Origin of the sequence: Zoogloea dura (assembly GCF_012927165.1) — a bacterium.
Classification (GTDB): domain Bacteria; phylum Pseudomonadota; class Gammaproteobacteria; order Burkholderiales; family Rhodocyclaceae; genus Zoogloea; species Zoogloea dura.
Genome location: NZ_JABBGA010000022.1, coordinates 1 through 57,288, shown reverse-complemented (window position 1 = coordinate 57,288; position 57,288 = coordinate 1). Strand labels below are relative to the sequence as shown.

Here is a 57,288-nt window from a genome sequence, read left to right as displayed (position 1 = left end):
CCCAGCTCACCAAGCTGGTCCGCAAGAACAAGGCCTCGCAGATCGCCCTCGGCCAGAAGCCCATCACCGCCGACGAGGTGCTGGAATACGGCGCCGAGAAGGTCGTGATCGCCACCGGCTCGCACTGGAACACCGACGGCACCAACTGCCTGACCCACGACCCCATCCCCGGCGCCGACGCCAGCCTGCCCGACCAGCTCACCCCCGAGCAGGTCATCGCCGGCACCAAGCCCATCGGCAAGCGCGTGGTCATCCTCAACGCCGACACCTACTTCATGGCCCCCAGCCTGGCCGAGAAGCTGGCCAGCGCCGGCCACGAGGTGACCCTCGTATCGGGCGTGCATCTGGCCAACTACATGCACTTCACCCTCGAGTACCCCAACATGATGCGCCGCCTGCACGAACTGGGCGTCGAGGAGCTGGGCGACCACTTCTGCAGCCGCATCGAGCCGGGCCGGCTGGAGATCTACAACATCTGGGGCGACGGCTCGCGGCGCAGCTACCGCGGCCCCGGCGTGTCCCCGCGCGATGCCAACAAGACCCACCGCTGGCTGGAGTTCGACAGCCTCATCCTGGTCACCGGGCGCAGCTCCAACGACAGCCTGTTCCGCGAGCTCAAGGCCCGCGAATCGGAATGGGCCGCCAACGACATCAAGGGCATCTACCTCATCGGCGACGCCGAGGCCCCGCGCCTGATCGCCGACGCCACCTTCACCGGCCACCGCCTGGCCCGCGAGATCGAGGAAGGCAACGCCCAGTACCCGCTGCCCTACAAGCGCGAGGTATCGGTGTGGGGCACGCCCTACCTGCCGGACGGCGACGCCAGCATCCAGTACAAGGTCTGACCTGCCCAGGCCACCCGGCCTCCCCGCGCGGGGCATTCCGTGGCGGCAACGGAATGCCCTCCCGGCCCTGCGGCCTCCTCCCTTCGGAGCTGCAGGCGCCGTGGCAGCGCACCCCGCCCGACACCGCCCGCCGCCGGGCGGACCGGGCCCTCCCCTACACCCGCATGCTTCCCCAATGAGGTAGCCGCCATGGACGCGACGGCACAGACCACCCGAATCCTGTTCGAGCAATTCAGCCCCTGGGCCATCAACCTGTTCTACGCCTTCGGTTACGCGGCCATCGCCTGCTTCCTGTACGGCAGCTACGTGCAGGTGCGCAAATACCGGCGCGGCCAGCCCGACGCATCGTGGGGCCAGCTGGCCGCCCGCTTCGGGGACATGGCCCGCACCATGCTCACCCACCGCACCCTCAAGCGCCGCGACCACGCTGCCGGCGCGGCCCACGCGATGATCTTCTTCAGCTTCATCGCGCTGTTCGTCGGCACCGCCACCATCACCCTGGAGGTGGACATCCTCAAGCCGCTGTTCGGCATCACCTTCTGGAAGGGCGGCTTCTACCTGCTCTTCTCCCTGGTGCTGGACCTCGCCGGCCTGGGCCTCATCGGCGGCCTGCTGTACATGATGTACCGCCGCAAATGGATGGCCCTGCCCAAGCTCGACTACACCCGCCCCGACCGCCAGCCCGGCGACCCGGACTACGACCGCAGCGCCTACCGCCGCGAAGACTGGGCCTTTCTGTGGACGCTGATCCTCATCGGCATCACCGGCTACGTGCTCGAAGCCAGCCGCCTGGTGTGGCTGTCGGGCGATGCCGGCGTGTGGGACAGCCGCTTCTGGTCGCCCGTCGGCGCCCTGCTCGCCCACAGCCTGATGGGCCTCGGCCTCGACGCCAGCGGGGCCGGCACCCTGCGCGGCGGCCTGTGGTGGTTTCACGGGCTGCTGGCCCTCAGCTTCATCGCCCTGATCCCCTTCACCAAGGTCAAGCACATCTTCACCGCCTCTGCGTCGCTGATGTTCCGCGACCCGCTGGCCGGCCGCCGCCTGCCCAAGGTGCCCGAAACCCAGGAAGCCGCCGGCTACCAAGCCATCACCGACCTCACCTGGAAGAACCTGCTGCACCTGGACGCCTGCACCAAGTGCGGCCGCTGCCACGAAGCCTGCCCGGCCCGCACGGTGGGCGCCCCCCTGTCGCCGCGCGACGTGATCCTGTCCCTGCGCGAGTTTGCCAACCACGCCCTGGCCGCCAGCAGCCTGCCCGACAAGGCCGAGCTGTCCATCCACGGCAAGGGCCCCGGCCAGGTCTTCATGGAAACCCTGTGGTCCTGCCGCACCTGCCTGGCCTGTGTGGAGATCTGCCCGGTGGCGGTGGAGCACGTGCCCATCATCGTGCAGATGCGCCGCAAGCTGGTTGAAGAAGGCCAGATGGAACCCATCCTGCAGAAGACCCTGCAGACCATCCACAAGACCGGCAACTCCTTTGGCGAATCCAAGCGCAAGCGCGGCGCCTGGACCAAGGGCCTGCCCTTCCCGGTGAAGGACGCCCGCAAGGAACCCGTCGAGACCCTGTGGTTCGTCGGCGACTACGCCGCCTTCGACCCGCGCAACCAGAAGGTCACCCAGGCCTTCGCCCGCCTGCTCCACGCCGCCGGCGAAGACTTCGGCCTGCTGCTGGACGGCGAGCTGAATGCCGGCAACGACGTGCGCCGGGTGGGCGAGGAAGGCCTCTACGAACACCTCGCCAGCAGCAACATCGCCACCCTGGAAGGCTGCGAGTTCAAGCGCATCGTCACCACCGACCCGCACTCCTTCAACACCATCCGCAACGAATACCCCGAGTTCGCCGACCCGGCCCTGCGCGGCCTGTTCCAGATCGAGCATTACAGCACCGTGCTGCTCAAGCTCATCCAGAACGGCCGCCTCACCCTCAAGAAGCACCTGTCGCACCGCGTCACCTTCCACGACCCCTGCCACCTGGGCCGCTTCAACAAGGGCTACGACGCCCCGCGCGAGCTGCTCGCCCTGATCGGCTGCACCCTGGTGGAAATGCCGCGCAACCGCGATAACTCTTTCTGCTGCGGCGCCGGCGGCGGACGCATCTGGATCCCCGACCCGGTGGGCATGGAAAAGCCCGCCCAGAACCGCATGAAAGAAGCCGCCGGCCTGCCCGACATCGACGTCTTCGTGGTGGCCTGCCCCAAGGACCTGACCATGTTCGAGGACGCCCTCAAGACCACCCCGGGCTGCGAAGGCCGCTTCGTGGTGCGCGAACTCATCGAACTGATCGCCGAATGCGTCGAAGCCGCCGACCCGGCCCCCGCCGCCCTGGCTGCAGCACCCGCGATGGCCTGATCCACCGATCCGGCCTCGCTCCTACCCCATTCAAACCACAGACTCAGCAGAGGACATCATGAAAATACTGGTAGCCGTGAAACAGGTGGCCGCCCTGGACGAGGATTTCGAGATCCGCGCCGACGGCCTCGACGTGGATGAAGACTTCCTGCTCTTCGACCTCAACGAGTGGGACGACTACTCCCTCGAAGAAGCCATGAAGATCAAGGAGGCCAGCAGCGGCGACGTAGAAGTGGTGGTCGTCTCCATCGGCCCCGAGCGCGTCGACGAAAGCCTGCGCAAATGCCTCGCCAAGGGCGCCGACCGCGCCCTGCGCGTGTGGGACGACGCCATCGAAGGCTCCGACAGCAGCGTGATGGCCCGCCTCCTCGCCGCCGTCGTCCGCAAGGAAGCCCCCGACATGGTGTTTGCCGGCGTGCAGTCGTCCGACCACGCCTTTGCCGCCACCGGCATCGGCCTGGCCGGCGAACTCGGCTGGCCCCACGCCGCCGTGGTCAATGCCCTGGACTACGCCCCCGGCGCCCGCCAGGCCAGCCTCAAGCGCGAGCTGGAAGGCGGCGTCTCCCAGTCCGTCACCCTGCAATGCCCCGCCGTGCTCACCATCCAGCTCGGCATCAACACCCCGCGCTACGCCTCGCTGCGCGGCATCAAGCAAGCCAACGCCAAACCCATCGACGTGCTCGGCCTGGGCGACCTCGGCGTAGCCGCCAGCACGGTGGGCGTCGACGCCTCCCTGAGCCGCGTGCGCCGCATGTACATCCCGCCCAAGGGGCGTGCCCAGATGATCGAAGGCAGCCCCGACCAACAGGCCGCGCGCCTCGTCGAAATCATCCGCGAATTCAAGGGAGCATGAAAATGAGCAAGATCCTGGTCATCGCCGAACACCGCCAGGGCGAACTGCGCCCCGTGTCCCTCGAACTGATCGCCGCCGCCCAGGGCCTCGGCGGCCCCATCACCGTTGCGGTGATCGGCGCCAACGCCCAGGCCTTTGTGCCGGCCCTGTCGCTGCCGGGCGTGGACGAAATCCTCACCGTCGCCTCGCCCTTCGCCGAGTTCAACCCCGAAGTGCAGGAAGCCGCCGTCGCCGCCCTGATCACCGAACTCGCCCCCGCCGTCGTATTGCTCGGCCACACCGTGGACAGCCTCGCCTACGCCGCCGCCCTGGCCGGCAAGCTCGGCCTCGGCTTCGCCAGCGACGTCTTCAAGATCGAATGCCAGGGCAGCGACCTCGTCGCCACCCGCGCCGCCTACAGCCAGAAGGTCAACGTGGAAGTGGACTTCCCCGGCAAGGCCACCGTGCTCCTCACCGTGCGCCCCGCCGTCTTCAAACCCGCCGAAGGCAGCGCCAGCCCCGCCACCCGCAGCATCGCCGCGCCGGCCGTCACCACCACCAGCGCACCGGGCGAATACATCGAGATCGCCAGCGGCAACGACATCGACATCACCACCGTGGACTTCATCCTGTCGGTGGGCCGCGGCGTTGGCGAAGAAGCCAACATCCAGCAATTCCGAGACCTCGCCGAAACCGCCGGCGCCACCCTGTGCTGCTCCCGCCCCATCGCCGACTCCGGCTGGCTCCCCAAATCCCGCCAGGTCGGCCAATCCGGCAAAGTCGCCAGCAACTGCGGCCTCTACCTCGCCATGGGCATCTCCGGCGCCATCCAGCACCTGGCGGGGATGAAGCATGTGGGGACGATTGTCGCGGTGAATACGGACCCGGAAGCGTCGATTTTCAGCGTCGCGAAGTACGGGATCGTGGGGGATATGTTTGAGATTGGGGAGGCGTTGAAGGAGGCGTTGGAGGGGTGAGGGTGATATAGGATTTTGGGGGCCATCATCTGGCTGGGGGCTGGATGATGGCTCGGGGACTTTCGGAATCACCACTCTCAATGAAAGACAGCTACCGACCCTTAGCGGAAATGTACCACTTCGAAAAGCGGACCATCAGGAACGTTTGAATTCACCGGACTGCGCTGCTTTTCGCGCAGGTCCGGTGGATGATGGGTTGGGCGTGTCATGTCCAAAGCAAGCTAGGAATATTTCGAAGGTCACGAAGTAGTGTAACAAGCTCAACAAGTCTCGAGTGGTCTCGCCCATCGTTACCCGCGCAGTAGCGAATTACATTTACGTTGATATCCCGCAGTTGTGCATCAAAAAGTGATTCGAGCATCTCAGCTTTATCGTCCTTGTTTTTTGCGGAGGGAAGAAATGCGTAATGGCGTGCTCCACCTGACCTCTTTGCGACCCAAAGCAGCCGTCTAACTTGAGCGTCAGTCAATGAAAACCCAAGGAATAGACACGTAGTGCTTGAAAACTGTCTTAGTTGTACGGAGCTCCTCCACCCCAATTGATCAATAGCATATTCGCTGTAGTCATCTTCGCCTAAGACAATTGAGACTGTGGGACCGCCGCCACATTTGAGATGCCCGTGGGGATAGTAAATTGGTACGACACCTACCTTCCTAGATGCTGAAGGCTGCCATATGCAGTCCGTCCGAACTCCCAATCGCTGTAACGCCGTTTCAGCAAGATTGTCGTAGTTATAGCTGAGTATTTCAGTGTTGCCGACGTCTCCTGCACACAATTCCGCAATCCCAATGAGCAATGTGGAAGGGGCTGGAAGCGGATCATCGCCATATAGTGACTTGCGCACCAAATACATCCAATCATGTGGACGCACTCGCGCCTTTACCATCTGAGCTAGCCGCAACGCATCCTCTTGCGCAACGAACTCATTTGCGATTTTCTTTGTTGTATCGCTCCAGTGATATTCATTCCAAAAGGCAATAGAAAGATCTTTGGGTGGACGGCTATTATTAGCCTTGCCACGGCATTTATCGAATTCCCAATGCGTTAAATATGTCGAAGCAATTCGACGAAGTAAGACTATCCAAGGGGGCAAGCCTGATGATGCTGACACGCCTGCTCCTAAGGCTAAAGTCAGCTTCTTTTGATGGATCGCTTTAGCTAGGGAAGCAAAAGCAAGCATGCTGCTTTTTGACAAATCCGGAGCTATGTCATAGCGCAATTTCATTGGCAGAGCCAAGTACGGCGATCAGAGGGTTTGGCTTCCCAACGTCTGAATTCACCGGCTTGCGCTGCTTTTCGCGCAGATCCGGTGGAATGGGTTAGAGTGCACTTATTCATACCAGTCGCTCGTATCGACCTTAAACTTCCCCACGGTGGCCTCTTTTCCCAACGGGCGAACGAGTTGTACCGTCAGTTCCGCGCGCAATGGAAATGAGGTGGACATAACAGCGCCAATGTCGTTCCTAACATCGGAGTCAGAGCCGTACTGGAGCCCGCAACCGATGGTCCCATCCACAGCTAACTCGATAGCATGGGGGCCTATTTCAACCACCTCTATTTCATTCACGTAGACTTCGTCTATCCAGTGGTGCGTAGCCAATTCGTCGATTGAGTCAATCGTCTCGGAAATGACATGATTGAGCAGATGATGGTCGATATGATTGGCCAGAGCTTCAGCTACTTGAGTTCTGCACATGGCGATGTGTTCGACAAAGTAATGGGTAGCCTCCAAGCATTCAGTGGCGAGACGATTGGTCTTGGTTAGATTGATGCCAAATGTGGAAGGCTCAATGTGTGTGTGCTTGTTCAGGACCTCAATTGCGTCTAGCAATTGTTTGCGAACCGCACCAACATCGATTCCAAGTTTTTTCGAAACGAATGTATCTGAGAGACCACCTTGAATGGCATAGGTGGCTCTTTGTGCGCGGGTGATTCCGCTTTTTGCAGTTTTGTCCACTTTGAACCATGAGCATGCTTTCACTTGTTCGTCTGCTGCCAAGCGGTGAAACACATGCCTAAGAAGCTCTCTCAGCGCATAGGAGAAATTATTGAAACAGAGTGGCCCTGACTCATCAAGATTGTCGAATGCCGCTCCAAGGAGTTGATGTTCAAACCCAGCAGCAAGTACCCGCTGAATCTTCTTCTCGAACTTCTTGCGTAGGGGATGCGACATGGTGTGTGCGCTCTAACAGTTATTAAACGGACCCGCTGTGTCCGTATATGAATTGATATACATGCAGCTATTATCCTTCCGGAATCGCCAGTGGGGCAAGGAGGTGGCCTAAACCGAGTCAACACAGGTCCGTATAACAACTCCAATAATACGGACGCCAAGAAGACCGTTCGAATGTCCGCTATCGGGACAAATCCTCAATGACCGGTTGTGCCCTCGAACAGCCAATCGAGCTCATCCTTCCACGGACAGCACCTACCGACAATCCGCCACCGTCTTGTCAGCACTTGTCCCAAGCACCTACACCCGCACTACCAACATCGTGCAGCATCCTCACACACCTCCGCCCCTCCACTCTATGAACTGCTGCACTTCCCAAGCAGCCAAGCCCGGTCATGTCGCTTCCTTCTGACAAATATCAAGGCCACGTCGTCTCCCCGCTTCGATGTGTGGGCCGGGTTTCTATACCTGCGTTAAAGCGGGAAGCGATGTTCGACAGCCGGGCTCCTGGTTTCAGGGACAAGTAAGCATATTGCTCAGCATTTTCATGACAAAGATGTCGCCACCTGGCACATCGGCTTTCCGTTATTCCGCGTTGGATTGGCCGGGAGTTCGCCCCGGCGGGCGACCTTCTTTCTTGCTTCGCCAAGAAAGAAGGCAAAGAAGGCGACCCGCCTCCCCGGTCGTTCGCTGCGCGAACGACTGCCCTGCGCTGCTCACGCCAGGCGGCCGGCGCGGAACTCGCCCTTCGGGCTCAAACAGCCGCGCCGGACTACCCCGCCTGTCGTTCCGCTGCTCGGCGGGTCGGAACGGGCTTTCAGCAAGCACCGAGCCTCTACGGAAAGACCGGCGGATGCGAGACGTTGGGGTTTTGCTTTTGCGTTGATGATCACCCCCTGCTTCAGCAACCGCGCGGTGTTTGCGAAAAGCCCGTTCCGACCCGCCGAGCAGCGCAGCAGCGGGCGGGGCTTTCCGGCGCGGCTGTCTGAGGAGGCGCAGCCGACGAGTTCCGCGCCGGCCGCCCGATGCGAGCAGCGCAGGGGAGTCGTTCGCGTAGCGAACGACCGGGGAGGCGGGTCGCCTTTCTTGCTTACTTCTTTGGCGAAGCAAAGAAGTAAGTCGCCCGCCGGGGCGAAATCCCGGCCAATCCAACTCTAAACAACGGAAAGCCGACCAGCAAAGCCTCAACCACAAAACGCTGACAGCCCCCAAGCCGCAAGCACTCAGCGCGCAGCCAGATACCCGTCACCCCCGCCTACCATTCCAAAGAAGTATCAACATAACATGTTCGATACCCCAATCTTTTGAAGCGCGCGTCTACGAAGCACACAGCGCAGTCAACATTCAATGTTGACGCCTCTGCGAAGCATGTAGACCGCTCAACATAGAACCCAGCGAGCCATTTGTTTTATGCAGGACGCGCTGCATTGAATGTAGACGCGTCCACATGATGATCAGCGCCGTCTACATGACATGTAGACAGCGCTGGGTGCTTCCCATCGTTGGCTGGGTTGAGTTCTGGCGTGTGATGGGCGGCTGAAGCCGCCGCTACATGTTGTGCGCGCACCGGCCAGATCGATGGGGCGTGCGGCGGGAGGCATGTTGCGCCGTGCCATCAATACAAACAGGTATGCCATCAACACCAGCCATACCGATTTCTTTTGAAGCAGGCGTGCACGAAGGATTGGGGCCGGGGCTATTCCCTATCGCCGGGCGGCGAATCCTTATCGCCGAGCCGCTTGAAGCACTGGCAGGCGTGCGCACATTGATCGCCGCGGTGCCAACACCATCTACCCACGCGCCAACACCATCATCACGCGTTCAACAGCCTGTGTGCACCACCCAATCAGACCCACCCGTTCTCAATGAACTCATTGATCGAATACAGCCGCTTCTCCAGCTCCCGCTGCTGGATGGCGCGGATGATCTGGTCGACGCCGCTGGCGTAGGGTGAATCCCCGTACACCCGCGTTTCCATGGAGATGGCGCAGGGGCCGTCCTGGATCTCGATGCGGTGAAAGGCGTGGCGGCCCAGGTGGGCCGGGGGGATGCCGAGGTCTTGTTCCTGCCGGGCGGTGTCGCGTACCGAGAGGATGTCGGAGGGCGCGACGCCGAGTGCGTGGGCCATGGCCACGGCGGTGCCGGGTACGGAAGTCTTGCTGGCTTGATGCGATTCGGTGACGCGGATCTGGCTGCCTTTGAACAGGCTGCCCGAGCGTTCCAGCATGCACATGAACTTGAGCATGAGGATGTTGGTGTTGGGGCACAGCACGATGGGGAAGCCGGCTTGGTCGCCGGCGGCTTCGAGCGCTGAGCCGGTGGCCAGCTCGACGAGGACGGACCGGGTGCGCTGGCAGAAGCGGGAGATGCCGTCGATCTCGCGGCCGGAGCCGGCGTGCACCACGATGGCGCGCCCCTCGGCGGCGGCCTCGCCGGGCCATGGGGACACGGTGTATCCGCCATGTGCGGTGAGCGCGTCGAGCAATTCGGTGGCGAGCTTTCCGGTGCCCGCGATGAAGACCTGCATGGGTGTTCTTTCGGATGGAAGTGATGAGCGCCTGGGGTTGCGAGGTGGCCGAAGCCGCCGCCCGGGCTGGCCGGGGAGCATACCGCAAGCCCGGTGTGGATGCTGCTGTGCGGCACACGGCAGCCAGCACGCACGCCCTGCTCCCTGTTTGCCATTTCCTGCCGACTATCGGGATATCGCGGTGATTCCGCCGCACCTGTGTTTGTGCATTGCACTTGCAGCTAGATTTGCCCGCGTCGATCGGTGGCCGCCACCGGTACGCGGCCCTCTGCCGCGCGATGTGACAAGACAGGACAGGCAGTACCTACACACACCAACAAGGAGACAGACATGGCAGCAATGCTCGAGGGCAAGATCGGGATCGTGACGGGGGCAGGACAAGGCATCGGGCGTGAATCGGCGCTGGTGATGGCGCGGGAAGGGGCGCGGCTGGTGGTCAGCGACATCAACCTGGCGATGGTGGAAGAGACGGCCCACCTCATCAGCCAGGCCGGCGGCACCGCACTGCCCCTGAAGGTGGATGTGGCGCGCGGCGAGGACTTGCAGGCCCTCGTGGAGCTGGCGGTGAGCCACTTCGGGCGGCTCGACTGTGCCTTCAACAACGCCGGCATCTCCGGTGAAGGCGCCCTGCTGGCCGACTTCTCGGAGGAAGGCTACGACCTGCTGATGGCGGTCAACCTCAAGGCCGTGTGGCGCGCCATGAAGCTGGAGATCAAGCAGATGCTCAAGCAGGGCGGCGGCGGTGCCATCGTCAACACCTCGTCGGTGGGCGGGCTGGTGGGCAAGGAACACCTCTCGGTGTACTGCGCCACCAAGCATGCGGTGCTGGGGCTCACCAAATCGGCGGCCCTCGAATATGGGGCGCAGGGTGTGCGCGTCAATGCGGTGTGCCCGGGCGTCGTGCGCACGCCTATGGTCGAGGCGGTGATCAGCGGCACCGGCACCTCGCTGGACGACTGGAGCAAGCTGCAACCCATCGGCCGCTTCGGCACCCCGTCGGAGATCGGCGAGGCGGTGGCCTGGTTGTGTTCCGACCGCGCATCCCTGGTGCACGGCCACGCCCTGGTCGCCGATGGCGGCCTCACCTGCGCTTGAGAAAAGTGCCCGCACATTCCCCCTGATCGGCACATCCGGCCTGCGGCGCGGCATTTGCGCTGCGCCGCAGGCTATTTGAATTTCCAATACGCATTAATCCGCCCCGGCATTCGGTGAAACCTTCCGCCACGCGGCGGCCAATTGCAGCGCCGCGGCATGCAGGCCTTTCGGCGCCGGCTGTGGCCGCCATCAACTTGAGCGATTTCTCCAAAGTCACCCGCTGGAATTGGAAAGCAGGACGACTACAATGGGGCACATAAAAAAGCAGCACTCATTAAAGTAGTACCCCATCTGGAGGAGACAATGACGGGAGTACTTTCGTCGACCCCGCAGCTCATCGCCAGCGCCACCGCTTCGGCGCCCGATTACGTGCTGCAAGGTCACAATGGAGACATCTTCGGCGCACGCTGGAACCACCCTGCGGGTGAGACCCAGTTGCGGCGCAATGCCGAGCATGTGCTGGTCTATCACCTGTCCGGCAATACCGACGTCGAGCGCCTGCAGCAGGGCGTGGTGACCGGCTTCCGCTCCCGGGTCGGGTCGGTGACCTTCATGCCGCGGGATTCAGAGTCCGACTGGCGGCTGGGCGGCAACACCCAGGTGCTGCACCTCTACCTGCCTCAAACCCTGCTCGACACCTTTGCCCAGGACGTGCTGGAACGCGACGTGTGCCCGGAGATCGAGGACTTCTTCGCCGTGCCCGACACCTGGCTGGACGGTTTCTTCCGCATGCTGGCGAGCGAGGCGCCGCCTTCGGCGGCCCACGGCAACCGGCTCGAGACCCTGGTGCTCGACCAGGTGCAGAGCCTGCTGGTGCGCCACCTCGTGACCCGCTACGCGCGGGAAAGGGTGACCGATGCCGAGCGCACCCAGACGCGGAGCGGCAAGACCAACCAGCTGCGGCAGAGCGTGCTGAAGAAGATCAACGCGCTGATCCACGAGCGCCTGCATGAGGACATCTGCCTCAAGGATCTGGCCGAGATCGCCTGCATCTCCAAGGACCACTTCCTGCGTGCCTTCCGCGACACCGTCGGGCAGACGCCCTACCACTACCTGCTGTCCCAGCGGCTGGAGCGGGCCAGGGTATTGCTGCGGGAAGAACAGGCCATGCCGGTGGCAGAAGTCGCGCGGCGCTGCGGCTTCAAGAACCTCAGCCATTTCTCGGCAACCTTCCGGCGCATGACGGGGGTCAGCCCCAAGGGCTATCGAGGCTGAGGCAGGTACACGACGCTTGCAGGGCCGCCGCCGGCCCTGCTTGCATTCAAAGTCGAGAATGCGTCTTAGCGATGCACGCCCTCTGCCACGCCGTCGCGCTCGGCCATTTCCAGCATGGCCTTGTAATCGATGATGCCGGCAATCGAGCCATCCGGCGCCAGCCCGGCGATCGGCCCGTCAAATACACAGAACAGCACGCAGCCGTTCTTTGAGCGGGGCTGGTGGATATCGCCGGCCGGCTCGAACATGTAATTGCCGGCAAGGCCGATATCCGCCTCTTCGTAATAGACATCGCCCTCCATCACCATCACCTCGATGGCGCCGATGTGTTGATGGATGGGCGCCTCGACGCCCGGCAGCACCTTGAGCATGCAGGTGAAGCCGCCCGTGCGCGAATTGACGCTCAACAGTTTGTATTCCACCCCCTCCATGGCATAGGGCCGCCACGGGATGGTGTCGATCTTCTGAAACTTCGGATACGGCAGGGTGATCCTGGCGTGGGCTGCACTGCCTTCGCTGCGCTGACTATCGGCGCTGCACAACATGACGCTCATCGTGGTCTCCTTCATTGGGGCTGATGTGTGGAATTGGGGTCACGCATCCTTTCGCTGAGAGCGTGCCGATCACGATATTAGGCGGCACCCAAGGGCATCGCGCCCATCGTGACGAAATCGCCGCGAGTAATCCAAAGCAGCGATAAATCAACAATCCGCAGCGCCGACTATTTAAAAAACGGCGCTTTTCGGGATATCGGGCAGATTCCCGCCGCCCTGTGTTTGTGCAATGCACTCGCAGCTAGATTGCGCAGCACCGGCTTATTCGCCGGCCCACAAATACACAGGAGACACGCAATGACAGCCACCACCCTCGCCCATTCCCCATCCGCCGACATTCCCCTTTCGCAGCGCCACGGCAAGGATTTCGTCGATCTTGCCAATGTGCCGTGGACGCCCTGGGTCATGGAAGGCACCTATTTCAAGCTGCTCGCCATCAATGAGCTGAGCGGTGGCTTTTCAATGCTGCTCAAGGTCGACCCGGGCGTGCAGGCGCCGGTGCATGCGCATATCGGCTCGGCCGAGGCTTATCTCGTCGAGGGCGGTTTCTATTACGAAGAAGACGACCCCGGCTATGCCGGCTATTACACCTACGAACGCGGCGGCTCGGTGCACCAGCCGGTGTCGCCGCAGGGTTGCGTGATGTTCGCCGTCACCCACGGGCCGCTCGCCGGCTGCAACCCGGATGGCTCCGTCGCCGCCGTGGTGGATTGCCGCCTGATGCTGCAGCTGGCCGAGGCCAACGGCGTCGCCGGCCACGTCGTGCAGATCGTCTCCGGCCGCTGAGCCGGAGCCCGCCCCACTTCCATCTCTCTAGGAGAGAAGATGAACGGCAAATCTCGGAGACCCGGCCTGCGCCGGGCCGCGCTCGCGTCCGCCATCGCCGCCTTTGGCGGCAGCGCCGGCGCAGGCGACTTCACGCTGGGCGACGACATCACCGGCACCTGGACCCTCAACGCCACCCTTGGCACCAACGTCCGCATGCAGGGCCGCGACGCGGCGCTCACCTCCTTCGGCAACGCCAACCACAACGGCGGCAAACCCGGTAACGGTGGCGGCAGCACCGACGACGGCGACCTCAACTTCAAACGCGGCGACATCACCTCCACCACCCTCAAGCTGGTCGGCGACGTCGAGCTGCACTACCGCAACTACGGCGCCCTGGTGCGCGCCAAGACCTGGCATGACTTCACCCTCGCCAACAAGAAGGTGGATCACGGCAACTTCGACAACGGCTACACCCCCGGCGAGCGCCTGGACGACAGCCACTTCGACAAGGCCGCCAAGTTCACCGGCGCCGAGCTGCTCGATGCCTTTGTGTATGGCAACTGGGCGCTGGGGGGCGACACCAAGCTCAACATGCGCCTGGGCAACCAGGTGGTGAACTGGGGCGAGAGCATCTTCATCCAGGGCGTCAACGTGGTGAACCCGATCGACGTGCCGGCCGCCCGCCGCGCCGGCGCCCAGGTGCGCGAGATCCTGCTGCCGGTGCCGCTGCTCTACGGCAACCTGGGCCTGCCCGGCGGGGTCAGCTTCGAGGCCTTCTACCAGTTGCAATGGAAGAAGACCGTGATCGATGGCTGCGGCACCTTCTTCTCGCCGGCCGACGTCATCAACTGCGGCGGCTCGCAGTTCGGCCCGGACGTGTTCTCAGACCGCGAGCAGTTCCAGGGCGTCGCCGCCCTCGGCGGGCTCAACCTGCGCTCGCTGCGCCAGCGCGACGCCAAGCCCTCCAACGCCGGCCAGTACGGTGTTGCCATGCACTGGCTGGAACCCTCCAGCGACACCGACATCGGCCTCTACTACATCAACTACCACACCCGCACGCCCTTCCTCAGCCTGTCGAGCAAGCCCTCGGAGGCCAGCTCGCTGTACGGCACGGCGGCGCCGCTGTCCTACCTGCTCGACTATTCCGCCGAAGACATCAAGACCTACGGCCTCAGCCTGTCCAACACCCTCGGCGGCGTCTCGGTGATGGCCGAGCTGACCTACACCCGCGACCTGCCGGTGCAGATCAATGGTGGCGACCTGGTGCAGTTCGGCGTCTCCGGCGGCAGCCAGGGGCCGCTGGTCGGCAATCGCAGCTACGACCCGGCCGGCGCCACCATCCGGGGCTACGACCGCATGGACAAGCTGCAGCTGCAGTTCGGTGCGATCAACGTCTTCAGCCAGGTCCTCGGCGCGCAGTCGCTGCTCACCGTGGGCGAGGTCGGCATGAGCTGGTTGCCCAACCTGCCCAATGCCAACAACGACGTGCGCTACGGCCGCGCCTTCACCTTCGGCACGGCCTGGCACCAGGCCTATTCCAGCCCGGCCCTGTCCACCCGCGAAGGCTGCAACGCGGCCAACTCGGCCGGGATGGTGACGCCCGCCAACTGTGCCCAGGACGGCTTCGTCACCCCGTTCTCGTGGGGCTACCGCCTGCTCGGCGAGCTGGAGTACCCCAACGCCGTCGCCGGCTGGACAGCCAAGCCGCGCATGTACTGGGCCCATGACGTCCGGGGCAATGCCGCCGACGGCGCCTTCCTCGAGAACCGCCGCACCCTCGGCACCGGCGTCTCCCTGTCGCGCCTCGAGGCCGGCCGGCGGTGGACGATGGACCTCGCCTACACCCGCTTCATCGATGCCGCGCGCTGGGACACCTCCCGCGACAAGGACTTCCTCGCCGCCAGCCTGAACGTGGCCTTCTAAGGAGATCGACATGATCCGACCCCAACTCACCCGATACCCGGCCCGGCACCTCGCCGGCCTGCTCCTGCTGCCCTTCGCAGTGGGTGCCGCCCACGCCGCGCTCACCGCTCAGGAGATCGCCCGCCTCGGCAAAGACCTCACCCCGGTGGGTGCCGAGCGCGCCGGCAATGCCGCCGGCACCATCCCGGCCTGGACCGGCGGCCTCACCAAGCCGCCCGCCGGCTTCGACATCAAGCAGGGCCACGCCAACCCCTACGCCGACGAGAAGCCGCTTTACACCATCACCGCGCAGAACTGGGAGCAGTACAAGAAGGTGCTGTCCGATGGCCACATCGCCATGCTCAAGCGCTACCCCGAAACCTACCGCCTCAACGTCTACCCGAGCCACCGCAGCGCAGCCCTGCCCCAGGCCGACTACGACCAGATCCGCGAGCAGGCCGCCAAGGTGACGGTCACCGCCAGCGGCACCGGGCTGGACAACTGGGAGCGCAGCGTCGTGCCCTTCCCCATTCCCAAGAGCGGGCTGGAGGCGATCTGGAACCACCAGGTGCGCTCCCGGGCCGGCGGCATCGACCGCCGCCACCTGATCGGCTCGGTCAACCCCAACGGCAGCTTCAATGCCTACGGGGTGGAGGAGAGCTGGATCTTCGCCCAGAACATGGACCGCCAGGAGAGCAACCGCTTCTGGTACTTCATGGCGCGCATGTACTCACCGGCCGACGTCAGCGGCGAGGTGGTGATGGTGCACGAGCCCCTCGACTTCGCCCGCGACGGCCGCCTGGCCTGGGTCTACAACGCCGGCCTGCGCCGCGTGCGGCGCGCCCCGCAGATCATCTACGACTCGCCGGGCAGCTTCTCGGAAGGCACCCGCACCGAGGACGACTATGACATGTACAACGGGCCGACCGACCGCTACACCTGGAAGCTGGTCGGCAAGCGCGAGCTGCTGATCCCCTACAACAGCTATGCCATCCACTCGAAGAAGCTCAAGGCCAAGGACGTGGTCAAGCCGCAGCACCTCGACCCCTCGCTGACCCGCTACGAGCTGCACCGGGTGTGGGTGGTGGAGGCCGCGCTGAAGGACGGCATGCGCCACATCTACGGCAAGCGCGTGTTCTACATCGACGAGGACAGCTGGACCATCGCCGTCAAGGAGCTCTACGACGGCCGCGGCCAGCTGTGGCGGGTGGGTGAGGCGCAGCTGATGCAGTACTACGACGTGCCGCTGCCCTACTACGCCTTCGAGAACATGTACGACCTGCAGGACGGCCGTTACTTCGTCGCCGGCCTGAGCAACGAAGAAGGTCCGTGGCGCTTCGGCGCCAAGGCGCGGCGCGCCGATTTCGACCCCGACGCCCTGCGCCGCAGCGGCACCAAGTAAGCAGCGGCCACGACCGCGCACAGCGGGCGCGCCGGGCCCACCGGCGTGCCCCGCCCACAGGGACACCACCATGAGACGCTTTCCTCCTCTTCCCCACCTTCCTCTCGCCACGCTGGCCGTGGCAGCGGCCCTCGCCCTGGCCGCCAGCGCCGGCGCCGGCCTCGCTCCGCGCAGCGCGGCGCCCGCCATCGACCTGCTCGAAACCCCCTCCCCGCAAAGCCCGCGCGCCGCGGCGCAACTGATGAACGGCCTGGTCCATGCCGGCGACCGCCTGGTGGCGGCCGGCGCGCGCGGCACCATCGTGTATTCCGACGACGGTGGCCGCAGCTGGGCCCAGGCCACGGTGCCGGTGGCGGTGATGCTCACCGCGCTGCACTTCCCCACGCCGCAGCTCGGCTGGGCGGTGGGCCACGACGGCGTGATCCTGCACAGCCACGACGGCGGCCTGAGCTGGCAGCGCCAGTTCGACGGCAACCAGGCCAACACGCAGATGCAGGCCTGGGCCCAGGCCCGCCTCGAGCGCGCCCGGCAGGCCCTGCAGCACGCCTCCGAGGCCCAGCGCCAGGCCGCCGAGGACGCGCTGGCCGCCGCCGAGGACGGCCTGGCCGGCATCGAGCAGTCCGCCAGCTTCGGCCCCTCGCGCCCCTTCATGAGCGTGTGGTTCCGCAACGCCAGCGAGGGTTATGCCGTCGGCGCCTTCGGCATGGCCTTCGGCACCACCGACGGCGGCAAGCAATGGACGCTGTTCGCCGACCGCCTGCCCAATCCGGAGAGCCTGCACCTCTACGCCATCGCCTCGCCGGCCCCCGGCGTGCTGCTGGTCGCGGGCGAGCGCGGCCTGCTGCTGCGCTCGGCCGACGCCGGGGCCAGCTGGCAGGCCCGGCCGCCCCTCACCGAGGGCGGGCTGTACGGCCTGGCCGCGCTGCCCGACGGCAGCGCCGTGCTGGCCTTCGGCTTCGACGGCGCCGTGCTTCACAGCGCCGACCTGGGCGCCAGCTGGCAGCCCCTGGCCAGCGGCACCCGCAGCGCCCTGTATGGCGCCGCGCAGGCCGGCAGCGAGCTGATGCTGGTCGGCAACAACGGCACCCGCCTGCGCCTCGCCGGCAAGCGCTTCGAAGCCCTGCCCACCGGCGACGGCCGCACGCTCAGCGCCGCCGCCCTCGGCACCCACGGCTGGGTGCTGGCCGGCTGGGGCGGCCTGAGCACCGACGCCCCCTCCCCCGACACCACCGGAGCGCCCCGCCATGAGTGAGACCCCACGCAAGCCGGCGGAAGCCCACGGCGGCCTGCTGAAACGCCTCGAACGCCGGCTCGAGAGCGCGCTGTTCCGCCACCGCGGTGCCACCGTCGCCGTGTTCGCCCTGCTGACCCTGTGGCTGGGCTGGGCGGCGCTCGGCCTGCGCCCGGACGCCAGCTTCGAGAAGATGATCCCGGTCCACCACCCGGCCATCGCCAACTACCTCACCCACGAAGACAACCTGCGCGGCCTCTCCAACGTGGTTCGGGTGGTGGTCGAGAACCGCAAGGGCGACATCTTCGACCCGGCCTTCCAGGAGGTGCTGCGCAAGGTCAATGACGAGGTCTTCTACATCCCGGGCGTGGACCGTGCCGGCATGCGCTCGCTGTGGACGCCCAATGTGATGTGGGGCGAGGTGACCGCCGAGGGCTTCGAGGCCGGGCCGGTCATCCCCGACGGCTACGACGGCTCGCCGCGGGCCATCGATCAGTTGCGCAGCAACGTCTTCCGCTCCGGCGAGGTCGGCACCCTGGTCGCCAACGACCTGCGCTCGGCGCTGGTGCTGGTGCCCCTGATGGAGCGCGACCCCGACACCGGCCAGCGGCTCGACTACGGGCGCTTCGCCACCGACCTGGAGGAGAAGATCCGCGCCCGCTACGAGAATGAGGGGGTGAGCATCCGCATCGTGGGCTTCGCCAAGGTCATCGGCGAACTGATCGACGGCGCGCTGCCCATCCTCGGCTACTTCCTGCTCACCCTGGTGCTCACGGCGGCGCTGCTGCTGTGGTATTCGCGCTGCCTGCGCAGCACCCTGACGACCCTGGCCTGCTGCCTGATCGCCGTGGTGTGGCAGCTCGGCATCGTGCGCCTGATGGGCTACGGGCTGGACCCCTATTCCATCCTGGTGCCCTTCCTGACCTTTGCCATCGGCATCAGCCACGCGGTGCAGAACATCAACACCACCGCCAACGCGGTGCTCGACGGGGCCGACAAGGTGGAGGCGGCCAAGCGCTCCTTCCGCACCCTCTTCGTGGCCGGCACGGTGGCCCTGCTGTGCGACGCGGTGGGCTTTGCCACCCTGCTCGTCATCCGCATCGGGGTGATCCAGGAGCTCGCCATCTCGGCCAGCATCGGCGTGGCGGTGATCATCTTCAGCAAGATGTTCCTGCTGCCGGTGCTGATGTCATGGACCGGCGTGTCGCCCGCCGCGGTGAGCCACGCCCGGCGCCGCCGCGCGCACCTGCCCTGGCTGTGGCAACAAGTGGCGCGCTGTGCCCAGCCGCGCCCGGCAGTGGTGGTGACGCTGGCCGCCGCCGCGCTGCTGGCCCTCGGCCACTGGGGCGCCCGCGACCTGCAGATCGGCGACCTCGACCCCGGCGCCCCCGAGCTGCGCACCGATTCGCGCTACAACCGCGATGCCGCCTACCTGGTGGAGCACTACGCCACCAGCACCGACGTGTTCGTGGTGATGGCCGAGACCCCGCCCCAGGGCTGCCGCGACTACCAGGTGCTGGCCGGCATGGACCTGCTCGCCGCCGAGCTGGAGCGCATCCCCGGCGTGCAGCGCACGGTGTCGATGTCCGACTTCGCCTACCGCGTGCTTGCCGCCAACAACGAGGGCAACCTCAAGTGGCACGCCATCAGCCGCAACAAGTACGCCCTCGGCGGCGCCTTCCAGAAGACGCCCAAGGAGTACATCGGCAACGGCTGCGCGATGACCCCCTTCGTGGTCTATCTCAACGACCACAAGGCCGCCACCCTGTCGGCCCTGATGGGCACCGTGCGCGACTTTGCCGCCCGCCACGACTCCGACAAGGTGCGCTTCACCCTGGTCGGCGGCAATGCCGGCATCGAGGCCGCCACCAACGAGGTCATCCGCGACGCCGACCACACCATGCTGATGCTGGTCTATGCCATCGTAGCCCTGCTGCTGCTGATCGAGTTCCGCTCCCTGCGGGTCACCCTGTGCATCGTGCTGCCGCTCTACATCACCTCGGTGCTGGGCGAAGCCATCATGGCCTGGATGGGCCTGGGGGTGAAGGTCGCCACCCTGCCGGTGATCGCCCTCGGGGTCGGCATCGGCGTGGACTACGGCATCTACATCTACAACCGCCTGCAGTCCTACCTCGACCGCGGCCATCCGCTGGCCGAGGCCTACCTGCTCACCGTCTCCACCACCGGCCGCGCAGTGGCCTTCACCGGCCTCACCCTGGCGGTGGGCGTGCTCACCTGGATCGGCTCGGCCATCAAGTTCCAGGCCGACATGGGCCTGCTGCTGACCTTCATGTTCCTGTGGAACATGGTCGGCGCCCTGGTCCTGCTGCCCGCCCTCGCCCGCCTGCTGCTGCCGGCGACCAAGCCGGCGGCCATCGCCCCCATCCCGCAACACGCTGAACACTGAGCCCTTCCCGCTCCATCACACAGGAAACCACACCATGCACTCCACCGCCCTCCCCCTGCTCGACCTCAGCGGCCGCGTCGCCCTCGTCACCGGCGGCGCCTCCGGCATCGGCCGGGCCACCGCCCAGGCCCTCGCCGCCCAGGGCGCCCGCGTCATCGTCGCCGACATCAACGAAAGCGGCGGCTGGGAAACCGCCGACAGCATCGGCACGGCCGCCGGCTTCGTACACCTGGACGTCACCGACGAAACCGCCTGGTGCCGCGCCCTCGACTACGTGATCTCCACCGAGAGCCGCCTCGACATCCTCGCCAACGTCGCCGGCATCGGCCTCGGTGGTGATTTCGAAGACCTCGCCCTGGCCGACTGGAACAGACTGATGGCCGTCAACGCCACCGGCCCCTTCCTCGGCTGCAAGCACGCCATCCGCGCCATAGCCGGCAGCGGCCGCCCCGGCGCCATCATCAACGTCGGCTCCATCGCCGCCGAACGCGCCGCCCCCGACCTGGTCGCCTACTGCGCCAGCAAGGGCGCCCTGCGCATGCTGAGCAAGTCCGTCGCCCTCCACTGCGCCCACAAGGGCTACCCCATCCGCTGCAACGCCATCCATCCCACCTATGTAGATAGCGAAATGCTCGACCCCATCGCCGACCTGTACGGCAGCCGCGACAGCATGATCGCCGCCATGTCGAAGCTGGTCCCGCTGGGCCGCTTGGCCAAGCCGGCGGACATCGCCGCCGCGGTGGTCTTCCTGGCCTCGGATGCGGCGGGGATGATCACCGGCACGGAGCTGTTCGTGGACGGCGGGCAGACGGCGGGGATGCCACCGGCGCATTTCGGGTGAAGGGCGGGGGATTGAACTGAGTTTTGGCCGGGGCAGTCATCCAAGCCACACTAGGCTTTGCGATCGCATCGATACACGCCCTCGCCATCACGGTAGAAAGCACATTGATCCTGCAGCGCCTCCTTCAAGCGAAGACGGGCCCGGTGAATCCTGATTTTGGCGTTGGCTATGGAACACTGACAGACTTCCGCAGTGTGTTCGATGGACAGTTCTTCCAGGTCGTAAAGGATGAGCGCGGAACGATAGCTATCCGGCAGGCTGTCGATGACCTGTCGAACACACTGATTCATCTCGTCTTCGATGACCCGCTCGCCGATTTCGCGATCGGGATCGATGGCATCATTTGCCTCATCCAGTTCGACAATCTGCCGCCGCCTTTCTGGCTGACGAAAATAGTCAGCCGCAACACGGTTGGCAATGGAAAAAGACCAGGTCTTGAGCGACGAGCGTCCGTCGAACGTATCGAAGCCCCGCGCAATGCGCAGCAAGGTCTCCTGCTGAAGGTCTTCGGCAAGCGTACGATCGCCCACGTAACGTTCGAGGTAACGCAGAACAGGCTGGCTTATCTCGGCCAGGGCGCTGTCTATCGAAAGTCCGGTTTTGAGTGTATTCATCAAGACACCTTGATCTCCAGAGGAATCAGCATAGTCCGAAGCCGGAAAAAACGATGGCCTTCCGCAAGCCTGGTTGCAGATAGGCGCCTGCTATCCAGACGAGTCCGAAAATGGCCCCACCAGCCAGAATGGAAAAGCCAACTTGCCGAGCCATCGAAAACCACTTTTTGGACTTCATGGGCACTATGCCGGTACAGACGACATGACCCGGCGATCGACTTCCCGATCGTCGGCCAACAGATTGACCAGTGCCGCCAGACCGCTGAGCAAGGCCGCAATGATCCAGACCAGTAAATAGCTGCCCGTCGCATCGAAGACATACCCGCCCAGCCAGCCGCCGAGAAAGGCACCAATCTGGTGGCCGAGATAGACGATCCCGAACAGCATTGAGAGGTACTGGACACCAAAGATCTGTGCAACGATACCGCTGGTGAGCGGTACCGTACCAAGCCAGACCAGCCCCAGGGCAATGGCGAACAGATAGACCGACCATTCGCTGACCGGAGCCATCAGAAAGGCCACGATGATCACGGCCCGGAGAGTATAGATGCCAGTCAGCAGGCGCTTTTTCGGATATCGCCCCCCCAGATAACCCGCCAGAAACGAGCCAGGTATGTTGGCCAAGCCGATCAAGGCGAGAGCTACCATTCCCACATCGACCGACATACCTTGGTCAAGCAAGTAAGCCGGCAGGTGTGTCGCGATAAAAACCACCTGGAATCCACAGACGAAGAATCCCAGGGTGACCAGCCAGAAGCCGCGATGGGCACGCGCTTCGGCCAGGGCTGACGCTACGGATTGCTGGACGTTCGAGGTGCCGGTGCTGACGCCCCGAGCGCTGGCCAAAGGAATGGCCAGTGGCAGGATCAAGCACACATTGATGGCCAGCACCATCAGCGCCCACCACCAGCCGATATGGCTGATCAGCGCCTGGCCATAGGGCAACATGGCAAATTGCCCGAAAGAGGCCAGGCCGCTCAGAAGGCCAAGAGCCAGACTTCTTTTTTCCGGCAGCACTGCCCGACTCACCACCCCAAAGACAATGGTGTAGGTGCCACTCAACCCCAGACCAATCAACACGCCCGTCGAAAGCGCCAGTTCAAGACTGGTCGTGGCTTGCGCCATAGAGGCCAGGCCGGCAGCGTAAAGCAGCCCGCCTACTGCCAGAACGCGACCGGCCCCGAAGCGATCCGCGACCATGCCGACAAACGGCTGCGAGAAGCCCCACACCAGATTTTGCAGAGCGATGGCAAAGGCAAAGGTGGCCCGTGGCCATTGCAAATCGAGCGTCATCGGGCGAAGGAAAATCCCGAAGCCGTGGCGAATCCCCAAGGAGAGCATGATGATGGCCCCCCCGCAAAGCAGGATTGTGGTGGGGCTGTATCGGCGGGAGTGGTTCATGTGAGACTCTCCGGACAGAGGCAGATTGTCGGCAGTTTCATGGCCACTCAAGCTTCAGCAACACCGGGAGGTGTTCTTGCTCAGATCGGCACATTGAGTCGTTTCAGGCTGGGCGGAGCCGCCTGCGGCATCAAATTGCTGTAGGGCCGCCTTGAGCACGTTGCGCGCCGGAACCTGCCGAACCTGATCAGCCAGTGCAATGGCTTCCTTGATCTGCATGTCGCTCAGTCCTGACTTACGAGCTTCCGGAATGTGATGCTCAATGCAAGGGATGCAGTTGCAGCCCAGTGCAGCCCCCAGCGCTACCAGTTCACGTTCGCGGTGAGTAAGTTGTTCCATGTTGATTCCCTTTCAATGTCTGGTTCGAAGATGGGCAGGCCGTCCGGCCTCCCATCTTCTTGGACGTATGTAGCGCAGCCGCAGATACACATTTACCCAGAATTTCCGCCGAGGCAGATTTCTTCGCTGATTGCCAGCAGCCTTACTCAGCCAGTGCAACAGCCTCCCGAGCGCCTTCCGAAATGCCGAAGCGTCCCTTGCCGTCCTGGCTGATCCGACCGATGCCGATCAGTGGGTCGTGGGTAAAAACCAGACGTCCATTGCGTGCCAGCAAATCAAGCAGCAACGAGGTCTTCTCGTCGATCAATCCCTCGGCACAGCGGTCATAGCCCATCGTGATGGGCAGATGCACCCAGGGGACGCCGGGAATGAGATCACCACCAAAGACAACGGGACCATTGGGCATGGCAACCTCCGGCAGCAATTGCCCCGGCGTGTGACCATCACTGAAGTGGAAAGTCCAGTCGTCGCCAAGAAGGCCGGACGCCATGCCATCACCGATGAGTTCAAGCCGGCCGCTCGCCTCCAGCAGATCAAGCAGCTCGGGAATATAGGAGGCCCGATCTCGCGCATGAGGCTGGCGTGCGCGCTGCCATTGACGGAGCCCCGTCACAAAACGGGCGTTCGGAAACAGCAGGCTCGACGCCTCACCATCCTTCCAGGGTGTGAGCAGGCCACCCGCATGGTCAAAATGCAGATGCGTCAGAATAACGACGTCAATATCCGCATCGCCAAGCCCTAACTCGGCCAGTCGGTCGAGCAATACATGGCGGGCCTCCTCCACGCCATAGCGCTCTTTCATCTCAGGGCTGAAGAAGGCGCCGATCCCAGCCTCCACCAGAATATTGCGGTCCGTTTCCTGAACGAGAAGGGCACGGCATCCAAGATGAATGCGATTCTGCTCATCCACCGGAAACCAGCGCTGCCACAGACTGCGGGGTGCGTTGCCAAACATGGCACCGCCATCAAGCTTCTGAGTGTTCCCAAACAATGTGGTTAGCGTCCGATGCTGAGCACCGGACTGGCGATCACCGGATGAGGATTGATCCATCGCGGTACCGTCGCTGACGTGTTGACTCATGAGAACTCCTGACGCGTCGAATTAAAGGAGAGAGTGGCGATTGGCGCCCTCTCCTCGTTTAGACGTTGGCCAGCAAGCTGAAGATACTATTAGGTGCGTTTAGCGTTGATCGCCAGATTGCATGCCTGTCGTGATCGACGAGACCTATGTGCTTTTAGTCCCATTGAGCATTCAACGACGACGCCCGCTTTCGCGGGCGTCGTCTTGAGCAGCGCCAGCTCGGCGCCATGTCCATCCAGCAGGCGAGGAAGCCTTGGCGGCGACGCTGCAGCCTCTCCCCTCTATCAGGCCTTCACTTCTTCTTCGGCACCAGATCAACCACCCACAATTCAGCCGCTTCGGTGCTGCTGGGGTTGCGGAACCAGTGCACGGTGTCGGCGTTCTCGAACCAGACGTCGCCGACCTTGAGGGTGCGTTCGGTGCTGCCGCGGTATTCGATGAGGGTGCCCTTGGTGACGCGGGCGATGCCGGGGCGGCCGGCGTGGGGGTGGGCGTTGATGCCGCCGCCTGGGGCGATGCCTATCGTGCGGGCGCGCAGGTCGTAATCGCCGATGGCGCCGGGCAGGTTGTGGGGGGAAAGATCAACCAGGCCGACCGCGTCGCCGGCACCGCTGAGGCCCGTGGGCTTGTCGGGCGGGGTGTCGGCGGCGCGGGCGGGCGCGCTGATCAGGAGTGCGGAACCCAGCAGGGCGGCGAGCAACAGCTTGCAGGTACGGAACGTCATGGGATGTCTCCTCATAGTCATTGACCGTCAGGTGCTGCGGTGTGGTCATTCCCTTTCCGCCCCGCGTCACGGGGGAGCCCGCCGGCCCGGGATGCTGACTGCGGCAGGCCTTGCGTCCGTGCGTCATGACGGTTTGTTGATTCTAGATCATCACTCCGGGCATGCCCTGACAAGGCCTCTTGCCGTCTTGCCGAGCCGGGTTCAGACGATGCCGGGGACCCTGGAGGACCAGATCGGCTTGCTCTGCTGCTTCACATACCAGTCGTCGAACTGGGACAGCTTCTCGTACTTGCGCACGAAGCCGTTGCGGCGCAGCAGGTCGTGGATCTTGTCGCGCATGGGGGTGAAGTTGTGCTCGCAGGTGATCACCCGGATGTCGTACTTGTTGAAGTCGAAGACTTCGAGGATCTCGAATTCGCTGCCTTCGGTGTCGATCGACAGGTAGTCGATCTCGCGGGGGGTGCCGTGCTCCTCGAACAGGTCCATCAGGGTGATGGTGTTCACCGAATAGCGCTTGCCGCCGGCGCGGGCTTCGGCGTGCATGTCGGAGGCGCTGTACTGGTCGAGGGTGGACAGCTCGGCAAAGCTGGTTTCGTTGAAGACCAGGCTTTCATTGGACTTCTTCCACACGCAGCGCTGGTCGATCCTGGCCGAGCGGTTCTTCGCCAGGTCGGCATGCCACAGCCTGGCGGGCTCGGCCAGCAGGCCGCTCCAGCCGAACTCTTTTTCCAGCAGGTGGGTGTTGCTGAGGTCCACGCCATTGGTGGCGCCGAACTCCACGAAATAGCCGTTGCGCTTGTAGCCGAGCTCGGACAGCACAAAGAGGTCCTGCCTCAGCTGCGAGCGGGACTTGGCCAGGAGATCGGCGTTGAGAGTCCACAGCACATCGGAATCGAAGATGTTCTTTTTCTGTGCTTCCTGCGCCAGCTGCTCGATGGACTGGGCCAGGTCGGGATGCTGATTGACCAGCTGCTTGACGATTTCGAGGATGGATTTTTTAGGGTCTTGCGCACTCATAAAACGCCTTTGCTATCGGTCTGGTGTGTGCGGGATATTCAAGGGGAATTGGCCGCACTGTGCCGCGGGAGGGGCGGCATGATGCCAGGCGGAGTCCACATCGAGTACCCCGCAATCATCGGGAGTGCATCCTACTGCAGGGGGAATGCACTGAGAAGCGTGACGGCATTTGACGCGCCTGGGCCCCGTGGGTTCTCATCGGGTTCTCCCTCCCCCACCCCCTCGCAGGAGCACCCGATGAATCTCCCCGCTCACCAGCTCACCATGACGGTGCTGATGACGCCCGACATGGCCAATTTTTCCGGCAACGTGCATGGCGGCGCCATCCTCAAGCTGCTCGACCAGGTGGCCTACGCCTGCGGGGCCCGTTATGCCGGCTGCTACGTGGTGACCCTGTCGGTGGACCAGGTGATGTTCCGCCAGCCCATCCACGTGGGCGAGCTGGTGACCTTCCTGGCGTCGGTCAACTACACGGGCAATTCGTCGATGGAGATCGGCGTCAAGGTGATCGCCGAAGAGATCCGTACCCAGGTGGTGCGCCACGCCAACAGCTGCTTCTTCACCATGGTGGCGGTGGATGAAGACCGCAAGCCGGTGAGCGTGCCGCCCCTGCGCCCCTTCAGCCCCGAGGAGAAGCGCCGCTTCCAGGCCGCCCAGGCGCGCAAGGAGCTGCGCCGCGAGCTGGAACAGCGTTACGGCGCGCTGCGGGACGCCGGCACGGCCTGATTCGCCGGGCTCCGCCGGGGCCTTGCGGCCTACCGCCGCACCGGCCACCCATGCAGCGCTTCACTGCCTTGCACGGCCGGCCGTGGCATCATGCCAACGTCACCTCACATTCCGGATCGGGAGCCCCCACAATGTATTCACCCGCCTTGCTCCAGCGCCTTGTGCTCGCCGCGCTGGCCACCCTGCCCCTGGCCTCCATCGCCTCCCCGCTCATGCAAGCGGGCGGCTGGGAGATGAAGCTCGTGCTCACCGCCCGGGAAACCGCCAGCGGCCCCTTCAAGACGGTCAGCGAGAACACCTCGCGCGTCTGCCTGAGCAAGGAGTTCCTGGCCAAAGACCCTTACCTCACCCCTGGCATCGACCGCGACAAGATGGAGAAGAAGGGCGCCAAGTGTTCCATCAGCGACCCCAAGCGCACTGACACCAATGCGTCGTGGAAGATGAGCTGCACCCTGCCCGACGGCAATTCGGCCGACATGTTCATCAACAACACGGTGTCGGCCAGGAGCCTGCGTTCCAGCATCGACCAGGTGATCCAGAAAGACGGCCAGGCCCTGCAGATGAAGATCAATCTCAAGGCCAGCCACATCGGCGGGTGCACGGCCGACATGATGAGCCTGTAGCAGCACCAGCGGCGCCCTCGCGCCAGGGAGACGGCCATGAGCGAGCATGCCTTTGCGGGCTACCCTGCCCCCTTCATCTTCGAAGGGCCCAATCGCAAGAAGAAGATCAAGCAGTTGATCTGGGGCGACTACGTAACCCTCCTTGCACCGCCCTCAGCGGGCTGGCAGCAGGTCCGCTCCCGCGGGGCCACCGGCTTCATGCAGGGCACCGACCTGCAGCCCGCCCGCCTGCTGGAGATCTGCTTCGTGGACATCGGCCAGGGCGACGGGGCTTTCCTGGTGCTGCCCGACGGCCGCTTCCTGCTGGTGGATGCCGGCGAGTCCGACAACATGATGCGCTTCCTGAGCTGGCGCTTCGACCTGCGCAGCGCCCCGGAGCGGGTCATCACCTTCGACACCGGCGTCATCTCCCACCCCGACCAGGACCACTACAAGGGCTTCAGCCCCATCGTCCAGTCGCGCCAGTTCCGCTTCCGGCGGATCGTGCATAACGGCATCGTCGAGCGCAGCGGCACCTCCAGCCTGGGGCCGACCCGCCTGGCCGGCGGCATCCGCTACCTCGCCGAGACCCTCGACGACACCGACACCCTGCGCCGCCGCGTGGCCGACCCGGCCTTCACGGGGCGCAAACTCTATCCCGGCCTGCTCCGCAAGGCCCTCGAATCAGGCCGCGTGGACGCGCTGCTCGGCACCGGTGCGCTGGGCTCCCACCTGCCGGGCTTCGAGGCCGGCAAGCCCCTCTCCATCGAGATCCTCGGCCCGCGCGGCGACATCGTGGACGGTCAGCCCCTGCTGCGCTGGTTCGGCGACGAGGGCAAGACCAAGAACGGACATTCGGTGGTGCTCAAGCTCGTGTATGACCAGGTCCGCGTGATGTTGGGCGGCGATCTCAACATCGCGGCGGAACATCACCTGCTGCGCGCCCACACCGGCCTGCCCCTGCCCGCCGCCGGCACCGACGACAGCGCCTTCGTGGCCGCCGCGCGGCGGGTCTTCGAGGTGGACGTGGCCAAGGCCTGCCACCACGGCAGCGCCGACTTCAGCTCGCTCTATCTCCGCGCCATCAATCCGGCAGCCACCGTGATCTCCAGTGGCGACGACGAACCCCACGCCCATCCCCGCCCCGACGCCCTCGGCGCCTTCGGCAAGTACAGCCGCGGCGAACGCCCTCTCATCTTCAGCACCGAACTGGCCCGCTCCACGCGGGAGAACATCCGCGCGCCCCAGGCCCTGCGGGCCGAGATCAAGGCCCTCTACACCAGGCGCCAGAGCGCCACCACGGCGGAACAGAAAGCCGCCCTGGACGCCGAACTCGACAGCCTGCTGGCCCGCCTGGAGCGCAGCGTGGCGGTGTATGGACTGATCAACCTGCGCAGCGACGGCCGGCGCGTGGTGCTGGCCCAGAAGCTGGAAGCCCGCCGCAGCGGCACCGCCGAGGAGTGGGATGTGCACCGCCTTGAGCCGGGCCCGGACGGGGTCTTGCGCTATGTCTCGAAGCACGACGACTGAACGCCCGGCAAGGCCGGCCGGGGCCGCGGCGCCATCAACCGATCAGCCGCCCATCGGCGTACACAGCTCCACCAGGAAGCCATCCGGGTCGGCCACATAGGCCACGGTCTGCCCCCAGGGCATGGCTTCCGGCGCCTGCACCAGGGTGGCCCCGGCCTGCACCGCACGCGCCACCGCGGCAGCCACGTCGGCGGTGCTGAAGGCGATCTCGGAGGTAGGCGCCCGGTAGTCGGCCGGCGCCGGGTTCTTGCCCAGCGCGGCAATCAGCTTGCGCGACGAGAAGGCCAGCGCGGTGCCGCCGGTCTCCATCTCGCCAAAGTCTCCACTCTCATGCACAAAGCGGCGTGTCAGGCCGAAGGCGGCTTCGTAGAAGGCGACGCTGCGCGGCACGTCGTCCACGTAGAGGATGGTGTAGGCGAATTTCATGGGCGGCTCCAGGTGAATGACGCCGGCACATTAGCAGGAAACCGCGGGGGCGGCTTCAGCCCGCTCTACATGACATGCCGGAAGCTGGTGCTCGCCGGCCTGCCAGGCAACATGAGGGTGGCGACGGCCGGTGGCGTGCGGGCGATCACCCGGCCGGCGCGCAGCACCAGCAGGCGGGTGGCGCGCAGGCGCAGGGCTTCCACCGGGTCGCCGGCCTGCAGCAGCACCAGGTCTGCGCGGCAGCCGGGCGCCAGGCCGTAGCCTTGCAGCCCGAGGATGCGGGCCGGTGTCTCCGTCACAGCGGCAAAGCAGGCGCGCATGGCGTCCTGGCCGGTCATCTGGGCCACGTGCAGGCCCATCGCAGCCACTTCGAGCATGTCGCCGCTGCCCAGCGAATACCACGGGTCCATCACGCAGTCGTGCCCGAAGGCCACCGGTACGCCGGCGGCCAGCAGTTCGGGCACGCGGGTCATGCCGCGGCGCTTGGGATAGGTGTCGTGGCGGCCCTGCAGGGTGATGTTGATGAGCGGGTTGGCAATGGCGGCCACCCCGGCCTCGGCGATCAGGGGCAGCAGCTTGGACACGTAGTAGTTGTCCATGGAGTGCATGGAGGTGAGATGGGAGCCGGCCACCCGCCCCTGCAGGCCGAGACGCCGGGTATGGTAGGCCAGGGTCTCGATGTGCCGCGAGAGGGGGTCGTCGGATTCATCGCAGTGCATGTCCACCGGCAGGCCGCGCTCGGCCGCCAGTTCGCACAGGATGCGCACCGACTCGGCGCCGTCGGCCATGGTGCGCTCGAAGTGCGGGATGCCGCCGACCACATCCACCCCCATGTCGAGGGCGCGCTTGAGATTGTCGAGGGCCCCCGGGGCGCGCAGCACACCGTCCTGCGGAAAGGCCACCAGCTGCAGGTCGAGCCAGGGGCGGACCTTCTCCTTCACGTGCAGCAGGGCTTCCACCGCGAGCAGGCGTGGGTCGCAGATGTCCACGTGGGAGCGGATCGCCAGCAGGCCCTTGGCCACGGCCCAGTCGCAATAGGCCAGGGCCCGTTCGACCAGGGCTTCCTGGGTGAGCAGGGGCTTGAGCTCCCCCCACAGGGCGATGCCCTCGAGCAAGGTGCCGGACTGGTTCACCCGCGGCAGGCCATACGAGAGGGTGGCGTCCATGTGGAAGTGGGCATCCACGAAGGGCGGAGTCACCAGCTGGCCGGCGGCGTCGATCTCCTCGCCGGCCGGGCCGGGCAGCGCGGCCGCCACGGCGGCGATGTGTCCGTCGCGGATGCCGATGTCGAGGCCGCGGCGGCCATCGGGCAGGGTGCAGTTGCGCAGGATCAGGTCGAACATGGGGGCTCCTCGATGGCGGCCGGCGGCATCAGGCCGCAGCCGCGCAATACCAGGTTCAGTACGTGGTCGGTGGCGCGCCGGTAGTCGGCGGGGCCCAGGTTGCTCCGCCCCAGCACGGCGCCGACCTGGGTCTCGAAGTCGGCGTAGGTCTGGGTCAGGGCCCACAGGCTGAAGAAGAGGTGTTCCGGGTCCACCGCGGCCATGCGGCCGGCGGCGATCCAGCCGCGGATCACCACCGACTTGTCGGCCACCAGGGCACGCAGCGCGCCGCGCAGATAATCGCCGATCTCGGGGGCGCCGTGGAGGAGTTCGTTGGCAAAAACGCGGGAGGCATCGGGGCGCTCGGCGGTGAGGCGCATCTTGGCCTCGATGTAGTGGCTGAGGGCCTCGCGGGGGTCGGCGTCGGGGGTGAAGCGGTCGGTCTCGGCCAGCCACAGCTCGAGGATGTGGGCCAGCACGGCCCGGTACACCTCCACCTTGGTGCCGAAGTAGTAGTGCAGGTTGGACTTGGGCATGCCGGCGCGCAGGGCGATCTCGGCCATGGTGGCGCCCTGGAAGCCGGAGCGTGCGAAGACGTGCTCGGCGGCCTTCAGGATGGTGCCTTCGTGTTGCTGGCGGATGCGCCCCACCCGCCCCCTGCTCCCGCTCATCGGGTCCCGAAGATGCGGTCGCCGGCGTCGCCGAGGCCGGGCACGATGTAGCCGTGGTCGTTGAGGTGGCTGTCCACCGCGCCGGTGGTGATGGGCACGTCCGGGTGGGCCGCCTGCAGCGCGGCGATGCCTTCCGGCGCAGCCAGCAGGCACACGAACTTGAGGCTGGTGACACCGGCCTCCTTGAGCCGCGACAGGGCCGCGCTGGCCGAGTTGCCGGTGGCCAGCATCGGGTCCACCACGATCACCAGGCGGTCTTCCACGTCCTCCGGCAGCTTGAAGTAGTACTCCACGGCCTCCAGGGTCTGCGGGTCGCGGTAGAGCCCGATGTGCCCCACCCGGGCGCCGGGGAGCAGGTCGATCATGCCGTCGAGCATGCCGTTGCCGGCGCGCAGGATGGACACCAGGCAGAGCTTCTTGCCGCTGATCACCGGCACCTGGCAGTCGGCCACCGGGGTGGTGACGCTGATCAGCTCGGTGGGCAGGTCGCGGGTCACTTCGTAGGCCAGCATCGAGGCGATCTCCCGCACCAGGCGGCGGAAGTTGTCGGTGGTGGTGTCGGCGCTGCGGGCCATGGAGAGCTTGTGCTGCAGCAGCGGATGATCGATGACGGTTATGGCGGCACTGAGGGATGCGGTCGGGGATGCGGTCATGGCGGCCTCCGGTTCCAGGGTGTCAAAAAACGGTTCCATCGCTGACCAGGCTGATCGGCGGCCCACCACCCGGGCGGCGCTGGGCGGCCACGCGGCGCCCGGCCGACCAGGTACCGCCTTCGAGCACCCGGGCCAGGGGGAAGGCGGCCTCGTCGAGCCCCAGCTCGCCGCGCACCGCCTCGGCAATGCGGTCGAGGCCGATCACGGTGAGGGCCCGCCATTCGACGATGGCCGGCGCGTCCACCGTCCAGCGGTGGCTCCAGAAGGCCGGGTCGCGCGGACGGATCAGGGCGAAGTCGAGCAGCAGGCCACCGTTGCGGTACTCCGGCAGGCCGGTGAGCTCATCCAGCCCGGTGACCGTGAGGCCAGCCCATTCCAGCGGTTCGAGCAGCGAATAGGTGAGCCATTGGGTGAGCTTGTGGAAGGGTAGCAGGCCGTCCTCCATGGCCGGGTGGGCCCAGCAGTCGCCCAGGGACACGCCCTGCAGGCGCAGCCGGCCGGGCCACACCGGCCCCAGGGCGCGCAGCAGGGTCTCCAGCACCAGGCCGGCGGCGATGCGCCCGTCGGGGGCCCGCGCCAGGAGGTAGTCGAGCAGATGCCCGGCCCGCGCCGGGGTGCCGAAGACGGCGGGCGTGGCGGCCATCACCGCACCGAGGCGTTGCAGCAGGGCGAGGCGCCCGTCGAGGCCGACCAGGGGATTCGCTGGTCCGACCTGGAAGGCCGCGGCGAGGGTGTCGCTGCCGAGGCCGGCCAGGGCATCCGCATCGCAGCGCAGGGGCTTCGCCGGATCGGCCGACAGGGCACCGCCGGCAAACAGTGCCAGGCTGGCCACGCCGAGGCCTTCCGAGCGGGCCAGTCGCTGCCCGCCGGCAGCGTCGCGGTAATGCCACTCGGGGCCGGCACCGGCGTCAAGCAGCACGCTTGGTATCACCAGGTCGATGGCGACCCGGGCCCGCTCCAGCGCGTCACCGTCGAGCCCTGTGCGGGCGGCCAGGGCGCCCCAGCGATCGACGCCCCCGGCCTCGAAATGGCGCCAGCGGCTGTGGTAGGGCACGGCCAGGTCGGGGTAGTTGAGGCGGATGGTCTGGGCGACGTATTCGGCGCAGGCGGGCAGGGCCTTCTCGTCCCAGGTGAAGAAGGGCGACAGCCCCGCCAGGCTGCGGGCCATGACCATGCGGCAGCGGCTGCGCACCGCGTCGCGTCGCAGCAGGGCCTCGGCCGGATGGCCGGCGGAGACGGGGGTGTGCCAACCCGAATTACAGGTCATGCATGCAACCCCCGCCCCTTGGCCAGGGCCAGTTCGGTGACGCTGGGGGGCGCCACCGGGGTGAAGTAGCCGGCGGCCACCTTGGCGTCCATCTCGACCCGCGCGTCGGCGGGGATCAGCGCGTCGGGGATCGCCACCTGCTCCACCACCTGGATGCCGGCGGCGGTGAGCGCGCCATGCTTCATGTTGCTCATCGACGCCCAGCGGTCGATGCGGGTGATGCCGAGCCAGTGGAAGACGTCGGGCATCAGCTCCTGGAAGCGCATGTCCTGCACGCCGGCGACACATTCGGTGCGCTCGAAGTAGGTCTCGGCCCGGTCGCCGCCGCGCTGGCGCTTGCGGGCGTTGTAGACGAGGAACTTGGTGACCTCGCCAAGGGCCCGGCCTTCCTTGCGGTTGTAGATGACCACGCCCACCCCGCCCTGCTGGGCCATCTCGACGCAGACCTCGATGCCGTGGGCCAGGTAGGGCCGGCAGGTGCAGATGTCGGAGCCGAACACGTCGGAGCCGTTGCATTCGTCATGCACGCGGCAGGCCACGCGGGTTTCCGGGCGGCCGAGGAGGCTCACGTCACCGAAGAAATAGAGGGTCATGCCACCGATGGGGGGCAGGAAGACCTTCAGGTCCGGCCGCGTCACCAGCTCGGGGAACATGCCGCCGGTCTGCTCGAAGAGGGCCCGCCTCAGGGCGTGTTCGGCAATGCCGAAGCGCTCCGCCACACCCGGCAGGTACCACACCGGGTCGATGGCCGCCTTGGTCACCCGCACGTCGCCGCTGGCTTCGAGGATGTCGCCGTCGGGCACCAGGCGCCCGGCCTCGATGGCGTCGCGCAGCTCCGGCATGTTTATGTGGGCGGTGGTGACCGCGATGGTCGGGCGGATGTCCATCCCGGCGGCGATCTCGGCGGCGAACTCCTGGGCCACCCGGTGGCCCCAGGGGTCGAGGGAGACGATGCGCCCTGGTTCGCCCCACTGGGGATGGGGGCCGATATGGGCGGCCGGTACGGTGTTGGTCAGGTCGGGGCGGTGATCCCGCTGCAGGTTGCCGGCGGCCACGGCCAGGGCCCGGTACACCGCGTAGGACCCCGAGTGGGTGCCTATCACGTTACGCCGGGCCGGCTCGGCCAGCCCTGCCACCAGCGGCCCCCGCGCCGCAGCACTGGCGGCTCCCCAGTTCACCGCGGAGACCTGCTTGCCGCCGGAGCCCCGGGGATGGGAGGTGAGAACGATATGGGACGCCATGGCTCGCTCCTGAAAACCTGACCATATGGTCAATTTTTTCATAGCGAGTTCCATGCCACGCGCGAAAAACCCGCGACCCCGCGTTGCGGCGGGCCCGGCTCATCTTCCATCAGTGCGTTCGCGCACCGGGAAAGCGCACACGGGCTCACCCGTGTTCCGCCATGGTGCATTGCATCACCGCGAAGGGCTATCATCTCGCCGCCCTCGACCCCATCGCCCTGCCCCCATGAACACCCTGCTGAACACCTGGCAAGCCCGCCTTGCCGCCCTCGCCACTGCCGCCGCCGACGGTGACGGCGCCCACGACCTCCAGCACCTGCACCGGGTCTGGCGCGTCGCCCGGCAACTGCTCGACGAGCACCCGGAAGCCGATGCCCTGGTGGTGCTGGCGGCCTGCTACCTGCACGATCTGGTGAATCTGCCGAAGAACCATCCGCAACGCGCCGAGGCCTCGCGCCTGGCCGCCGCCAAGGCCCGCGAGGTGCTGCTGGCCGAGGGCTTTCCGGCAGCGCTGCTGGATGCCGTGGCGCATGCCATCGAGGCCCACAGCTTCTCGGCGGGCATCGCCCCGACCACCCTGGAGGCCAGGATCGTGCAGGACGCCGACCGCATGGACGCGCTCGGCGCGGTGGGGCTGGCGCGGATGTTCTATACCGCCGGACGGATGGGCTGGTCACTGGCCCATCCGGACGACCCCCTCGCCCTGCACCGGGAGAAGGACGACCAGGCCTGGTCGCTGGATCACATCGAGGTCAAGCTGGCGACCCTGCCGGCCAGCATGAACACACCGGCCGCGCGTCGCCTGGGCGAGGCACGCCTGGCCTGGCTGCGGGAGTTCCGGGAGGTCTTCGTGGCGGAGTGGAGCGCGCCGGCCTGAGCCTTGCCGGCTCAGGCCGGCATCTCGAGGGAGGCCTCGAGCTCCGGCTGGTAAAGGGTGTAGCGACTGCGCCCGGTGCGCTTGGAGTGATACATGGCAACGTCGGCCTTGTGGGCCAGTTCGTCCCACTCCAGCCCGTCGGCAGGCATGCGCGCCGCCCCCACGCTGGCCGACCCCGGCACGGGGCCGCCGGGCAAGTCGAACACCGGGCCGAAGGCATCAAGGATGCGCTGGCAGGTGGCCCCCACGCGGACGGCCTCGTCATCGCCGGCAGGCCCCAGGTCCACCAGCAGCACGAATTCGTCGCCCCCCAGCCGGATCACCGTACTGGCCTCCCCGCCCGCCAGGTGCAGGCGGCGGGCCACCTCGCGCAGCAGCACATCGCCGGCCCGGTGGCCAAGCCCGTCGTTGACGGCCTTGAAACGGTCCAGGTCAACGAAGATGAGCGCCACGCTATGGCCCTTTGCGATGGCCGCATCACGGGTCCCGACGAACTGCTCGTCGATGTAATAGCGGTTGTGCAGGCCGGTGAGCTTGTCGCGCACCGTCATCCGGCGCTGGTCGATGTAGGCCACAGCCAGCTCGGTGTGAGCCCGCAGGCCACCGGCGATGGCGCGGGTCAGGGCCGCGCCGGCGAGCACTGCGGCGAACAAGGCCGACAAGGCCAGCAGCGCGGCGCGATCGGGTTCATGGCGGAAGAACTCGCGGGACAGGCTGGCCTCGGCATACACCGAGGAGGACTGCAGGCGCTCGAAGGCCGACACCCAGGCGCCGTCATCCACGATGCCACGCTCCTTGCCACCGGCCAGCAAGGGGGTCAGCGCATCGGCCAACGGAGTCATCGGCGCCAGCTCCTCGGAGGCCGGATAGGCGATCAGCACCCGGTCCGCCGAACGGAGCTGGACCCGCGCGCCCTCGAGCCCGAGGGACTCATAGTAGGGCCGGAAGATGTCCTGCACCGCCAGGTTGATCACCACCAGCCCGCCGAAGGATCCATCCACCCGGCGGAAGGCGCGGGCCACGTGGATGCCTGCCTTGCCCGACGCGAGCCCCGACTCCGCGGGGCTGACGAAGCTGTCCTGGCCGGCCTTGAGCACCTTGTAGTAGCCCCGCTCGCTCAGGTCGGTGAAATTCTTGCCCACCACGCCGAAGCGCCGGATGCCGTCCTCGCCCACCACGGTGAAGGAGGCGATGCCCGGCAGACGGGCCCGGTGCTCCGCCAGCAGGGCCTCGAAGGCCACCCGGCGCGACTCGGAGACCTGCCCGTTGAACAGGCTGTCATCCATGTGCACCAGCAGGCTCTTGATGATCTGGTCGGCCATCTCCAGCTCGAAACGGTCGTGGGACGCCACCATCTTGGCATACACCAGCGCCTGGCTGCGGACCCGGGCATCGGCCTCGCGATAGCCCGACAGCACGTCATCGATGATCCACACCCCGAGCACCCCGAGCGCCAGCCACAGGCCGATCAGCGCCCCCCAGGCGCGCCGCCGGCGCAGGCTGTCCTGGTGCCCCTCGCGGGACACCGGGTCGAGACGGAGCTCCTCACGGCTGCGCGTGCGCTGTTCTGTAAAGGGGGAGGTAACGGTCTTGTCGGATTCCATGGGGCCGGGGCCGAAGTCGGGGCGATCGGCCCACGTTGCCAGTTCACGCTAACACCCGGCATTATCCAACACCTTTTCATATTTCACGCCGGCCCCATCGCCAAGCGGTGGTGGGGAAACAGCGCGCCACACAACGTCATGACCATTGCCGACCTCTTCTCGATCGCCCTGCCCCTCATCCAGGCTCCGATGGCCGGTGTCCAGGGCAGCGCCCTGGCCCTGGCCGTGTGCCGCGCCGGAGGACTCGGTTCCCTGCCCTGTGCGATGCTCAGCCCGGCGCAGCTGGAGCAGGAACTGCATGCCCTCCGCGCCGGTACCGACCGCCCTTTCAACCTCAACTTCTTCTGCCACCGCCCGCCGAATCCGGACCCCGCGCAGGAAGCCGCCTGGCGGGAAGCCCTGGCCCCGTATTACGCCGAGTTCGCCATCGATCCCGCCGGCATCCCCTCCGGCCCCGGCCGGGCCCCCTTCAGCGCCGACATCGCCGACCTGATCGAAGCCTTCCGTCCGCCGGTGCTGAGCTTCCACTTCGGCCTGCCCGACGCGGATCTGCTGGCCCGCGTGAAGAGCTGGGGCGCCAAGGTCCTGTCGTCCGCCACCACGGTCGAGGAAGCCCTGTGGCTGGAGGCCCGCGGTGTCGATGCGATCATCGCCCAGGGCCTGGAGGCCGGCGGGCACCGGGGCATGTTCCTGGGCGACGACCTGAGCACCCAGACCGGCACCTTTGCCCTGCTGCCGCGCATCGTCCAGGCCACCCGCCTGCCGGTGATCGCCGCCGGTGGCATTGCCGACCGCCAGGGCGTAAAGGCCGCCCTGGCCCTTGGGGCCGCAGGCGTGCAGGTGGGCAGCGCCTACCTGCTCTGCCCCGAAGCCACCACCAGCCCCGTCCACCGGGCCGCCCTGAAGAGCCCTGCGGCCGGCCATACGGCGCTCACCAATCTGTTCACCGGCCGCCCGGCCCGCGGCATCGTCAATCGCTTCATGCGCGAACGTGGCCCCATCAACCCCTTCACCCCCGCCTTCCCCCTCGCCACCTCGGCCATCGCCCCCCTGCGCAGCGCCGCCGAGAAGGCCGGCCGCACCGACTTCACCCACCTGTGGTGCGGTCAGAACACGCTGGGCTGCAAGGAGCTCGGTGCGGAAGAACTCACCCGGGAACTGATGGCCCTGGACTGAAGCCGCTCACACGGAAATACATCACACCACAAGAGTGACGAAGTTCACTATCACTCCCGCGCATATGGGTGGCACCATCGGCGGCACAAAAAGTATTCATAAAGCGTCATACGCCTGCCTCCGATGAAGCTCGACCAACCTACCTTCGCTGTCCTCATCGATGCGGACGGTGACAGTCTCAAGTCCATCGCGCCCATCCTCACCGACATCAGCCGGCGGGGCCGCATCCTTGTCAGGCGGATCTACGGCGACTTCACCTCGCCGCAGCTCGCCAACTGGCGGGACATGCTCGCCGCCCACGCCATCCAACCGGTCCAGCAGTACGCCAGCAGCACCGGCCGCAGCACCAGCGACAGCGCCCTGATCATCGACGCGATGGATCTGCTCCACACCCGGCGCTTCAATGGCTTCTGCCTTGTCAGCGGCAACAGCGACTTCACCCGCCTTGCCACCCGCCTGCGCGAAGATGGCCTGATGGTCTTCGGCTTCGGCCGCAAGCAGGCGCCAGGCACCTTCATCAGCGCCTGCGACCGCTTCGTCCACGTCGAAGACCTGATCGTCTCGCCGCTGGATGTCGCTGCCGCCAACGGCCCCTTGCACGACGCCCTCCCCCTGCCGGTCGCCACCCACCAGCGCGTCGCCGAGCCGGCCAGGGCGTATTCGCCCGCTGCCAGCACGGCCACTCCGCCACAGACCTGCCAGGAAGCCCTGGTCCGGGCCGTGCTGCTCGCCACCGCCGCCAACGGCTGGGCTCCGATCACCGCCATCGGCCAGCAGTTCAAGGCCCTCGGCAGGACGGTCAGGGATTCGGGATACGCCACGCTGACCGAAGCACTGAAGGCCGACAGCAAGCTCGAAATGAAGGTCAATGGCTCGGCCCGCTATTTCCGGATAAAAGACTGAAAGCCGGCACACCCTCACGCCCCGTCGCGCGGGCCCCGGTGGGCGCGGATCCCGTCGATGACGTCGTCCAGCACGCGCTCCACGTGGCCGAGCTGCTCCTCGACCCCCTCTTCCGTTTCAAGGCTGTGCTCGAGCTGCTCCGCGGCATGGGCCAGGTTCATGGCGCCAATGGTCGCCGCCTCGGACTTCAGGGTGTGGGCGAGTCGCCTGGCAGTCTGCGCGTCAGCCTGTGCCCGGGCCTCGCGCAGCCGGGTCGGCAGGCCTGCATTCGACGCCAGGAAGACCCCCAGCAGCCTGTCGTACAGCGCGGTCCGCTGCGACACGTTCCGCAGCCCGCGCGCCTGATCGATCCCGGCCAGTGCGACTGACTCGGGCCCCGGCACCGGCGGCAGCTCCGGCATCGGGGCGGCCGCCGGCTGGGCGATCCAGCGGGCCAGGGTTTCGCACAGCTCGCGCAGCTCGAAGGGCTTGGTGACGAAGCCGTTCATGCCGGCAGCCAGGCAACGGTCCCGGTCCTGGACCATCGCGTGGGCCGTCATCGCGATGATCGGCAGCCCCTGCCAGCGGGGCTCGCTGCGGATCCGGGCGGTGGCCTCGTAGCCATCCATCTCGGGCATCTGGATGTCCATCAGCACCGCATCGAAGGGCCTTTCCTGGAGAACCAGGAGGGCGTCGCGGCCGTTTCCGGCTATCGTCACCTGCACGCCGGCAACGCTGCTCAGCAACTCCTCGGCCACCAGCTGGTTCACCTCGTTGTCTTCGACCAGCAGCACCCGGGCTCCGCGCAGCTTGTCGAGGATCTCGGCCGGACCGTCATCGAAGGCTGCCACGCTGTCCGCCCCGGCAGCCGTCCCGTCACCCGACACGCGGGCCAGCAGGCTCTGCAGCGCGGCAGCCGTCACCGGCTTGGCCAGAGAGTCGGCGAGGGGCAGCTCGGGCGCCGCGGCCTCGATGCTCTCCTGACCGACCGGGCCGACCAGGACCAGCGCCGGCGGCGCCGCCGACCGGAGGCCGATCTGCCGGGCAGCGTCCACGCCGTCCCCATCGGGCAGCCGCCAGTCGAGCAGAACCAGCTCATAAGGCAGGCCGCCCTCCTCCGCGCGAGCCACCGCGGCGAGCGTCTCCGCCACCGTGGCGGCCAGGTCACAGGACTGCCCCTGGCTGGCCAGCAGGTGGGCCAGGGCCCGACGGGCATGGGCGCTGTCATCCACCACCAGGATGCGCAGCGGCGGCAGCTCCACCCGCGTCGCGAGCGCGCCCCGCCCCCGCTCGAAACGGGCCGTGAAGTGGAAGTCGCTGCCCCGCCCCGGCTCGCTCGTCACGCTGATCTCGCCGCCCATCATGCCGACCAGCTGGCGGCTGATCGCCAGGCCCAGGCCGGTGCCGCCATATTTGCGGGCATGGGAGGAATCCACCTGGGAGAAGGGCTGGAACAGGAGTTCGACCTGCTCCGCGTTCATGCCGATGCCGGAATCGCGGACCGAGAAGTGCAGCACCACATCGTCGGCGCCCAGCGCCAGCTGCGTGACGGTGACGACGATCTCCCCCTCGCGGGTGAACTTGACCGCGTTGCCGCACAGGTTGACCAGCACCTGGTGCAGGCGGAGCGGGTCTCCCACCAGGCTGGGTGGCAGCTCCGGGGCCAGGTCGATGATCATCTCCAGCCCCTTCTCCTGGGCCCGCAGGGCGATGATCGAGGCCATCTTGTCGAGCATCTCGCCGAGCCGGAACTCCCGCTGCTCCATATCCAGCTTGCCCGCCTCGATCTTGGAGAAGTCGAGGATGTCGTTGATCAGGCCCAGCAGGGACTCCGCCGCGCTGCGGGTCTTGTGCAGATAGTCGGCCTGCTTGATGCTCAGGCCGGTGCGCAGAGCCAGGTCGGTCATGCCGAGGATGGCATTCATCGGCGTGCGGATCTCGTGGCTCATGTTGGCCAGGAACTCGCTTTTCGCACGGGTTGCCGCTTCGGCCACGTCCCGGGCCTGGGCCAGCGCATCGTTGGCGCGGGCGAGCTCCGCAGTACGCAGCTGGACCTGGCTCTCCAGCTCACCCTGCTGGCGCAGCGCCACTTCCTCGTTGTGCAGGGCTTCGAGCTCCTGGGCGGCACGCAGGGCCACGATCTGCATCACCGCATTGGCCCGCGTCGGGTACTGCAGGGGGCGCCGGCCGGCCACCGCCAGGAAGCCGATGACCACTCCCCGGGAGTCCCACAGGGAGGCGCCGACAAAGCTCTCGCACCCCCCTTTCTGGAGGAAGACGCTGTCGGGAAAACGGCTCTGCACCGAATGCTCGAAGAGGGTGATGTTGCGGCTCTGCGCCAGGTATTCGCAGGCGCTGCCGGGCACGTCGAAGACGAAATTGGCCGCCAGGGCGCCATCGGTACGGAAGCCCAGGGTCTCGGCCTGGTCATTGCCGGTGAGGCGGGCCAGGATGGCGTAATCGGCCTTGAGCTGGGCACACAGGAAGGCCAGGAGATCCGCCACGAAGCCCGCGCGCTGCTCGGCTCCTGCCCCCTGGCTGGCCACGAAATACAGCGCGGATTCGATGGCCTTGCGCTCTGTCACGTCCGTGCAGGTGGCCCGCAGCAGGCGCTTCGCCTGGTAGGGCAGCATGGCCAGGCGTACCTCGCAGAAGACCTCCTCGCCATCGTTGCCACGGATGATGACCCGCTCGAAAACCGGCTCCTCGCCGGCCAGGGCCTGGCTGTCGTGTTCGGCCATGGACTCGTTGATATCCCGGCCATCCGGCTGCTCGGCCCGGTAGAAACGCTCCGGCCCCCCGGCGAGGAAGGTCTCGAGGCTGCAGCCGAAGAGAAAGGCCGCCCGGGAGTTGGCGCTGACCACCCGCCTCTGGTCCGAGTCGTACACGAAGATGGCCTCCGGCGCGGCCTCGACCAGCGTCCTGAAGCGCTCCTCGCTCTCGCTGGCGGCGATCTCGGCCAACCGGCGGCGACGGCTCTGCATGCCGAGGGCCACCAGCGAGACGCTCATTGCCGCGAACATGGCGATCACCACGATGACCTGGTAGCGGTAGTGCTTCCACAGGTTGGGCGGCCGGTTGATGAAGGTGCTGTCGGCCGGCAGACGGTCGGTATCGATATGCCAGCGCTGGAGCTGGGCCCAGTCGTACATCGGGTAGCTCGCCGAGTCGATGTAGGTCAACGGCTTGTCGAGCACCAGCTGCCCGCCCAGGTAGTTCATCACCACCCGCCCCACCTGCTGCTGGCCGAAGGCCTCGGTGTCGAAGAGCACACCTCCGACGATCCCTCTGCCGAGGAAGCCCACCGATGCACTGAACACCGGCACCGGCGCCGTCCGCACGACCTCGTCCACTACCTCGATCGACACGAAGGATTTGCCGCTGACATCGCCGAAATAGCCGTAGCAGAAGATCACAGTGTCCTTGTCGGCCCGGGCGACGCGGGCCAGCATGGCATCGTGGTCGAGCTGATCGGTGTATTCGAAGACGACCTTGTCGGCCCAGGGGGTGGCAGCGGCGCGCACATCGTTGACATAGGGCAGGTCGCTGGCGCTGGCCCCAGCCACGACCAGCACCCGCCGGACCGCCGGCATGGCCTCCAGCATGGCACGGACGCCCCGCCCGTAGTCGGCCCGCACCGGCATCTGGATGACTTTGCGCGGGCTCAGCTGAGCCGCATCGACGCGGTCGCGCGCGGTGCTCAGGATCGTTGCCCCGGGGAACAGGCCCCGCCCCTCGTGGGTCATGAAGTCGAGGGCTGGGCGCCCCTCCACCACGATGATGCGGACCTCCCTGCCGGCCAGCTTGCGCTGCAGCAGCGCCGCCATGAAGCGCTTGTCCTCCGGCTCCGGGTGGCGCACCAGGTCGAGGTATTCGATATAGACGTCGCTGGCGCTGAGCCCCTGGGCACGCACCGCGGTGAGGATGCCGGCCGAGATGCTGTCCACCAGGAAGCCCCGGTGCTGGGAATGCAGGATCAGGAGCTTTCCGTGATCCGGCGGGCCTGCCCTCGCCGCAGACAGCGGCAGCAGGACGGCGAGCAGCAGCACGCGGACGAGCCAGGCCGCAATGCTCATGCCGCGCCGTGCCCCCACCTTCGCCCCGTTCATGCCGCCCCCCTCGAAACGAATGCGAACGCTGGCAGACCCCGGGCACGTACCCCCAAAGCATCTTCCAGGCACGCCATCCGGATTCCATGAAAATTTCCTGAAACGCTGATTCGTATGGCAAGCCGAAGCATAACCCAAAATGGGTAAACAACATCCTGCGGCGGCGCGCCAAGCACTGCCGCAGGATGTCATTCCAATCGGGTGTGCCGGGAGAATGCCCGGCGGAGATCACCAGGGGCGGGAAGCCATCAGCATTTGGCCAGCCACTTCAGCAACATCCCGTAGAGGTTTTCCGGAATGACCGGCTTGGCGATATGCGCCCGCATGCCGGCGGCCAGGCAGCGCTCGCGGTCTTCGATGAAGGCGTTGGCCGTCATGGCGAGGATGGGGGTGTTCCGGTTGCGGCCCCCGGCGCAGATCGCCCGGGTGGCTTCGATGCCGTTCATCACCGGCATCTGCATGTCCATAAGGATCAGCGCGTAGTCCGTTTCGCCGGCCAGGCGCACGGCCTGCTCGCCATCATCGGCCACATCGACCTGCAGGCCTACATCCTCCAGCATGACCCGGGCCACCTCCTGATTGATCGGCTCATCCTCGGCCACCAGCACACGCCTGCCGGCATGGTGATGCCGGATCTCGTCGGCCAGGATGTCGGCGTCCGCCCCCTCCTCCGCGACGGCCAGCGTGCGGGACAGCGGCAAGGCCGTCTCGAACCAGAACAGGCTGCCGCAGCCCGGGCTGCTCTCGACTCCGATCCGCCCGCCCATCAGGGCGACCAGGCGCTTGCTGATCGCCAGCCCGAGCCCCGTCCCACCGTACTTGCGGGTCATCGAGTTATCGGCTTGCTCAAAAGCGGAGAACAGGCGTGCCTGGTCGGCCAGGCCAATGCCGATGCCGCTGTCTGCGACCTCGAAACGCAGCCTGGCCTCCTGCAGGTTCCGCTCCAGCTCCCTCACCCGCAGGGTGATGCTGCCCTGCTCGGTGAACTTGACCGAATTGGTGGTGAGGTTGAGCAGGATCTGGCGCAGCCGCAGGGCATCGCCCAGGAAGCGCTCTCCGGCCAGCCCCGGCGGCAGGTCCAAGCTGAACGCCAGCCCCTTCTCGCGGGCCTTGAGCCCGACAATGCTCGACACACTGTCCAGGATGGTCTGGAGTTGGAAGTCGCTCGCCTCGAGGACCAGTTGATCGGCCTCGATCTTGGAGAGGTCCAGGATGTCGTTGATCACCGAGAGCAGGTGGTCGGCGGCAAGATTGGCCTTGTCCAGCTGGTCCCGCCCCTGCGGGTCGGCCATCCGGGCACGTGCCAGGCGGACCATGCCGACGATGCCGCTGAGCGGCGTGCGCAGCTCATGGCTCATGTTGGCCAGAAAGGTGCTCTTGGCCCGGCTGGCAGCCTCGGCAGCCAGCTTCGCCGCTTCGAGCTGGGCAGTGCGCTGGCCCACCTCTTCCTCCAGGTGGCGATGGTATTGCCCGAGCGCCTCCGAGGCCTGGATCCAGCGGGCCATGCTCCGATACACCAGGATGCCGGCCGCCAGGGCGATCACGGTCAGGAACAGCGGCAGGCCAAGCTGGCCCCGCCAGCGCTGGATCGCGCCATCCACCGGAGTGGACACGAACACCGTCAGCGGATAGTGCTCGAGGCGGCGGAAGGCGAACAGCGCCTCCTTGCCGGTCACGCTGTTGTGGCCGCTCAGAACGCCCCGGGCCGGAAAACCCTGCTCCCGCAGATGCAGCACCAGGGCGCCATCCCGTGGCGTGCCATAGGTTTTCTTGAGGTCGCCGCTGGGCGGCACCGGATAGCGACTGACCAGGAAGGCATCGTCACGCAGCAGACCCAGGGCCGAGCCCGCTGGCAGACCGAGGTTCTGCCAGAAGGACTGCTGCCGGGACAGGGGCAATGTGGCGTTCATGACGTATTGCAGCTGCCCGCCCGCATCCCGGATGCCGAGGCGCAGCGGCATGATCCAGTCCTTGATGACCCGCCCTTCGGCCGGACGTCCCACATTGAGGCGGTCCTGCACGGCAATTTCATCGAATGCGACCTGGCGTCCGGGCACATCACGCGTATACGGAATCTCTTCGGGCTTGTCGGTCTTGTCGGTGGCAAAGACCCCACCCTCGGCGCGGGACAGGGTGACGAAGAGATACTCCGGGTCTGACTCCTTGAACGCTCTCAGAAGAGCGCTGAGGTGCCCGGGCTTGAAGTCCTCCGACTTCAGCCTGCTTCCGAAGACCCGCATCCGGTTCTCGTGACCGGAAAAGTAATTGTCCAGCGAATTGCCGGTGATTTCGGCAATCGTCGCCAGATGCGTCAGTTCGTAAGCCCGGGACTCTTGCCAGGTACGCCAGATCCAGGTCGCCACGACGACGAAGAACAGGACTCCGCCCAGCAGGAACCCCCGGCGCAGCCTGCGAAGCGTCAGCGCGGCGTTCGTGTGGGACATCGCTACCCTTATTCACCTTCGGAAAGTGGGGGCATGGTAGTCCCGGAAATACAAAGAATCCAGCCGGGTGACAATTGGCGGCGGAGCCGCTTCATTGCTCCATGCCAATAGCCTGAATAGCCGGCGGACAATTGGACGTCTCAATTTCCCATATGGACTATTTCATTTCTGCGCCATGGTCGAGCGTCACTAGAGCGCGACGACCTTGACCGCCTCCCGTTTCCATTCCGCCGAACGCGTCACCGAAACCCGGCGGGCCTTGGGCACGGCGAGGGGCTTGGCCAGGGTGATCTCCGCGCGCTTGAGCGGGAAGCGCTGGCCCAGCAGGTCGAGCATGGCCTGGCTGAGATGTTCGAGCAGGTTGAAGTGGCGCCCGGCCAGCAGGCCTTCGAGGGCGTCCACGACCTGGTCGTAGTCCACTGTGTGGCGGATGTCGTCGCTGCGGGCCGCCAGGGTGCCGTCGATGGCCAGGCGCAGGTCGACCTCGAGGGGCTGCGGCGCAGCGATTTCGTGAGCGTAGATGCCGATGGAGGCCTGCAGGCACAGGCCATCGAGGCGGATAAGGCAGTCGTGGTCCATGGATAAGGTCCTCAGTGTCCTTTCAGCAGCGGTGCTTCCCACTCCTGGTAGTCATCGGTCTGACGCATGGAGAGGGTCCGCTCGGCCGAGCGCAGGGTGTTCTCAATCAGCATCGTCACCGTCATCGGGCCCACCCCGCCCGGCACCGGGGTGATCCAGCTGGCCTTCTCCTTCACCCCTTCGAAATCCACGTCGCCGACGATCTTGCCATCGGCCAGACGGTTGATCCCCACGTCGATCACGATCGCCCCCTGCTTCACCATCTGCGCCACGATCAGCCCCGGCTTGCCCGCCGCCACGATCAGGATGTCCGCCAGGATCGTGTGCTGCGCCAGATCCCGCGTCTTCGCGTGGCACACCGTCACCGTCGCCTCGCGCTGCAGCAGCATCAGCGCCATCGGCTTGCCCACGATGTTGCTCGCCCCCACCACCACCACGTTCTTGCCCGCCACGTCCGTTCCCGTCGTGTCGAGCAGCAGCTGCACCCCGTAAGGCGTGCACGGCGGGAAGATCGTGTTGCCCACCACCAACCCGCCCACGTTGTACAGGTGGAAGCCATCCACGTCCTTGTGCACCGAGATCGCCTCGAGCACCCGCCGCGGGTCCACCTGCTCGGGCAGCGGCAGCTGGATCAGGATCCCGTGCACCACCGGGTCCGCGTTGAGCCGCGCGATCGTCGCCAGCACCTCGGCTTCCGGTGCGTCCGCCGGCAGACCAATGTGGAAGGAGCGCACGCCGCACTCCTCGCAGGCCTTCACCTTGTTGCCCACGTACACCCGGCTCGCCGGGTTGTCGCCCACCAGGATCACCGCCAGCCCGGGCTGCACGCCCTGGCTCACCAGTTGGGACACGCGCGTCTTGAAGCCTTCGCGCAACTGTTTCGATAAGGCCTTGCCGTCGATGATCCGGGCTGTCATGAATCGGATTTCCTGCAAAAAAGCGGGGCGACCCAAGGGCCGCCCCGGCAAAACGCCTTGCGAGGCGAGAGGGAGAAACTTGCTGGGGTGGGCCGGGATCAGAAGCCCCGGCCGGGGATCCAGTTGGTGCCGGCCAGGGGCACACCGGCCATGGCGGCGGCTTCGATGGTCAGGGCGACCAGGTCTTCCGGCTCCAGGTGATGCACGTTCTGCTTGCCGCAGGCCCGGGCGATGGTGGTGAGCTCCATGTTCAGGGTCTTGAGGTAGTTCTTGAGGTGCTTGGCCCCCACCGCCGGCGACAGGCGCTGCTCCAGGATGGCGTCCTGGGTGGTGATGCCGACCGGGCACTTGCCGGTGTGGCAGTGGTGGCAGAAGCCCGGCGCGGTGCCGAGGGCGTTGTAGTCGGCGATGGCTTCGTGGTGGGCGCCGTTCTGGAAGTAGGTCTCGCCGTTGCAGCCGAGGGCCACCAGCACGCCCTGGCCGATGGCCACCGCGTCGGCGCCCATGGCGAGGGCCTTGGCCACGTCGGCGCCGGTGCGGATGCCGCCGGAGACGATGAGCTGGACCTTGCCCTTCATGTCGAGGTCTTCCAGGGCATTGACGGCCTGGCGCACAGCGGCCAGGGTCGGAATGCCGACGTGCTCGATGAAGCAGGTCTGGGTGGCCGCGGTGCCGCCCTGCATGCCATCCACCACCACCACGTCGGCACCGGAATGGACGGCCAGCTTGACGTCGTTGAAGGTGCGGGTCGCGCCGACCTTGACGTAGATGGGCTTTTCCCAGTCGGTGATCTCGCGCAGCTCCTGGATCTTGATGGCCAGGTCATCCGGGCCGGTCCAGTCCGGGTGACGGCAGGCCGAGCGCTGGTCCACACCTTCCGGCAGGGTACGCATCTTGGCGACGCGGGGGTTCACCTTCTGGCCCAGCAGCATGCCGCCGCCGCCCGGCTTGGCGCCCTGGCCGATCACCACTTCGATGGCGTCGGCCTTGCGCAGGTCGTCCGGGTTGAAGCCGTAGCGGGAGGGCAGGCACTGGTAGATCAGGGTCTTCGAGGAGCGGCGCTCTTCCTGGGTCATGCCGCCGTCACCGGTGGTGGTGGAGGTGCCCATCTCGGTGGCGGCCAGGCCCAGGGATTCTTTCACGTTGGCCGACAGGGCGCCGAAGCTCATGCCGGCGATGGTGATGGGGATCTCCAGCTCGATCGGCTTCTTGGCGAAGCGGGTGCCGAGCAGGGTCTTGGTGATGCACTTCTCCCGGTAGCCCTCCAGCGGGTAACGGGACATGGACGCGCCAAGGAAGACCAGGTCGTCGAAGTTGGGCAGCTTGCGCTTGGCGCCCATGCCGCGGATCTCGTACAACCCGTGGGCGGCAGCGTTGCGGATGTAGTCGAGGGTCTTGCGGTCGTAGCCGTAGGACTCCTCGCGGGAGAGGTTCTTGAATTGCACGGGTTTGGTTTCCATGATCGTATCCTTGGTGGTCCGGGTGGGCGCGAGCCGCGGGCTCAGTATTCCTGGTTGGCGTCGGCGTTCCAGTGGTACAGGGAACGCTTGGAGGCGATGCGCTTGAAGGATTTCGGGTCGTGGTCGAGGCCGGCCTGGTCGAGCAGACTGGCCACGGCGGCGATGTCGGCTTCGCTCATCGGCTCGTACTGGGCGTCGGCGCCGAGGGACTTGACGCTGCCCTTCACGTAGAGCACGGCCTCGTACAGGGAGTCGCCGAGGGCGTCGCCCGCGTTGCCGCAGATGACCATGCGGCCGGCCTGGGCCATGAAGGCGGAGAAGCTGCCCACCGAGCCGCCGACGACGATGTCGCCGCCCTTCAGGGAGATGCCGCAGCGCAGGCCGGCATCGCCCTCGATGACCAGCAGGCCACCATGGGCGGAAGCCCCGGCGCCGTTCGAGGCGAAGCCCTTGACGTGCACCTTGCCGCTCATCATGTTTTCGCCCACACCGGTGCCGGCGCTGCCGGTGATGGTGACGGTGGCTGACTTGTTCATGCCGCCGGCGTAGTAGCCGGCGTGGCCGACCACGTCCACCGCGATCGGGCAGTCCAGGCCGACGGCAATGTTGTGGGCGCCGTCGGGGTTGAGCACGGTCACCTGGCTGGTCTTGCCGGCCTTGGCGTCGTTGTGCAGAAAGGTGTTGAGCTCGCGCAGGGGGGTGGTGGCGAGATCGAAGGTCAGGCGTTCCATACGTACATCTCCTCGGGCGCGGGTTCGAAAACAGTGGCGTGCTTGATGCCGGGCAGGTGGGCCAGGGACCGGAATTCGGAGGCAATGGCCACGTACTCGTCGGTCTCGGCCACCACTGCGGGCTTGCAGGCAAAGGGGTCGCGGATCAGGGCGAGCTTGTCCGGGGTGCCCATCAGGAAGGTGAAGAAGCCGTCCAGCTCCTCGAAGCCCTTCTGCAGCGCGGTCTCCAGGTCGTCGCCTTCACGCAGGCGCCATTCCAGGAAGCGGCAGGCGGCCTCGGTGTCGTTGTCGGTCTCGAAGCGGATGCCCCGCGGCTCGAGCATGCGGCGGATGCCGTTGGGGTTGGACAGGGAGCCGTTATGCACCAGGCAGAAGTCCTCGCCGGCGGTGAAAGGGTGGGCCCGGTCCGGGGTCACCGCGGACTCGGTGGCCATCCGGGTGTGGCCGACCAGGTGGGAGCCGGTGAGGCCGGCAAAGCCGTAGCGGGCCGCCACCTCGGCCGGGGTGCCGATGTCCTTGTAGAGGTCGATGCTGCGCCCCGTCGACAGGATGTGCAGCTTGGGGTGGTGCTCGGCGATCCAGCGCTTGACGATGGCCGGGGCCACATCGAAGCTCAGGATGGCGTGGTTGCCCTTGGGTTCGACGCTGACCTGGACGCCCAGGTGCTCCTTGAGGGCGTGGCCGAGGCCGAGCCAGTTGAAGTCGGCGCCGTCCTCGGTGAGGCCGGAATAGACGCTGATCTTCCGTTCATTTTCCGCCAGCGGGTTGCCGAACACCGCCAGACCGGCGGAGTCGGGGCCACGCTCGGTCATGCCGATGAGCATCGGCACCATCAGTTCGCCGAGCTTTTCCCGCAGGGCCGGTGTCTTCACCAGCAATCCGACGATTCCACACATGCTTGTTTCTCCTTCGTTAATGCTTCGATTCGTTTGCGTTTGATCCGGGCCTGGGCCTTGGGTCTTGTGTAGGGGCGGCTTCAGCCGCCCCTACAGGGGCATCAGAAGAATTCCAGGTAGTTCTTGATTTCCCAGTCGGACACGTGGCGCATGTACTCGACCCACTCCATGTGCTTGAGGCGCAGGAACTCGCCGGCGACGGGGCCGAGGGCCTTGCACAGCACGGTGTCCTTCTCCAGCGCGGCGAGGGCCTCGTGGAGGTTCTGCGGCAGGATCTCGATGCCGGCGGCCTTCAGTTCCTCGGGGCTCAGGGCGTACAGGTTCTGGTTGTGGGGTTCGCCCGGGTCCAGGTCGCGCTCGATGCCGTCCAGGCCGGCGGCGATGACCGCGGCGGTGGCCAGGTAGGGGTTGCAGGCGCCGTCCGGCAGGCGCAGCTCGAGACGGCCGTGGGGGATGCGCACCATCGACGAGCGGTTGTTGTCGCCGTAGCTGATGTAGGCCGGGGCCCAGGTGGCGCCGGTCAGGGAGCGGCCGACCACCAGGCGCTTGTAGCTGTTCACCGTGGGGGCGCAGATCGCCGCCAGGGCCGGGGCGTGGGCCAGGATGCCGCCCAGGAACTGGTAGGCCAGCTTGGACAGGCCGAGGCCGCGCTTGTCGCTCTTGTCGGCGAACAGGTTGGTCTTGCCGTCACCGATCGACATGTGGATGTGCATGCCGTTGCCCGGCCGGTTGGCGAAGGGCTTGGGCATGAAGGAGCAGATCATGCCCAGATCGTTGGCGATCTCCGAGGCGGCCATCTTGAACAGCAGGTAATGGTCGGCGGAGGTCAGGCAGTCGGCGTAGGTGTAGTTGATCTCGAACTGGCCGTTGGCGTCCTCGTGGTCGATCTGATAGACGTCCACGTCCACCTCGCGGAGGCTGTCGGTGAGGGTTTCGAGGAACTCGCGGTTGCGCGACAGGCCCTTGTAGTCGTAGCAGGGCTTCGGCAGCGTGTCGGTCGGGTCGGTCGGGATGATGTTGCCGTTGGCATCCTTCTTGAGCAGGGAGAATTCCGGCTCCAGCCCGGTGAAGAAGGTGTAGCCCTTGGCCTCCAGGCGCTTCACCTGGTCCTTGAGCACCACGCGGGTGTCCAGGGGCCACGGCTCGCCCTTCACGTGGCCGTCGCAGGCGATGCGGGCGTAGCCGGGCTGCCAGGGCACCAGGGTCAGGGTCGACAAGTCGCCGATGGCCATGAAGTCCGGGCCGTTGGGCTCGATGCCCAGGCCCCACACTGCGAAGCCTGCAAAGCCGGCGCCGGTGGTGAGGATGTCTTCGAAATGGGCGGCCGGGACCGACTTGGTCTTGGCGGTGCCGTGGATGTCGACAAACTGGGCAAGTACATACTTGACTCCGTTGTCTGCAAGAAACTGCTTGGCTTCTGTGGGCGTCATTGCCGCTCTCCTGAGAATGGTTTGGGTTCGGGCGATTGAGACGATTGGGGCGATCAGTTGAAGCTGTGGGGCGCCACGGCGCCTCCGCCCAGCTCGATAGCTATCCCGAGCAGGGTCTCCCACAGGTAAGGTCCGTAAGTGCCGTCGCTCCAGATGCGGACGAAGGGACGGCCATTGCGCGTTTCGGGGATCACCGTCACCCCGACGCCGACCATGCTGGTCAGCACCACCGGCCGCTGGGCCGGGTCGCGGGGGCGGAAATTCACGTTGCAGGTCTGGCGCAGCAGCTCGTCGAGACGGCTGCCGCCGAGCACCAGGGCGGCGTCCTGGCGCAGCACCGGATACACACCGGGGCCACGGGGCGCCGCGGCGAGGGGCGCGATCAGCGCATCCGGGCCTTCGACGAGGAATTCGGTGAAGCCCAGGCGGGCGATCAGGCCGCCGCCATCCAGCGGCAGCCAGCTGTTGGGCTGGGCCGGGATGGGCAGGCCGAGGGCCTGCAGCCAGGCGGTGGCGTCGGGGCCCTTGCAGCCGATGCGGGCGCTGCGGGAGACATCGGCAATCCCCAGCACCTGGGCCGCGGCGGACTGGCGGACCGGCTCCAGCAGGGTCGCAGCCACACCTTCGGCCACCGGGCTCACCGCCCCGCCGTTAGCCGACACCAGCGGGCTGGCCTGGCCGGCCGGCGGTTCGTCCTTTTGACGCTGGTTGTCCGGGTCGTAGAAGGGCGTGGCGCTGACCTTGGCCTGCACCATGGCCCCGTCGGACAGGCGGATGGACACGCTGCCGCCCGGGCTCGCCAGATCGGGCCGCACGAAGGCGAGGCCGATGGCGTGGCCGAGGGTCGGGCTGTAGGCGATGCTGGTGACCCGCCCGGCGATGTCGCCGCCGGCGATGACCAGGTTGCATTCCAGGGGCAGCGGGCCGCTGTGGCCCGCCGGGAAGGCGATGCCCACCAGCTTCTGCTTGCGCGGCAGCTTGGCCACGGCGGACAGGCTGCGCTGACCGACAAAGAAGGGCTTGTTCATCTTGAGGGCCCACTCCATGCCCACATCCAGCGGCGTGGTGAGGCCGTCGGTGTCCTGGCTGATGATGATGTGGCCCTTCTCCAGGCGCAGCAGACGCTGGGCCTCCACGCCGAAGGGGCGGATGCCGCCGCCGGCACCGGCCTTCATCAGGGCGTCCCACAGGGCGCCGCCGCTGGCGGCCGGCACGTGGATCTCGTAGCCCCACTCGCCGACGAAGCCGACCCGCATCAGGCGGGCAGCGATGCCGGCCACCTCGCCCTCGCGCACCGCCAGGTAGGGGAAGGCGGCCGCCGACAGGTCCATGCCGGTGAGGCCGGCCAGCACCTCGCGGGACTTCGGCCCGGCCAGGTTCACCGCGGCGAAGGCGCCGGTGTGATTGACGATGCCGCAGTCCAGCCGCCACATGGTGTTGAGGCGCGACAGCTCGCGGTAGATGGTGGCGGCGCCGGAGGTGGTGGTGGTGAAGTAGAAATGGTCGTCCGCCAGGCGGGCCACCACGCCGTCGTCGATGACCACGCCAGACTCGTCGCACATCACCGCGTAGCGGGTCATGCCGACCTTGAGGTTGGCGTAGTTGGAGGTGTAGACCCGCTCGAGGAATTCGGCGGCCTGGGGGCCGATGACTTCCAGCTTGCCGAGGGTGCCCACGTCGATCAGGCCCACTGCATTGCGCACCGCATGGGCTTCCTCGCGGATGCAGGCGAGGCGGTCCTTGCCCGCCACCTGGTAATACTCGGGGCGCTGCCACACACCGGCGGGCATCCACTTGGCGCCCAGGGCGTCGTGGCGGCTAGCCAGCGGGGTGGCGCGCTCCGGGCTGAAGCCGCGGCCGGCCAGGATGGCCATCGGGACCGGGTGGTAGAAGGGGCGCGCGGTGGTGGTGCCGACCTGCTGCGGCTCCTTGCCGGTGAGGCGGGCCAGGATGCGCAGCCCGTTCATGTTGGAGTGCTTGCCCTGGCTGGGGCCCATGCCGTTGGTGGAGAAGCGCTTGAGCAGCTCGATGTTGTCGAAGCCCTCCTGCACGGCGTTGCGGAAATCCTTGAGCTGCAGGTCCTCGTCGAAATCGACGAAGTTCTTGCCGGCCGGGTGGTCGACGATCGGCCAGGGGTGGCTGGGGCTCTCCAGCTCGGGCGGCAGGGCCTCGCCGGTGGCGCTGCCGAAACCGGCGGCCGCGGCGGCATGGCTGCCGGCCCGGCTGCCGTCGGCGACGCGGCGGGACAGCTCATGCACCCCATTGACGCGACCGCAGGCGAACACGCCCTCCGGCAGCACGTCGGGGACGAATTGTTCGACGGACTTGTCGTAGCGCATGCGGGTGCCGGCCTGGTACAGCAGGTTGGCGGCGGGCGCCCAGCCGGTGCTCATCAGGATGCCGTCGCAGGCGATGTCGCGGCGCTGGGCGGCCGGCGTGCCGTCGGCCTGCAGGGCGGCGATGCGGGCGCCGGCACACAGGCCCTTGGCGTCGGCGATGCCTTCCACCACCGCGTGGCCGACCAGCACTTCCACGCCGGACTGCTGCAGCACGCGGGCCAGGGGGTCGGCGCTGCCGCTGCCGGCGCGCAGATCGACCACCGCCGCCACGCTGACGCCGTTGGCCTGCAGGTCGAGGGCGGCCCGGTAGCCGTCGGCGTTGGCGACCAGCACCACGGCCTTGTTAATCGGCTTCACGCCGTAGCGGTACATCAGGCGCTGGGCGGCGCTGGCCAGCATCACGCCGGGCAGATCGTTGTTGTGGAAGACCGCGGGCTGCTCGAAGGCGCCACTGGCCAGCACCACGCTGCCGGCGCGCATCTTGAGCATGCGCTCCGCACTGACCAGGGGAATCCAGTGGTCCTTGTAGTAACCGGCCGCGTAGGTGGCGGTGAGCACGCGGATGCGCGGCTCGGCGGCGACCCGGGCAAGCAGGCTGTCGAGCAGGCGACGGCGGCTGGCGTCATTGCCCAGCTGGTAGCCGGCGCTGCCGCCGGCGCGGGCGTTCTCATCCACCACCACCACCTCGGCGCCCTGCTCCGCCGCGGCCAGCGCGGCCGACAGGCCGGAGGGGCCGGCGCCAATGACCAGCACGTCGCAGAAGTCGTAGGCCTTGGGGGTGCGGCGGTGGGGCATGTTCACATCAACCCGGCCGAGGCCGGTCATGAAGCGGAACATGCGCTCCCACATGGGGAAGAGCTTCTTGCTGTGGAAGGCCTTGTAGTAGAAGCCGACCGGCAGCAGGGAGGATATCTTGCCCAGGTGGCGGCCCTTGTCGGCCTCCAGGCCGCCGAAGGTATTCACCGCGGTCAGGGCCATGCCGGCGACGAGGGGCGTCACGTCCGAGCGGATGTTGGGGATGCCGCCCCACTGGTGCAGGGCGTTGGTGTCATGGTTGGCCAGCGACAGCACGCCGCGCGGCCGGTGGTACTTGAAGCTGCGGCCGAGGACGCGCGCATCGGCGCCCCACAGGGCGGAGCTGACGGTGTCACCTTCGTAGCCCTTGTAGCTGCGGCCTTCGAAGCTGAATTCGACGGGGCGGGAGCGGTCGATCCACTCGCCGCTGGTGGCGGGCAAACGCATCAGTCTTCTCCCTCGTAAAAATAGGTGCGCACAACGACATCCTTCTCGGTGTCACGTTCGGCGATGAACCAGGTGTTGCTGGGGGTGTGGCACCACCACTCCTTCTTCACGCCGGGCGCGCCGTTGCGGTTGAAGACGTAGTCGGCCCAGACCTCGTCGCTGGCGGTGGCGGGGTTCGGCATGGGGCGCACTTCGCCCCAGTAGAAGAACTCGGAGACCGGGCGGGGGCCGTTGAGGGGGCAGTTCAGGATCTTCATTGCGGGTTTCCTCTCAGTGACCGACGCTCGCCGCGCCCTTTTCGCCGGTGAGGGCGTAGTTGCGGAAGCGGTCCAGGGAGAAGCCGGTGATCAGGGGGTGGTCGCTGTCGGTGGCCACGGTGTGGGCCATGGTCTTGCCGCACACCGGTGTGGCCTTGAAGCCCCAGGTACCCCAGCCGGAATCCAGGTAGAAGCCCTCCACCGGGGTCTTGCCCATCACCGGGGCGAAGTCGGGGGTCATGTCGGCCATGCCGGCCCACTGGCGCATCACCTTCACGTTGGAGAGGAAAGGGAACATCTCCAGCATGTGGGTGGTGAGGCCTTCGACGAAGTCGAGGGTGGAGCGGGTGCCATGGAGTTCGTAAGGGTCCAGGGAGGCGCCCATCACCAGTTCGCCGCGGGCGGACTGGCTGATGTAGACGTGCAGGCTGCCGGACACCAGGATGGGGTCGAGCCAGGGCTTGATCGGCTCGCTGACCATGGCCTGCAGCGGGTGGATGTAGATCGGCGACTTGACGTCCACCATCTTCAGGATGCGCGGGGTGGAGCCTGCCACGGCGCACAGCACCTTGTTGGTAGAGATGTAGCCGCGGGAGGTCTTGACGCCCTTGACCTTGCCGGCCTGCACGTCGATGCCGAGCACTTCGGTCTGCTGGTGGATCTCCACGCCACGCTGGTCGGCGCCGCGGCCGTAGCCCCAGGCCACCGCGTCATGGCGGGCCACCGAGCCCGGCGCGTGGTACAGGGCGCCGAGGATGGGGGCGTGGCCGCCGCAGCTGATGTCGATCATCGGCGCAGCTTCCTTCACCACCTCGGGGCCGACCACCTCGGAGTCCACCCCGTAGTGCTTGTTCACCTCGGCACGCCAGCGCATGGTGCGCAGGGCGGAGTCCGTGTGGGCCAGGGTGAAGTGGCCGCGGTTGGCGTAGAACAGGTTAAGGTCAAAGTCATCCGACAGGTCCTGCCACAGATTGACCGACTCGTCGTAGAACTTGACGCCCTCGGGGGTGAGGTAGTTGGAGCGGATGATGGTGGTGTTGCGGCCGGTGTTGCCACCGCCGATGTAGCCCTTCTCGAGCACGCAGACATTGGTGATGCCGTAGTCGCGGGCCAGGTAATAGGCCGCCGCCAGGCCGTGTCCGCCGGCACCGATGATGACCACGTCGTAGCTCGACTTGAGCTTTTCGTGAAAGTTGAACATCCGCGGTTCGGGATGCTTCTTGTTGAGCGCGAAGCGCAGGAGACGCCAGGGCATGGTGATTCCTCAGTCTCTGTGTTGGGTTCGTAGGGGCTCAGCGGAAGACGACAGTCTTGTTGCCATGGACCAGCACGCGGTCCTCCAGGTGGTAACGCAGACCCCGCGCCAGCACCGCCTTCTCGATGTCCTTGCCGTAGCGCACCAGATCGTCCGGCGCATCCGAGTGGTCCACCCGGATCACGTCCTGCTCGATGATCGGGCCCTGGTCCAGCTCGCTCGTCACGTAGTGGCAGGTCGCACCGATCAGCTTCACCCCCTTCGCGTGGGCCTGGTGGTAGGGCTTGGCCCCCACGAAGCTCGGCAGGAAGCTGTGGTGGATGTTGATGATCTGCCCCGGGTAGTCCTCGCACAGCTG

General features: G+C 66.4%; 47 protein-coding genes (1 of these 47 only partly in view). 18 read left to right on the top strand and 29 right to left on the bottom strand.

The window, feature by feature from the left end; all coding sequences use genetic code 11:
• The 4 genes from HHL15_RS20455 to HHL15_RS20440 form a co-directional block, all read left to right on the top strand.
• Positions 1-845 carry the 3' portion of an oxidoreductase gene (locus HHL15_RS20455; RefSeq protein WP_169147669.1) on the top strand. The gene continues 1,348 nt to the left of window position 1, outside the view, so the window shows 845 of its 2,193 coding nt (coding positions 1,349-2,193); its start codon lies off the left edge, out of view; it ends in the stop codon at positions 843-845.
• A 189-nt stretch (positions 846-1,034) separates the two neighbouring features.
• Positions 1,035-3,194, top strand: coding sequence for a (Fe-S)-binding protein (locus HHL15_RS20450; protein WP_169147668.1), 2,160 nt, complete (start codon positions 1,035-1,037; stop codon positions 3,192-3,194).
• Positions 3,195-3,252: 58 nt separating this feature from the next.
• The gene (locus HHL15_RS20445; RefSeq protein ID WP_169147667.1) at positions 3,253-4,047 is read left to right on the top strand and encodes an electron transfer flavoprotein subunit beta/FixA family protein; all 795 of its coding nucleotides are present in this window, start codon (positions 3,253-3,255) and stop codon (positions 4,045-4,047) included.
• A 2-nt stretch (positions 4,048-4,049) separates the two neighbouring features.
• Positions 4,050-5,003, top strand: coding sequence for an electron transfer flavoprotein subunit alpha/FixB family protein (locus tag HHL15_RS20440; RefSeq protein ID WP_169147666.1), 954 nt, complete (start codon positions 4,050-4,052; stop codon positions 5,001-5,003).
• A gap of 205 nt (positions 5,004-5,208) precedes the next feature.
• Here HHL15_RS20440 and HHL15_RS20435 read toward each other — a convergent pair whose 3' ends face one another.
• From HHL15_RS20435 to HHL15_RS20425, 3 genes are all read right to left on the bottom strand, one after another.
• Positions 5,209-6,228 carry an SIR2 family protein gene (locus HHL15_RS20435; protein WP_169147665.1) on the bottom strand — a complete coding sequence of 340 codons (1,020 nt, stop codon included), beginning with the start codon at positions 6,226-6,228 and terminating at the stop codon, positions 5,209-5,211.
• A 105-nt stretch (positions 6,229-6,333) separates the two neighbouring features.
• On the bottom strand, positions 6,334-7,176 hold the full coding sequence (locus HHL15_RS20430; RefSeq protein ID WP_169147664.1) for a pPIWI-associating nuclease domain-containing protein: 843 nt from the start codon (positions 7,174-7,176) through the stop codon (positions 6,334-6,336).
• Between the two features lie 1,846 nt (positions 7,177-9,022).
• A complete protein-coding gene (locus HHL15_RS20425) occupies positions 9,023-9,703 on the bottom strand; it encodes a dihydrodipicolinate reductase C-terminal domain-containing protein (protein ID WP_169147663.1) in 681 nt (226 codons plus the stop codon).
• Between the two features lie 330 nt (positions 9,704-10,033).
• Between HHL15_RS20425 and HHL15_RS20420 the strand changes: the two genes are divergently transcribed.
• Together HHL15_RS20420 and HHL15_RS20415 are read left to right on the top strand one after the other, a co-directional pair.
• Positions 10,034-10,798: a glucose 1-dehydrogenase gene (locus HHL15_RS20420; protein WP_169147662.1), complete on the top strand. Its 765-nt coding sequence runs from the start codon at positions 10,034-10,036 to the stop codon at positions 10,796-10,798.
• A 303-nt stretch (positions 10,799-11,101) separates the two neighbouring features.
• Positions 11,102-12,013: an AraC family transcriptional regulator gene (locus HHL15_RS20415; protein WP_169147661.1), complete on the top strand. Its 912-nt coding sequence runs from the start codon at positions 11,102-11,104 to the stop codon at positions 12,011-12,013.
• 65 nt (positions 12,014-12,078) lie between these two features.
• Here the strand turns inward: HHL15_RS20415 and HHL15_RS20410 are convergent, their stop codons facing one another.
• Positions 12,079-12,567 carry a 2,4'-dihydroxyacetophenone dioxygenase family protein gene (locus tag HHL15_RS20410; protein WP_169147660.1) on the bottom strand — a complete coding sequence of 163 codons (489 nt, stop codon included), beginning with the start codon at positions 12,565-12,567 and terminating at the stop codon, positions 12,079-12,081.
• Positions 12,568-12,864: 297 nt separating this feature from the next.
• Here HHL15_RS20410 and HHL15_RS20405 point away from each other — a divergent pair, with 297 nt between their 5' ends.
• From HHL15_RS20405 to HHL15_RS20380, 6 genes are all read left to right on the top strand, one after another.
• A complete protein-coding gene (locus tag HHL15_RS20405; protein ID WP_169147659.1) occupies positions 12,865-13,353 on the top strand; it encodes a 2,4'-dihydroxyacetophenone dioxygenase family protein in 489 nt (162 codons plus the stop codon).
• A gap of 39 nt (positions 13,354-13,392) precedes the next feature.
• Positions 13,393-15,258: a DUF1302 domain-containing protein gene (locus HHL15_RS20400; RefSeq protein ID WP_169147658.1), complete on the top strand. Its 1,866-nt coding sequence runs from the start codon at positions 13,393-13,395 to the stop codon at positions 15,256-15,258.
• Positions 15,259-15,268: 10 nt separating this feature from the next.
• Positions 15,269-16,639 (top strand): DUF1329 domain-containing protein, encoded by a 1,371-nt coding sequence (locus tag HHL15_RS20395; RefSeq protein ID WP_169147657.1) that lies wholly within the window; start codon positions 15,269-15,271, stop codon positions 16,637-16,639.
• Positions 16,640-16,709: 70 nt separating this feature from the next.
• On the top strand, positions 16,710-17,891 hold the full coding sequence (locus HHL15_RS20390; RefSeq protein WP_169147656.1) for a WD40/YVTN/BNR-like repeat-containing protein: 1,182 nt from the start codon (positions 16,710-16,712) through the stop codon (positions 17,889-17,891).
• The gene (locus HHL15_RS20385) at positions 17,884-20,277 is read left to right on the top strand and encodes an efflux RND transporter permease subunit (RefSeq protein WP_169147655.1); all 2,394 of its coding nucleotides are present in this window, start codon (positions 17,884-17,886) and stop codon (positions 20,275-20,277) included. The genes HHL15_RS20390 and HHL15_RS20385 overlap by 8 nt, the downstream gene beginning before the upstream one ends.
• Positions 20,278-20,311: 34 nt before the next feature.
• Positions 20,312-21,118, top strand: coding sequence for an SDR family NAD(P)-dependent oxidoreductase (locus HHL15_RS20380; protein WP_169147654.1), 807 nt, complete (start codon positions 20,312-20,314; stop codon positions 21,116-21,118).
• 50 nt (positions 21,119-21,168) lie between these two features.
• On the opposite strand, the gene HHL15_RS20375 is transcribed toward HHL15_RS20380, so the two are convergent.
• From HHL15_RS20375 to HHL15_RS20350, 6 genes are all read right to left on the bottom strand, one after another.
• A complete protein-coding gene (locus HHL15_RS20375) occupies positions 21,169-21,732 on the bottom strand; it encodes an RNA polymerase sigma factor (RefSeq protein ID WP_169147653.1) in 564 nt (187 codons plus the stop codon).
• Between the two features lie 183 nt (positions 21,733-21,915).
• Positions 21,916-23,133, bottom strand: coding sequence for an MFS transporter (locus HHL15_RS20370; protein ID WP_169147652.1), 1,218 nt, complete (start codon positions 23,131-23,133; stop codon positions 21,916-21,918).
• Positions 23,134-23,187: 54 nt separating this feature from the next.
• Positions 23,188-23,472 (bottom strand): carboxymuconolactone decarboxylase family protein, encoded by a 285-nt coding sequence (locus HHL15_RS20365; RefSeq protein WP_169147651.1) that lies wholly within the window; start codon positions 23,470-23,472, stop codon positions 23,188-23,190.
• Positions 23,473-23,614: 142 nt separating this feature from the next.
• Positions 23,615-24,553, bottom strand: a complete 939-nt coding sequence (locus HHL15_RS20360; protein WP_206198884.1) for an MBL fold metallo-hydrolase — start codon at positions 24,551-24,553, stop codon at positions 23,615-23,617.
• Positions 24,554-24,845: 292 nt separating this feature from the next.
• Positions 24,846-25,277: a cupin domain-containing protein gene (locus HHL15_RS20355; protein ID WP_169147650.1), complete on the bottom strand. Its 432-nt coding sequence runs from the start codon at positions 25,275-25,277 to the stop codon at positions 24,846-24,848.
• A 201-nt stretch (positions 25,278-25,478) separates the two neighbouring features.
• Positions 25,479-26,294, bottom strand: coding sequence for an FkbM family methyltransferase (locus tag HHL15_RS20350; RefSeq protein ID WP_169147649.1), 816 nt, complete (start codon positions 26,292-26,294; stop codon positions 25,479-25,481).
• 237 nt (positions 26,295-26,531) lie between these two features.
• Here HHL15_RS20350 and HHL15_RS20345 point away from each other — a divergent pair, with 237 nt between their 5' ends.
• From HHL15_RS20345 to HHL15_RS20335, 3 genes are all read left to right on the top strand, one after another.
• Positions 26,532-27,020: an acyl-CoA thioesterase gene (locus HHL15_RS20345; RefSeq protein ID WP_169147648.1), complete on the top strand. Its 489-nt coding sequence runs from the start codon at positions 26,532-26,534 to the stop codon at positions 27,018-27,020.
• Between the two features lie 131 nt (positions 27,021-27,151).
• Positions 27,152-27,643 carry a DUF3617 domain-containing protein gene (locus HHL15_RS20340; RefSeq protein WP_169147647.1) on the top strand — a complete coding sequence of 164 codons (492 nt, stop codon included), beginning with the start codon at positions 27,152-27,154 and terminating at the stop codon, positions 27,641-27,643.
• Between the two features lie 36 nt (positions 27,644-27,679).
• Positions 27,680-29,152 (top strand): ComEC/Rec2 family competence protein, encoded by a 1,473-nt coding sequence (locus tag HHL15_RS20335; RefSeq protein WP_169147646.1) that lies wholly within the window; start codon positions 27,680-27,682, stop codon positions 29,150-29,152.
• Positions 29,153-29,194: 42 nt separating this feature from the next.
• On the opposite strand, the gene HHL15_RS20330 is transcribed toward HHL15_RS20335, so the two are convergent.
• From HHL15_RS20330 to HHL15_RS20305, 6 genes are all read right to left on the bottom strand, one after another.
• Entirely contained in the window at positions 29,195-29,578 is a 384-nt protein-coding gene (locus HHL15_RS20330) for a VOC family protein (RefSeq protein WP_169147645.1), read from the bottom strand.
• 65 nt (positions 29,579-29,643) lie between these two features.
• Positions 29,644-30,921 carry an amidohydrolase family protein gene (locus HHL15_RS20325; RefSeq protein WP_169147644.1) on the bottom strand — a complete coding sequence of 426 codons (1,278 nt, stop codon included), beginning with the start codon at positions 30,919-30,921 and terminating at the stop codon, positions 29,644-29,646.
• Complete coding sequence (locus HHL15_RS20320; protein ID WP_169147643.1) at positions 30,909-31,571, bottom strand: TetR/AcrR family transcriptional regulator; 663 nt, start codon at positions 31,569-31,571, stop codon at positions 30,909-30,911. Before HHL15_RS20320 ends, HHL15_RS20325 begins: the two co-directional genes overlap by 13 nt.
• Positions 31,568-32,224 (bottom strand): uracil phosphoribosyltransferase, encoded by a 657-nt coding sequence (upp, locus tag HHL15_RS20315; RefSeq protein WP_169147642.1) that lies wholly within the window; start codon positions 32,222-32,224, stop codon positions 31,568-31,570. Before upp ends, HHL15_RS20320 begins: the two co-directional genes overlap by 4 nt.
• A gap of 22 nt (positions 32,225-32,246) precedes the next feature.
• Complete coding sequence (locus tag HHL15_RS20310; RefSeq protein WP_169147641.1) at positions 32,247-33,491, bottom strand: URC4/urg3 family protein; 1,245 nt, start codon at positions 33,489-33,491, stop codon at positions 32,247-32,249.
• A complete protein-coding gene (locus tag HHL15_RS20305) occupies positions 33,488-34,732 on the bottom strand; it encodes a GTP cyclohydrolase II (RefSeq protein WP_169147640.1) in 1,245 nt (414 codons plus the stop codon). Before HHL15_RS20305 ends, HHL15_RS20310 begins: the two co-directional genes overlap by 4 nt.
• A 226-nt stretch (positions 34,733-34,958) precedes the next feature.
• Here HHL15_RS20305 and HHL15_RS20300 point away from each other — a divergent pair, with 226 nt between their 5' ends.
• Complete coding sequence (locus tag HHL15_RS20300; protein WP_169147639.1) at positions 34,959-35,609, top strand: HD domain-containing protein; 651 nt, start codon at positions 34,959-34,961, stop codon at positions 35,607-35,609.
• Between the two features lie 11 nt (positions 35,610-35,620).
• Here the strand turns inward: HHL15_RS20300 and HHL15_RS20295 are convergent, their stop codons facing one another.
• Positions 35,621-37,213 (bottom strand): sensor domain-containing diguanylate cyclase, encoded by a 1,593-nt coding sequence (locus HHL15_RS20295; RefSeq protein ID WP_169147638.1) that lies wholly within the window; start codon positions 37,211-37,213, stop codon positions 35,621-35,623.
• Between the two features lie 138 nt (positions 37,214-37,351).
• On the opposite strand from HHL15_RS20295, the gene HHL15_RS20290 reads away from it, so the two are divergent.
• Positions 37,352-38,389 carry an NAD(P)H-dependent flavin oxidoreductase gene (locus HHL15_RS20290; RefSeq protein WP_169147637.1) on the top strand — a complete coding sequence of 346 codons (1,038 nt, stop codon included), beginning with the start codon at positions 37,352-37,354 and terminating at the stop codon, positions 38,387-38,389.
• A 123-nt stretch (positions 38,390-38,512) separates the two neighbouring features.
• Positions 38,513-39,292: an NYN domain-containing protein gene (locus HHL15_RS20285; protein WP_169147636.1), complete on the top strand. Its 780-nt coding sequence runs from the start codon at positions 38,513-38,515 to the stop codon at positions 39,290-39,292.
• A 14-nt stretch (positions 39,293-39,306) separates the two neighbouring features.
• Here HHL15_RS20285 and HHL15_RS20280 read toward each other — a convergent pair whose 3' ends face one another.
• The 12 genes from HHL15_RS20280 to HHL15_RS20225 all read right to left on the bottom strand — a co-directional run.
• Positions 39,307-43,380, bottom strand: coding sequence for a response regulator (locus tag HHL15_RS20280; protein WP_169147635.1), 4,074 nt, complete (start codon positions 43,378-43,380; stop codon positions 39,307-39,309).
• 248 nt (positions 43,381-43,628) lie between these two features.
• The gene (locus HHL15_RS20275) at positions 43,629-45,824 is read right to left on the bottom strand and encodes an ATP-binding protein (protein WP_169147634.1); all 2,196 of its coding nucleotides are present in this window, start codon (positions 45,822-45,824) and stop codon (positions 43,629-43,631) included.
• A 189-nt stretch (positions 45,825-46,013) separates the two neighbouring features.
• Positions 46,014-46,403: a dihydroneopterin aldolase gene (folB, locus tag HHL15_RS20270; RefSeq protein ID WP_169147633.1), complete on the bottom strand. Its 390-nt coding sequence runs from the start codon at positions 46,401-46,403 to the stop codon at positions 46,014-46,016.
• A gap of 11 nt (positions 46,404-46,414) precedes the next feature.
• Complete coding sequence (gene folD, locus HHL15_RS20265) at positions 46,415-47,320, bottom strand: bifunctional methylenetetrahydrofolate dehydrogenase/methenyltetrahydrofolate cyclohydrolase FolD (RefSeq protein WP_169147632.1); 906 nt, start codon at positions 47,318-47,320, stop codon at positions 46,415-46,417.
• 98 nt (positions 47,321-47,418) lie between these two features.
• Positions 47,419-48,780, bottom strand: a complete 1,362-nt coding sequence (locus HHL15_RS20260; protein ID WP_169147631.1) for an FMN-binding glutamate synthase family protein — start codon at positions 48,778-48,780, stop codon at positions 47,419-47,421.
• A gap of 41 nt (positions 48,781-48,821) precedes the next feature.
• Entirely contained in the window at positions 48,822-49,511 is a 690-nt protein-coding gene (locus HHL15_RS20255) for a GltB/FmdC/FwdC-like GXGXG domain-containing protein (protein WP_169147630.1), read from the bottom strand.
• Positions 49,499-50,407 (bottom strand): class II glutamine amidotransferase domain-containing protein, encoded by a 909-nt coding sequence (locus HHL15_RS20250; protein WP_169147629.1) that lies wholly within the window; start codon positions 50,405-50,407, stop codon positions 49,499-49,501. The genes HHL15_RS20255 and HHL15_RS20250 overlap by 13 nt, the downstream gene beginning before the upstream one ends.
• Positions 50,408-50,508: 101 nt before the next feature.
• Complete coding sequence (gene glnT, locus HHL15_RS20245; RefSeq protein WP_169147628.1) at positions 50,509-51,837, bottom strand: type III glutamate--ammonia ligase; 1,329 nt, start codon at positions 51,835-51,837, stop codon at positions 50,509-50,511.
• Between the two features lie 53 nt (positions 51,838-51,890).
• The gene (locus HHL15_RS20240) at positions 51,891-55,418 is read right to left on the bottom strand and encodes a 2Fe-2S iron-sulfur cluster-binding protein (RefSeq protein ID WP_206198883.1); all 3,528 of its coding nucleotides are present in this window, start codon (positions 55,416-55,418) and stop codon (positions 51,891-51,893) included.
• Entirely contained in the window at positions 55,418-55,675 is a 258-nt protein-coding gene (locus HHL15_RS20235; RefSeq protein ID WP_169147627.1) for a sarcosine oxidase subunit delta, read from the bottom strand. Before HHL15_RS20235 ends, HHL15_RS20240 begins: the two co-directional genes overlap by 1 nt.
• A 13-nt stretch (positions 55,676-55,688) precedes the next feature.
• The gene (locus HHL15_RS20230; protein ID WP_169147626.1) at positions 55,689-56,930 is read right to left on the bottom strand and encodes an FAD-dependent oxidoreductase; all 1,242 of its coding nucleotides are present in this window, start codon (positions 56,928-56,930) and stop codon (positions 55,689-55,691) included.
• Positions 56,931-56,967: 37 nt separating this feature from the next.
• Positions 56,968-57,288 (bottom strand): formyltransferase family protein (locus HHL15_RS20225; protein ID WP_268967115.1); only part of this gene is annotated, 321 nt, incomplete at its 5' end.

Excerpts from the sequence above, each read along its gene's own strand:
- HHL15_RS20450 (WP_169147668.1), top strand. The coding sequence starts at position 1,035 with ATGGACGCGACGGCACAGACCACCCGAATCCTGTTCGAGCAATTCAGC.
- HHL15_RS20445 (WP_169147667.1), top strand. The coding sequence starts at position 3,253 with ATGAAAATACTGGTAGCCGTGAAACAGGTGGCCGCCCTGGACGAGGAT.
- HHL15_RS20440 (WP_169147666.1), top strand. The coding sequence starts at position 4,050 with ATGAGCAAGATCCTGGTCATCGCCGAACACCGCCAGGGCGAACTGCGC.
- HHL15_RS20435 (WP_169147665.1), bottom strand. The coding sequence starts at position 6,228 with ATGAAATTGCGCTATGACATAGCTCCGGATTTGTCAAAAAGCAGCATG.
- HHL15_RS20430 (WP_169147664.1), bottom strand. The coding sequence starts at position 7,176 with ATGTCGCATCCCCTACGCAAGAAGTTCGAGAAGAAGATTCAGCGGGTA.
- HHL15_RS20425 (WP_169147663.1), bottom strand. The coding sequence starts at position 9,703 with ATGCAGGTCTTCATCGCGGGCACCGGAAAGCTCGCCACCGAATTGCTC.
- HHL15_RS20420 (WP_169147662.1), top strand. The coding sequence starts at position 10,034 with ATGGCAGCAATGCTCGAGGGCAAGATCGGGATCGTGACGGGGGCAGGA.
- HHL15_RS20415 (WP_169147661.1), top strand. The coding sequence starts at position 11,102 with ATGACGGGAGTACTTTCGTCGACCCCGCAGCTCATCGCCAGCGCCACC.
- HHL15_RS20410 (WP_169147660.1), bottom strand. The coding sequence starts at position 12,567 with ATGAGCGTCATGTTGTGCAGCGCCGATAGTCAGCGCAGCGAAGGCAGT.
- HHL15_RS20405 (WP_169147659.1), top strand. The coding sequence starts at position 12,865 with ATGACAGCCACCACCCTCGCCCATTCCCCATCCGCCGACATTCCCCTT.
- HHL15_RS20400 (WP_169147658.1), top strand. The coding sequence starts at position 13,393 with ATGAACGGCAAATCTCGGAGACCCGGCCTGCGCCGGGCCGCGCTCGCG.
- HHL15_RS20395 (WP_169147657.1), top strand. The coding sequence starts at position 15,269 with ATGATCCGACCCCAACTCACCCGATACCCGGCCCGGCACCTCGCCGGC.
- HHL15_RS20390 (WP_169147656.1), top strand. The coding sequence starts at position 16,710 with ATGAGACGCTTTCCTCCTCTTCCCCACCTTCCTCTCGCCACGCTGGCC.
- HHL15_RS20385 (WP_169147655.1), top strand. The coding sequence starts at position 17,884 with ATGAGTGAGACCCCACGCAAGCCGGCGGAAGCCCACGGCGGCCTGCTG.
- HHL15_RS20380 (WP_169147654.1), top strand. The coding sequence starts at position 20,312 with ATGCACTCCACCGCCCTCCCCCTGCTCGACCTCAGCGGCCGCGTCGCC.
- HHL15_RS20375 (WP_169147653.1), bottom strand. The coding sequence starts at position 21,732 with ATGAATACACTCAAAACCGGACTTTCGATAGACAGCGCCCTGGCCGAG.
- HHL15_RS20370 (WP_169147652.1), bottom strand. The coding sequence starts at position 23,133 with ATGAACCACTCCCGCCGATACAGCCCCACCACAATCCTGCTTTGCGGG.
- HHL15_RS20365 (WP_169147651.1), bottom strand. The coding sequence starts at position 23,472 with ATGGAACAACTTACTCACCGCGAACGTGAACTGGTAGCGCTGGGGGCT.
- HHL15_RS20360 (WP_206198884.1), bottom strand. The coding sequence starts at position 24,553 with ATGAGTCAACACGTCAGCGACGGTACCGCGATGGATCAATCCTCATCC.
- HHL15_RS20355 (WP_169147650.1), bottom strand. The coding sequence starts at position 25,277 with ATGACGTTCCGTACCTGCAAGCTGTTGCTCGCCGCCCTGCTGGGTTCC.
- HHL15_RS20350 (WP_169147649.1), bottom strand. The coding sequence starts at position 26,294 with ATGAGTGCGCAAGACCCTAAAAAATCCATCCTCGAAATCGTCAAGCAG.
- HHL15_RS20345 (WP_169147648.1), top strand. The coding sequence starts at position 26,532 with ATGAATCTCCCCGCTCACCAGCTCACCATGACGGTGCTGATGACGCCC.
- HHL15_RS20340 (WP_169147647.1), top strand. The coding sequence starts at position 27,152 with ATGTATTCACCCGCCTTGCTCCAGCGCCTTGTGCTCGCCGCGCTGGCC.
- HHL15_RS20335 (WP_169147646.1), top strand. The coding sequence starts at position 27,680 with ATGAGCGAGCATGCCTTTGCGGGCTACCCTGCCCCCTTCATCTTCGAA.
- HHL15_RS20330 (WP_169147645.1), bottom strand. The coding sequence starts at position 29,578 with ATGAAATTCGCCTACACCATCCTCTACGTGGACGACGTGCCGCGCAGC.
- HHL15_RS20325 (WP_169147644.1), bottom strand. The coding sequence starts at position 30,921 with ATGTTCGACCTGATCCTGCGCAACTGCACCCTGCCCGATGGCCGCCGC.
- HHL15_RS20320 (WP_169147643.1), bottom strand. The coding sequence starts at position 31,571 with ATGAGCGGGAGCAGGGGGCGGGTGGGGCGCATCCGCCAGCAACACGAA.
- upp (WP_169147642.1), bottom strand. The coding sequence starts at position 32,224 with ATGACCGCATCCCCGACCGCATCCCTCAGTGCCGCCATAACCGTCATC.
- HHL15_RS20310 (WP_169147641.1), bottom strand. The coding sequence starts at position 33,491 with ATGACCTGTAATTCGGGTTGGCACACCCCCGTCTCCGCCGGCCATCCG.
- HHL15_RS20305 (WP_169147640.1), bottom strand. The coding sequence starts at position 34,732 with ATGGCGTCCCATATCGTTCTCACCTCCCATCCCCGGGGCTCCGGCGGC.
- HHL15_RS20300 (WP_169147639.1), top strand. The coding sequence starts at position 34,959 with ATGAACACCCTGCTGAACACCTGGCAAGCCCGCCTTGCCGCCCTCGCC.
- HHL15_RS20295 (WP_169147638.1), bottom strand. The coding sequence starts at position 37,213 with ATGGAATCCGACAAGACCGTTACCTCCCCCTTTACAGAACAGCGCACG.
- HHL15_RS20290 (WP_169147637.1), top strand. The coding sequence starts at position 37,352 with ATGACCATTGCCGACCTCTTCTCGATCGCCCTGCCCCTCATCCAGGCT.
- HHL15_RS20285 (WP_169147636.1), top strand. The coding sequence starts at position 38,513 with ATGAAGCTCGACCAACCTACCTTCGCTGTCCTCATCGATGCGGACGGT.
- HHL15_RS20280 (WP_169147635.1), bottom strand. The coding sequence starts at position 43,380 with ATGAACGGGGCGAAGGTGGGGGCACGGCGCGGCATGAGCATTGCGGCC.
- HHL15_RS20275 (WP_169147634.1), bottom strand. The coding sequence starts at position 45,824 with ATGTCCCACACGAACGCCGCGCTGACGCTTCGCAGGCTGCGCCGGGGG.
- folB (WP_169147633.1), bottom strand. The coding sequence starts at position 46,403 with ATGGACCACGACTGCCTTATCCGCCTCGATGGCCTGTGCCTGCAGGCC.
- folD (WP_169147632.1), bottom strand. The coding sequence starts at position 47,320 with ATGACAGCCCGGATCATCGACGGCAAGGCCTTATCGAAACAGTTGCGC.
- HHL15_RS20260 (WP_169147631.1), bottom strand. The coding sequence starts at position 48,780 with ATGGAAACCAAACCCGTGCAATTCAAGAACCTCTCCCGCGAGGAGTCC.
- HHL15_RS20255 (WP_169147630.1), bottom strand. The coding sequence starts at position 49,511 with ATGGAACGCCTGACCTTCGATCTCGCCACCACCCCCCTGCGCGAGCTC.
- HHL15_RS20250 (WP_169147629.1), bottom strand. The coding sequence starts at position 50,407 with ATGTGTGGAATCGTCGGATTGCTGGTGAAGACACCGGCCCTGCGGGAA.
- glnT (WP_169147628.1), bottom strand. The coding sequence starts at position 51,837 with ATGACGCCCACAGAAGCCAAGCAGTTTCTTGCAGACAACGGAGTCAAG.
- HHL15_RS20240 (WP_206198883.1), bottom strand. The coding sequence starts at position 55,418 with ATGCGTTTGCCCGCCACCAGCGGCGAGTGGATCGACCGCTCCCGCCCC.
- HHL15_RS20235 (WP_169147627.1), bottom strand. The coding sequence starts at position 55,675 with ATGAAGATCCTGAACTGCCCCCTCAACGGCCCCCGCCCGGTCTCCGAG.
- HHL15_RS20230 (WP_169147626.1), bottom strand. The coding sequence starts at position 56,930 with ATGCCCTGGCGTCTCCTGCGCTTCGCGCTCAACAAGAAGCATCCCGAA.